The following is a 57,671-nucleotide window of genomic DNA, read 5'->3' as shown; positions in this document are numbered from 1 at the left end:
TTCCGGGACGCCCTGGACGTGGACTGCGGCATCCGCGACCTGTTCGAGCTGCGCACGGTCGCGGCGCTCGCCGCCCGGCTCGGGGAGCGCACCGGCGCCGGACGTCCGCGCCTCGCCGCGGCCGGCCCGCGGCCGGAGCGGCTGCCGCTGTCCTTCGCCCAGCGCAGGCTGTGGCTGCTGGACAGCGTGCGCGGCCCCGGCACCACGTACAACGTGCCGCTGGCGGTACGGCTGGCGGGCCCGGTGGACGCCGTGGCGCTGGAGGCCGCCGTCCAGGACCTGGTCGGCCGGCACGAGAGCCTGCGGACCGTGCTGCGCGAGCACGAGGGCGAGCCGTACCAGGTGGTCCTCCCGGCCGAGCGGGCCTTCGTACCGCTGGCCGTGCGCGAGGTGGCCGCGGCGCGGCTGGAGGCCGAGGCGGTCCGCGCGGGCGGGCACGTCTTCGACCTGGCCGCCGAGCCTCCGGTACGGGTCACGCTGCTGCGGATCGCACCGGACGACCACCTGCTGGTGGTGCTGGTGCACCACATCGCGACGGACGAGGGTTCGGCCGGCCCGCTGCTGGCCGACCTGGACCTGGCGTACACCGCCCGGTCGGCGGGCGCCGAGCCCGTCTTCACCCCCCTGCCGGTGCAGTACGCCGACTTCGCGCTGTGGCAGCGCGGGCTGCTGGGCGATCCGGACGACCCGGATTCGGTGGCGGGCCGTCAGGCGGAGTACTGGCGCCGGGCGCTGGCCGGAGCCCCGGCGGAGGTGGCGCTGCCCGCCGACCGGCCCCGTCCGGCGGTCCCCTCGTACGAGGGCGACGTGGTGGCCTTCGAGGTCCCGGCGCGGACCGGGGCGGGGCTGGCGCGGATCGCCCGGGAGGGCGGTGCGACGCTGTTCATGGTGGCGCACGCCGCCGTCGCGGCGCTGCTGCACCGGCTGGGCGCGGGCGAGGACATCCCGCTGGGCAGTCCGGTCTCGGCCCGGGAGGGCGCGGAGCTCGACGGGCTCGTCGGCTTCTTCCTGAACACGCTGGTGCTGCGCGCCGATCTGTCCGGGGACCCGACCTTCGCCGAGCTGGTGGCGCGGGTGCGGGGCACCGGGCTGGCGGCCTTCGCCCACGCCGACCTGCCGCTGGAGGCGGTCGTGGAGGCGGTGGACCCGGAGCGGTCCCGCTCGCGCAACCCGCTGTTCCAGACGATGGTCACCTACCACTCGGCGGACAGCGACGTCCGGCGGCTGTTCGGGCTGCCCGCCCGGGAGTTCACCGTCGAGACCGGCGGCGCCAAGTTCGACCTGGAGATCGCCTTCGGGGCCTCCCGGGAGGACGGGGCGATCTCCGGCGGCATCCGCTTCGCGACCGACCTCTTCGACCGTGCGGGCGTCGAACTGCTCGCCCGGCGGCTGCTGTCGCTGCTGGACGCGGTCGTGGCCGCGCCGGACGGGCCGGTCTCCTCGGTCGAGGTGCTGGACCCGGCGGAGCGCGGGCTCGCGCTGGACGGCTGGAACGACACCGCCCGGGCCCTCACCGGCCCCCGCACGCTGGCCGCGCTGGTGTCCGCCGGGGCGAAGGACGCGACGGGGCCCGCGCTGGTCTTCGAGGGTCGGGAGCTGTCGCGCACCGAGTTCGAGGAGCGGGTGAACCGGCTGGCGCGTCTGCTGATCGGCCGCGGTGTCGGGCCGGAGACGGTGGTGGCGGTGGCCCTGCCCCGCTCCTTCGACCTGGTCGTCGCCCTGCACGCGGTGATCCGTGCGGGCGGCGCCTACCTCCCGCTCGACCTCGGCCTGCCGGCCGAACGGCTCGCCTACATGACCCGGACCGCAGGCCCCCTGCTGACACTTACCGACACAGTGTCGGCAAGTTTCCTGCCCGCCGAAGCCAGCGGCGAGCGGGTCCTGCTGGACTCCTCCCCCGTCCGGTCGGCGCTGGCGCCGCTGGACGGCGCGGACCTCGCGGACGCGGAGCGCCGCGAGCCGCTGCTCCCCCGCCACCCGGCGTACCTGATCTTCACCTCCGGTTCGACGGGCATGCCCAAGGGGGTGCTGGTCGAGCACGAGGCGATCGTCAACCGGCTGGAGTGGATGCAGGACGCCTACGCCCTGGCCCCCGGGGACCGGGTGCTCCAGAAGACCCCGGCGAGCTTCGACGTCTCCGTCTGGGAGTTCTTCTGGCCGCTCGCCGCGGGCGTCCCGCTGGTCGTCGCGCGCCCGGACGGCCACAAGGACCCGCTCTACCTCGCGGACCTGATCCGCGAACAGCGCGTCTCCGTGCTGCACTTCGTCCCCTCCATGCTCGGCGCCTTCCTCGGCGAGGGCGAGATCGCCGACTGCCCGGCCCTGCGCCTGGTCGTGTGCAGCGGCGAGGCCCTGCCCACCGAACTCGTCGCCCGCTTCCACACCTCGGCCGCGGGCGCCCCGGTGGCGCTGGAGAACCTTTACGGCCCGACGGAGGTGGCCGTCGACGTCACCTACGGCTCCTGCACGGCGGCCACCGCCGCCGAGGGCCGCGCGTCGGCGTCGATCGGCCTGCCGGTGTGGAACACCCGGGTCTACGCCCTCGACGCACGGCTGCGGCCGGTGCCCGTGGGCGTCCCCGGCGAGCTGTACCTGGCCGGCGTACAGCTGGCCCGCGGCTACCTCGGCCGGCCCGGCCTGACCGCCGAACGCTTCACGGCCGACCCCTACGGCGCGCCCGGCAGCCGGATGTACCGTACGGGCGACCTCGTACGGCGCCTCGCGGACGGCCGCCTGGACTACCTCGGCCGCACCGACGACCAGGTCAAGCTGCGCGGCTTCCGCATCGAACTCGGCGAGATCCAGGCCGTCCTGGCCGGCGCACCCGAGGTGGCCCAGGCCGCCGTCGTCGTCCGCGAGGACCAGCCGGGGGTGCGCCGCCTGGTGGCCTACGCCGTCCCCGCGCCCGGTGCGAGCGTCGATGCGGCGGCCCTGCGATCCCTGGCCGCCGCCCGCCTGCCCGAGTACATGGTCCCGGCCGTGTTCACGACGCTGGAGCGGCTGCCGCTGTCCGCGAACGGCAAGCTCGACCGGCGGGCCCTGCCCGCGCCGGCCGTCACGGCCCCGCCCGTCGCCCTCCCGGCCACCGCCCCCGCGGTGCCCGCCGGGACCCCGGAGCAGATCCTGTGCGCCCTGATGGGCGAGGTGCTGGGACTGCCGGGGGTCGGCCCCGACGCGAACTTCTTCGAGCTCGGCGGCGACAGCATCGTCTCCATCCGCCTGGTGGGCCTGGCCCGCAAGGCCGGACTGACCGTCTCGGCCCGGCAGATCTTCCAGCACCCGACCCCGGCCGCCCTGGCGGGCGTGGCCACCGTGCCCCAGGGCTCCCCGGCCCCCGCCGCCCGCGCCTCGGACGCGGGTCCCGGTCCGCTGCCGCTGCCCCCGGTGGCGGCCTGGCTGGCCGAACGGGGCGGGCCCTTCGCCTCGTTCGCGCAGGCCCGGCTGGCCCGGCTGCCCGTCGGGGCCGGGCGGGCGCACCTGGAGACCGCGCTGCAGGCCGTACTGGACCACCACGACGGGCTGCGCCAGCTGCTCACCGTGGCCCGGCCCGGGGTGTGGAGCGCGGAGATCCGCCCGGCCGGCGCGGTGGACGCCGCAGCCGTCCTGGACCACGTGGACGCGGCCGGACTGTCCGGCGGCGCCCTGCGGGAGCTGGTCACCGCCGAGTCGGAGCGGGTGTGGCGCCTGCTGGACCCCGGCTCGGGGGCGCTCGTCCGCGCCGTGCACCTCGACCTGGGGCCGGCCGAGCCGGGCCGGCTGCTGCTCGTCGTCCACCACTTCGCGGTGGACGAGGTGTCCTGGCAGATCCTGCTGCCCGACCTGCGGGCCGCGTACGAGGCCGCGGCGGCGGGCCGAACACCGGCCCTGGAACCGGTCGGGACCTCGCTGCGCGCCTGGACCACGCACCTGCTGGCCGAGGCGCAGAGCCCGCGCCGCACCGCCGAGCTGGACCGCTGGCTGGCGGCCGCCCCCGGCGGGCCGCTGCTCGCCGGACGTCCGCTCGATCCGCGGACCGACACGGCGGCCACCGCGCGCCGGCTGTCCGTACGGATCTCCGCCGAGCGGACGGCCCCGCTGCTGCAGGCCGTCCCGGCCGCCTTCCACGGCACGGTCGCGGACACCCTGCTGAGCGCGCTCGCGCTGGCGGTCGGCGACTGGGCGGCCCGCTCGGGGCGGCCCCGGCCCGACGGGTTCACGGTGGACCTGGAGGGCCACGGCCGGGAGCAGGAGCTGCTCCCGGGAGCCGACCTGACCCGCACGGTGGGCTGGCTGACCAGCATCCACCCGCTGCGGCTACCCGCCGGGGCCTACGACCCGGAGGCGGTGCTCGCCGGGCGCGCGGACGCCGGCGCGCTGCTCAAGGAGGTCAAGGAGCTGCTGCGGGCGGTGCCCGACGGCGGGCTCGGCGCGGGCCTGCTGCGGTACGCCAACCCGGCCACCGCGCGGCTGTTCGACCCGGCGGCCCGCGCCGAGATCCTGTGGAACTACCTGGGCCGGCAGACCGGCCGGGCCGACTCCGTGTGGGGTCCGGCACCGGAGGCGGACGCCGTGTCCGCCCGTCCCGACCCGGCGATGCCGCTGTCCCACGTACTGGAGATCACCGCGGAGATCACCGACGGGGACGGCGGCCCGGAGCTCACCGCGCACTTCATCTGGGCGGGCGAGGCGCTCTCCCAGGACACCGTCGGACAGCTCGCGGACGGCTGGACGGCCGCCGTGGACGCCCTCGCCGCCTGGGCGGACGGCGCCGCCTCCGGGGGGCACACCCCCTCGGACCTCGACCTGGTCGACCTCGACCAGGACCAGATCACCATGCTCGAAGAAATGTGGAGGGCCCAGCAGTGACGCAGGCGCGAATCGAGGACATGCTCCCGCTGTCCCCCTTGCAGCAGGGCATGCTGTTCCACTCCGTCTACGACGCGAGCGCGCCGGACGTCTACACGGTGCAGGTCTCCGTCTCGCTGGCCGGTCCCGTCGACGCGGACCGGCTGGAGCGGGCGGGCGCCGCGCTGCTGCGCCGCCACCCGAACCTGCGGGCCGGCTTCTGGCACGAGGGGGTGCCCCAGCCCGTGCAGTTCGTGCCGGCCGAGGTGGCCTTCGCCCTCGGCCGGGCGGACCTGTCCGCCGACCCCTCGGACGCGGCGGTGCGCCGTGCGGAACGGGCCGAGCTGGACCGCCGGTTCGAGCTGCACCGGCCGCCGCTGCTGCGGCTGCTGCTGGTCCGCCGGGGCCCGGACGACCACCTGCTGGTGGTCACCGTGCACCACATCCTGGTCGACGGCTGGTCGATGCCGCTGCTCGTCGGCGACCTGCTGGCGCTGTACGGGAGCGACGGCGACACCTCGGCACAGGAGCCCGTACGCCCCTACCGCGACTACCTGAAGTGGCTGAAGGCGCAGGACGTCCCGGCCGCCGAGGGCGCCTGGCGCGGCGCGCTGGCCGGGCTGGACGAGGCCGTGCTGGTGGCCCCCGCCGACCCGTCCCGCACGGCCGTGCGGCCGGGCGTGCACCGCGTGGAGCTCTCGCAGGAGGCCACCGCCCGGCTGACGGCCGCGGCCCGGTCGCTCGGCACCACGCCCAGTACGGTGATCCAGGCGGCCTGGGGGCTGCTGCTCGGCGGGCTGACGGGCCGCCGGGACGTGGTCTTCGGGCTGACGGTCGCGGGCCGGCCCGAGGAGATACCCGGCGTCGAGTCGATGGTCGGGCTGTTCATCACCACCGTCCCGGTCCGCCTCGACGCCCGGCCGTGGGAAAGCGTCGCCGGACTGCTGAGACGCTTCCGGGACGAGCAGAACGGGCTGCTCGCCCACCACCACCTGGGCCTGCGCCTGATCCAGAAGCAGGCGGGCGGCGGCGCGCTGTTCGACACCCTGGTGGTCATCGAGAACTACCCGGTGGACCCGTCCGCCCGCCCGGCGCTGTCCGACGGGGTCCGGGTGACGGGGGTCGAGGCCCGCGACGGCACGCACTACCCGCTGACCCTGGCCGTGTCCCTGGACGAGCGGGCCGAACTGGCCCTGGAGTACCGGCCGGACCTGTTCGACGCGCGGAGCGCCGCCCGGATCGCGGAGCGGCTCGTCGCCGTGCTGGACCAGGTCGCGGGCGACCCGGACACCCTGGTGGGCACCCTGGACCTGCTGACCGGCGCCGACCGCGCGGAGCTGCGTACCGCGGAGCGGGGCGCCGGGCGCGAGGTGCCCGAGGGCACGGTCGCCGGCCGTTTCGCCGAGCAGGCCGCCGCGACCCCGGACGCCTGCGCCGTGGTCGCCGGCCCCGTCCGGCTGACCTTCGCGGAGCTCGACGAGCGGGCGGACCGGCTGGCCGCGCTGCTGGCCGCGCGCGGCGCCGGACCCGAATCGGTGGTGGCGCTGGCCGTGCCGCGCTCGGCCGAGTCGGTCGTGGCCATCCTGGCCGTCCTGAAGTCGGGGGCCGCCTACCTGCCCCTGGACCTGGACTACCCGGCCGAGCGGATCGCCCTGATGCTGGACGACGCGGCGCCGGTGTGCGTCCTGACCACGCAGGCGGCGCGGCCGCTGCTGCCCGCGGCGGCGGGCGGACCCGCCCGGATCGTCCTGGACGCACCGGAGACGGCCGCCGAACTCGCCTCGTACGGCAGCGGTTTCCAGGCCCCGCCCGCCGAGACCGGGCACCCGGCCTACGTGATCTACACCTCCGGTTCCACGGGCCGCCCCAAGGGCGTCGTGCTGACCCACGGGGGCCTGTCGAACCTGTACGCCAACCACATCGCGGACGTGTTCGCGCCGGCCGTGGCGGCCGCGGGCGGACGGCGGCTGCGCGCCCTGCACACCGCGTCGTTCAGCTTCGACACCTCCTGGGAGCAGCTGTTCTGGCTGATCTCGGGGCACGAACTGCACGTACTGGACGAAACCGGCCGCCGCGACGCCGAGTTCACCGTCGGCTACGTCCGCGAGCACCGGATCGACGCCATGGACGTGACGCCCACGTACGCGGGAGCCCTGCTGGAGTGGGGGCTGCTGAGCCGCTCACACCACCGGCCCGGTCTGCTGCTGCTCGGCGGCGAGGCCGTGCCGGAGGCGCTGTGGACCGAGGTCCGCGAGGCGCCCGGGGTGATGTCGGTGAACCTGTACGGGCCCACCGAGTACACGGTGGACGCCCTCGGCGCCGATCTGGCCGACTCGCCCACCCCGGTCGTGGGCCGGCCCATCGGCAACACCCGCGCCCGCGTGCTGGACGCGGCGCTGCGGCCGGCGCCGGCCGGGACCCCGGGCGAGCTGTACCTGGCGGGCCACGGTCTGGCCCGCGGGTACCTGGGCCGGTTCTCGCTCACCGCCGAGCGCTTCGTGGCCGACCCGTACGGGCCGGCGGGCTCGCGGATGTACCGTACGGGCGACCTCGTACGGCTGCGGGCCGACGGGCAGCTGGAGTTCCTGGGCCGCGCCGACGACCAGGTGAAGATCCGCGGCTACCGCATCGAGCTCGGCGAGGTGGAGTCCGCGCTCGCGGCGCTGCCCGGTGTCGGCTCGGCCGCCGTGGTGGTCCGCGAGGACACCCCCGGCGTCAAGCGGCTGGTCGCCTACGTCACGGGCGCGGGCTCCCTCGACGGGGCGCCGCTGCGGGAGCGGCTGGCCTCGGCCCTGCCCGACCACATGGTCCCGGCGGCGGTGGTGGTGCTGGAGTCGCTGCCGACGAACGTGAGCGGCAAGCTGGACCGGGCCGCGCTGCCCGCGCCCGAGTTCGGCGCGGCGGAGCCGTCCCGGCCGCCGCGCGACGCCCGCGAGGAGGCGCTGTGCGCGGTCTTCGCGGAGGTGCTGGGGCTCGCCACGGCCGGGATCGACGACGACTTCTTCGCGCTCGGCGGCGACAGCATCGTCTCGATCCGGCTGGTGACCCGGGCCCGCAAGGAGGGCCTGGTCCTCACCCCGCGCGACGTCTTCGAGCAGCGGACGGTGGAACGGCTGGCCGCCGCGGCCCGCGACGCCGTGGAGGAGGGCGGCGGCCTCCTGGCCTCCAACGCCCCGCTGGTCGCCCTCGACGCGGGCCAGGAGGCCGCGCTGGCCGCGGTGTTCCCGCACATCGCCGAGGTGCTGCCGCTCGCGCCGCTCCAGGAGGGCCTGTACTTCCACGCCGTCTACGACGACCGGGCCCTCGACGTCTACCTGATGCAGAACTTCGTCGAGCTGCTGCACGCGGTCGACGGCCCCGCCCTGCGCACCGCCTTCGACACCCTCCTGCGCCGCCACCCCAACCTGCGGTCCGGCTTCTGGCACGAGGGCCTGGAGCACCCGGTGCAGGTGGTGCCCGCCGCATGGGAGCTGCCCTGGCGGGAGATCGACCTCAGCCACCTGGACCGGGCGGCCCAGGACGAGGCGCTGCGCGAATTCTCGCTCGCCGACGCCGCGACCCGCTTCGACCTGGCCGCCCCGCCGCTGCTGCGCGTGGCCCTGATCCGGTTCTCGGCGGAGCGCTGGATGCTGTGCGTGACGCAGCACCACATCCTGACCGACGGCTGGTCGGAGTCGCTGTTCTTCGAGGAGCTGTTCGCCCTGTATGGGCGGGGCGGCGCCGAGGACACCCTGCCGCCCGTCACCCCCTACCGGGACTACCTGCGCTGGCTGTCGGCCGTGGACCGGGAGGCCGCCGAGCAGGCCTGGCGCTCGCACCTGTCCGGGCTGGACCAGGCCACGCTCGTCGCCCGGGCCGATCCGAACCGGCAGCCGGTGACCGCCGAGGTGGTGGACCTGTCCCTGGACGAGGAGACCAGCGACCGGCTGCGGGCCTTCGCCCGCGGCTGCGGTGTCACCCTCAACACGGTGCTCAGCACGGCCTGGGCGATGGCGCTGGCCGGGATGACCGGCCGCGACGACGTGGTGTTCGGCGCCACGGTCTCCGGGCGTCCCGCGGATCTCGCCGGGGTCGACCAGATGATCGGCATGTTCATGAACACGCTGCCGTTCCGGGTCGCGCTGCGCCCCGACGAGCCGCTGCGCGAGCTGATGGTGCGGGTGCAGGGCGAGCACGCGGCGCTGCTGCCGCACCACTACGTAGGGCTCGGCCCGATCCAGCGGCTGACGGGCCTCGGGCAGCTCTTCGACACGCTGTACGTGTTCCGCAACACGCCCCTGAACGACGCGGCCCGCGAGGAGGCGGTGGCCGCCCACGCGATCGGCTGGACGCACAGCGTGGACGGCACCCACTACCCGCTGACCCTCGCGGTCACGCCCGGTCCGGCTCTGGAGCTGAGCCTCGGCTACCGGCCCGACCTGTACGACGAGGCCACCGCCCGGCAGCTGGCGGGGCGGCTTGCGCTGCTGGTGGAGCAGCTCGCCGACGGCGGGGCGGTCCCGGTGGGCCGGCTGGTCACCCTGGAGGCCGCGGAGCGGGCCGAACTGCTCGCGACCGGCGACGACATGGGCCACCCGGTCCCGGACACCACGGTGATCGACCTGTTCGCCGAGCAGGCCGCCCGGACCCCCGGGGAGACCGCGCTGGTCTTCGAGGACCAGCGGCTCGGCTACGCGGAGCTCGAGGCCCGCGCCAACCGGCTGGCCCGGGCCCTGGTGGCGCGGGGCGCGGGGCCGGAGGCCGTGGTGGCCCTGGGGCTGCCCCGGTCGGCGGACTTCGTGGTCGCGCTGTTCGCCGTACTGAAGACCGGCGCGGCCTATCTGCCGCTGGACCTGGACCACCCGGTGGACCGGCTCGGCGCGATGGTGTCGGACGCCGGACCGCTGTGCCTGGTCACGACGGCCCCGGTGACGGACCGGGTGCCGGTGGTGGAGGGCGTACCGGCGCTGCTGCTGGACGACCCGGCGGTGCTGGCCGAGCTGGCGGCGCAGCCGGAGAAGCCGCTGGCCGAGGCCGAGCTGACGGGTGTGCGCGACGGCCGGCACCCGGCCTACATCATCTACACCTCCGGCTCCACCGGTCGGCCCAAGGGCGTCGTGGTCCCCTACTCGGGCCTGACCAACATGCTGCTCAACCACCGCGAGCGGATCTTCGCCCCGGCGGTGGCCCTGGCGGGCGGGCGCCGGATGAAGGTGGCGCACACCGTGTCCTTCGCCTTCGACATGTCGTGGGAGGAGTTCTTCTGGCTGGTCGACGGGCACGAGGTGCACGTCATCGGCGAGGAGCTGCGGCTGGACCCGGCGGCCCTGACCGCGCACTACGACCGCGTGGGCATCGACGTGGTCAACGTGACGCCCTCGTACGGGCTCCAGCTGGTCGAGGCGGGTCTGCTGGACGCGGACCGGCACCGGCCCACGCTGTTCCTGCTGGGCGGCGAGGCGGTACCGGACGGACTGTGGGAGCTGCTCAAGGGCACCGAGGGCACCATGGGCTACAACCTGTACGGCCCGACCGAGTACACGATCAACGCGCTGGGCGCCGACGTCGACGACAGCGCCGGCTCCTGCGTCGGCCGGCCGATCCACAACACCCGGGCCTACGTGCTCGACGGCGCGCTGCGGCCGGTGCCGGCGGGCGTGGCCGGTGAGCTGTACCTCGCGGGCGCGGGGCTGGCCCGCGGCTACTTCGGGCGTCCGGCGCTGACCGCGGAGCGGTTCGTGGCCGACCCCTTCGGGGAGCCGGGGACGCTGATGTACCGGACGGGCGACCTGGTGCGGTGGCGCGGGGACGCGCAGATCGACTACCTCGGGCGCGCCGACGACCAGGTCAAGATCCGCGGCTTCCGCATCGAGCTCGGCGAGGTCGAGTCGGCCGTCGCGGCCGAGCCGGGGATCGCGGCGGCGGCCGTGGTCGTCCACACCGGGCCGACCGGGGTCAAGCGGCTGGTCGCCTACACGGTGGCCTCGGCCTCGGACGCGCCCGAACCGGCCGCCCTGCGGGCCCGGCTGTCGGCCGCGCTGCCGGAGTACATGGTTCCGTCGGCGTTCGTGGAGCTGTCGGCGCTGCCGCTGACGGTGAACGGCAAGGTGGACCGGGCGGCGCTGCCCGCCCCCGATCCGGGGGACGCGGGCGGCGGCCGGGCGCCGAAGGACGCCCGCGAGGAGCTGCTCTGCGCGATCTTCGCGGAGGTGCTGGGGCTGGAGCGGGTCGGGGCCGAGGACAACTTCTTCGAGCTGGGCGGCCATTCGCTGCTGGCGATGCGGCTGGTCGGCCGGATCCGCGCCGAACTCGGCACCCCGGTCCAGGTCGGAGCCGTGATGGCCGCGCCGACGGTGGCCGACCTGGCCGCCCGGATCGGTTCGGACGCCCGCAGGGACGCGCTGCGCGTGCTGATGCCGCTGCGCGAACGGGGCACGGCCGCGCCGCTGTTCTGCTTCCACCCGGCGTCCGGGTTCGCCTGGCAGTACACGGGCCTGCTGCGGTACCTGGACGCGGACCGGCCGGTGTACGGCGTCCAGTCGCCGGGGCTGTCGGGCGCCCAGCCGGAGGCGGCCGATGTCGCCGCCCTGGCGGAGCTCTACCTCGAGGAGATCCGTACGGTGCAGCCGCAGGGCCCGTACCACTTCCTCGGCTACTCCTTCGGCGGGACCGTCGCCCAGACCCTGGCCGCGCTGCTCCAGGAGCGCGGGGAGGAGGTCGCCTTCCTGGGGCTGCTGGACGCGTACCCGCCTGAGACGGAGGACTGGTCGTACGCCGACGCCCCGGACTGGCGCGAGCGGCTGGAGCGCGAGGAGAGCGGCTTCCTGCTGTCGGTGGCCGGGACGGACCGGTCGACGGCCGCAGCTGCGGTCGACGGCGCTCAGGAGGACGGGGCTCCGGTGGACGGGGCTCCGATCGACCGGGCTCCGGTGGACCGGGCGGAGGCGATCGCCGCGATCCGCGACAGCCAGGGCCTGCTGGCCGGCTTCGACGAGGAGCTCCTGGGGGCGATCGTCGACACGAACGTGCACTGCGTCCGGCTGCTGTCGCGCAGCCGCACCCGCCGCTACCGGGGTGACGTGCTGTTCTTCACCGCCTCCCGGTCCACCCCGGCGGACCAGGCGCCGGGGCTGGTCTGGCCCGCGTACCTGGACGGCCGGCTGCGGGAGCACGTCCTGGACTGCTCGCACGACGAGCTGATGTCCCCGGGCGCGCTGGCGGAGATCGGCCCGGTCCTGGCCCGTGCGCTGGCGGCCGGCGACAACACGCCTGACGCGTAGTGCCGTTCATCAGCTAATTAGGTTAGGCTTACCTAAGAATTAAGGAGGGGGCGGCATGTCCGACCACCCTGTGCCCGGCGTTTCCGGGCCCAGTGGCTTCACCGGCAAGGTCGCGCTCGTCACCGGAGCGGGCCAGGGCATCGGGGAGGCCGTCGTCCGTGCGCTGTTCCGCCTCGGGGCGGCCGTCGCCGCGACCGACGTCTCGCCGAAGGCCGTCACCGCACTGGCCGCGGAGCTGGACCCGCGCACCGGGCAGCGGCCGGCCGCCGGCCACGGCGCCGGGTCCGGCGCCGTCCGGGCGTACCAGCTGGACGTCACCGATCCGGCGGCCGTCGACCGGACCGTCGCACGGGTCGGGCACGAACTCGGCCCGGTCGACATCCTGGTGAACGTGGCCGGGGTGCTGCGCACCGGGCCGGTCGCCGAACTGACCGACGAGGACTGGGCGGCCACCTTCGCCGTCAACGTCCAGGGCGTCTTCTTCACCTCCCGCGCCGTCGTCCCCGGCATGGCGGCCCGCGGCTCCGGCAGCGTGATCACCATCGCCTCGAACGCCGCCGGGATCCCGCGCACCGGCATGTCCGCCTACGCCGCGTCGAAGGCGGCGGCGGTCATGTTCACCAAGTGCCTGGGCCTGGAGTACGCGCGCAGCGGCGTGCGCTGCAACATCGTGGCACCCGGCTCCACCGACACCCCCATGCAGTGGGGGCTGTGGAACGACCCGGGGGCGCCCGGCCGGGTGCTGAACGGGGACCTCGCGAGCTACCGGACCGGTATCCCGCTGGGCCGGATCGCCGACCCGCAGGACATCGCGGACGCCGTCGTCTTCCTGGCCTCGGACCAGGCCCGCCACATCACCATGCAGGACCTGTACGTGGACGGCGGGGCCACGCTGCGCTGACCCGCGGCAACCCCGTACGTCCCGTCCCACCCGCCCGTTCTGTCCCACCCGTACGTCCCGTCCCACCCGCCTGTCCTGTCCCACCCGTACGTCCCGTACGCCCGTCCCACCCGTACGTCCCGTACGCCCGTCCCACCCGTACGCCCCGTACGCCCGTACGCCCGTACAGCCTCGTACCTCCCTGTACCTCCCTGTACCTCCCGTACGTACCCGTACCTCCCCGCCCTTCCCAGCGCCATCCGCGCGACCCGCCGCCGGCCACCGCCCGGCCGCCCCCACCTGCCCGCACCCCTGAAGAGGAGTCACCGTGCCGACGGTCCACGAAGTCGCCACGCCCCCCGCACCGGCCGATCCGGCGCACCACTCCGTGGGCGCCGCCACCGCCCTGCTCGACGCCTACCGCGAGGGGTCGCGCTTCCTCGCGACCCCCACCCGGACCCTGCTGGGCCAGGGCGTGCGCCAGGAGGTCCCGCACTCCGACGAGCCCCTGCCGCGGCGCGTGGCCCAGGCCCTGGCCGAGGCCCGCCGGGCCGGGCACGCCTGGCCGGTGGTGATCGGCGCGATCCCCTTCGACCCCGGCGCGCCCGCCGTCCTGGTCGTCCCGCAGTCGCTGCGCAGCGGCCCGCCGCTCTCCTCGGACCCGTTGGTCGCCCTGCCGGCGGCCGGTCCCGCGCCCGCCGACTGGACCATCGCCTCCGTCCCCGAACCCGAGGTCTACGCCAAGGGCGTGGCCGCGGCCGTGGACCGGATGTGGCAGGGCGAGTTCAGCAAGGTCGTCCTGGCCCGGACCCTGGAGCTCGACTCCGACAGACCCCTGGACATACCCGCCATGCTCCAGCGGCTCGCCCGCAGGGACCCCGCCGGCTACACCTTCGCGCTCCCCACCGGCCCCGGCCGCAACCTGCTCGGCGCGAGCCCCGAACTGCTGCTGTCCCGCCGGGGCGACCGGCTCATCTCCAACCCGCTGGCCGGGTCGACCCCGCGCAGCGCCGACCTCGCCGAGGACGTCCGCCGGGCCGCCGCCCTGCTCCAGTCGGCCAAGGACCTGCACGAACACGCCGTCGTCGTCGACGCGGTGCACCAGGCGATGGCCCCGTACTGCACCTCCCTGGACGTCCCGCAGAGCCCCACCCTGGTCCGTACGGCTACCATGTGGCACCTGTCCACCACGGTGACCGGAGTGCTCGAACGCCCCGACGTCTCGGCCCTGGAGATCGCCTCCAGCCTGCACCCGACCCCGGCCGTCTGCGGCAGCCCGACCGACGTGGCCCGCCGGGTGATCGGCGAGACCGAACCCTTCGACCGCGGCTTCTTCACCGGCATGATCGGCTGGGAGGACGGCACCGGTGACGGCGAATGGGTCGTCACCATCCGCTGCGCCGAGGCCGAGGAGAACCGGCTGCGCCTGTACGCCGGGGCGGGAATCGTCTCCGCCTCCGAGCCCGACGCCGAGACCGCGGAGACCGCCGCGAAGTTCCGCACCTTCCTGCAGGCCGTCGGAGCCCGGCTGTGAGCGGCTCCGCGGCGCCCTGGCAGCCCTGGCCGGCCGAGTTCGCCGAGCGGTACCGGGCGGCCGGCTGGTGGCGCGGCGAGACCCTGGGCTCCGTGCTGCGCGAGCGGGCCGCGGCCCACCCCGGCCGGACCGCCCTCGTGGACCCGGCCGGCGGCGCCGACGGCGGCCGCCGCACCTGGAGCTACGCCGAACTCGACGCGCGGGCCGACCGGATGGCCGCCGGCTTCGCCGCCCGCGGCATCGGGCCCGGTGACAAGGTGGTCGTCCAGCTGCCGAACACGGCCGAGTTCTTCGAGGCAGTCTTCGCGCTGTTCCGGATCGGCGCCCTGCCCGTCTTCGCGCTCCCCGCCCACCGCCGCACCGAGATCTCCTACTTCTGCTCCTTCACCGGGGCGGCCGCGTACGTGATCCCCTCGGTGCACGGCGGCTACGACTACCGCGATCTCGCCGCCGAGGTCCGCGCCGAAGTCCCGGGCCTGCGCGAGGTGTTCGTCGCCGACGGCGACCCGGGCGCCTTCACCGCGCTGGCCGAGGTGCCGGCCGACGTCCCCGCCGGAGCGCTGCGCGACGAGCCCGGCCCGGGGGACCTCGCCTTCCTCCAGCTGTCCGGCGGCAGCACGGGCGTGCCGAAGCTGATCCCGCGCACCCACGACGACTACCTGTACTCGGTCCGGGCCTCGAACGAGATCTGCGGGGTGGACGAGGACTCCGTCTTCCTGGTGGCCCTGCCCGCAGCGCACAACTTCCCCATGTCCTCGCCCGGCTGGCTCGGCGCGCTGTACGCGGGCGGCCGGGTGGTGCTTGCCCCGCAGCCGGTCCCCGACACCGCCTTCCCGCTGATCGAGTCCGAGGGCGTGACGATCACCGGCCTGGTCCCGCCGCTGGCCCTGCTGTGGACGGACGCCGCCGCGCACACCGCTCACGACCTGGGCAGCCTGGACGTGCTGCTGGTGGGCGGCGCGAAGTTCAGCGAGGAGGCCGCGCGCCGCGTCCGGCCCGGCCTGGGGTGCACGCTCCAGCAGGTGTTCGGGATGGCGGAGGGGCTGGTCAACTACACCCGACTCGACGATCCCGCGGAGACGGTCGTCACCACGCAGGGCCGGCCGATCTCCCCCGACGACGAGATCCGGATCGTCGACGACGAGGACCGCGAGGTGCCCGCCGGCGAGCCCGGCCACCTGCTGACCCGCGGCCCCTACACCATCCGCGGGTACTGGAACGCACCCGAGCACAACGCCCGTTCGTTCACCGCGGACGGCTTCTACCGGACCGGCGACATCGTCCGGATGACCCCCGCCGGGCACCTGGTCGTCGAAGGACGCGCCAAGGACCAGATCAACCGGGGCGGGGAGAAGATCGCCGCGGAGGAGGTGGAGAACCACATCCTGGCGCATCCCGCCGTCCACGACGCGAACGTGGTCGGCGAACCGGACCCGTACCTCGGCGAGCGCACCTGCGCCTACGTGATCCTGCGCGAGGACGCCGGAGCGCTGCGCCCGGCGGCCGTGAAGAAGTTCGTGCGCGAACGCGGCCTGGCCGCCTACAAGGTGCCCGACCGCGTGGAGTTCGTCTCCGCCTTCCCCAAGACGGGCGTGGGCAAGGTCTCGAAGCGGGACCTGCGCGCCGCGGCCGCGCCGCCCCCTCGGCACTGAACGTGCCGCCCCCTCAGTACCGAACGGAAGACCACACCATGGCCCTGCCCGCCATCGCCCCCTATCCGCTGCCGACCGCCGACGAGCTGCCGGCCAACCGCGTCGGCTGGACGGTGGACCCGGACCGCGCGGTCCTGCTCGTCCACGATCTGCAGAACTACTTCCTGTCCGCCTTCGACACCGGCGCACAGCCCGTCACCGGCATGCTCCACCAGGTCGCACGGCTGAAGAAGGAGGCGGGGCGGGCCGGCGTGCCGGTCCTGTACACCGCGCAGCCCGGCGGCCAGACCCCGGCCGAGCGCGGCCTCCAGCAGGACTTCTGGGGTCCCGGCCTGCCCGACGACCCGCAGGCCGCCGCGATCCCCGCGGCGGTGGCGCCCGGCCCGGGCGACACCGTCCTGACCAAGTGGAAGTACAGCGCCTTCGTACGGACCGACCTGGCGGAGCGGCTGCGCGCGCTGGGCCGCGACCAGCTGGTGATCACCGGTGTGTACGCGCACATCGGCGTGCTGATGACGGCCTGCGACGCCTGGATGTCGGACATCCAGGCCTTCGTGGTCGCGGACGCGGTCGCCGACTTCTCCGCCCGCGAGCACCGGATGGCCCTGGAGTGGGCCGCCGGCCGCTGCGCCGTGGTCACCACGGCCGACCGGGTGTGCGCGCAGCTGTGAGACAGGCCCGGCTCCGGGCACGGCGGCCGGCGGCCGCGCACGTGCCGCCCGTCCATCCCGTGCCGCTGCCGGTGGCCCTGCCCGGACGGACCCGCGTGTGGACGGCCTCGGTGGCGGAGAACGCCGCGGCCGCCACGGCCCGGCGGGGCGAGCTCGACCGGGCCGAGTCGCTGCGGGCGGGCCGCTTCCGGCGCTTCGCCGACCTGGACCGCTTCCTGGTCGCGCACATCTGCCTGCGGGACGTCCTGGGCACGGTCCTGGAGACGCCGCCGGGCCGTCTGGTCATCGACCGGGAGCCGTGCACCGCGTGCGGCGGCCCGCACGGGCGTCCGTACCTGCCGGGGCGGCCCGTCCACTTCTCCCTGGCGCACGCCGGTGATCTGGTCCTGGTGGCGGTGGCTCCCGTACCGGTGGGCGTCGACGTGGAGGAGATCCCCTCCGACGCCCTGGTGCGCGACACCGCGGCCGCGCTGCACGAGGACGAGCGGGCCGAGTTGCTGGCGCTCTCCCGGACCTCCCGGCCGGCCGCGTTCGCGCGCTGCTGGACCCGCAAGGAGGCCGTGCTGAAGTCCACCGGCCAGGGCCTGGCGCACGGCGCGCGGCTGCCCTATGTCGGCACGGCCGCCGAGCCTCCGCGGCCCCCGGAGCACCAGGTGTACGACCTGCCGACGCCGGCCGGCACGGCCGGCGCGCTCGCCCTCTGGACCGGCTGACGGTCCTCCCCCTGCCCACCCCCCACGCCACCCCGTCCCCGTACACGAAGGACCCTCCCCATGACGGATCGTCTGAACGCCGCCCAGCCCTATGCCCTGGGCTCCTGCTCGTCTTCACCGGTCCCGGCGCCTTCGCCCTGGACCGGCTGCTGCCCGCCCGCGGCGGCGTCCGCGCGCGGACCGAGCAGCAGCCGCAGGCGGCCACCGCCTGAGCCCGAGCTCCGGGGCCCGGCCCGGGCCCCGGAGAACCGTGCCTGCCACAGACTGTCGCTGTGGCCGGCACCGGCGTGTTCCGGGTCGCGGCACGGGGTCAGCGGACGACGTCGAAGACGTTCTTCTGCAGGCCGTTGGCGTAGGCCTCGTGCTCGACGAGCTTCAGCTTCTGGGTGTCCTTGTCCGTGGCGCTGAACAGGCGCTTGCCGGCGCCGAGGAGGAGCGGGAAGACGAGGAGGTGGTAGCGGTCGATCAGGCCGGCGTCCGAGAGGGCCTGGTTCAGGGAGGCGCTGCCGTGCACGATGATCGGGCCGCCCTCCGTCTCCTTGAGCGCGGCGACCTCGTCGAGAGTGCGCAGGATCGTGGTCTCGCCCCAGTTCGACACGAGGTCGCCTTCGCCGAGGGTGGTGGAGACGACGTACTTCGGCATCTCCTTGTAGTCGGCGAAGTCCTCCATGTCCGGCCACACCGGGCTGAACGCCTCGTAGCTGCGCCGGCCCAGCAGCATGGCCGCGGCTTCCTTCTGCTCGCGGTCCTTGATCTCGAACGCCTCGGGCAGGAACTCGGTGTGCTTGAAGGTCCAGCCGGAGTTGCGGTAGCCGGGCTCGCCGCCCGGGGCTTCCACGACGCCGTCGAGCGAGATGAACGCGGTGCTGATCAGGGTGCGCATCGGAGGGTTCCTCGGTTTCTCGTGTCCAGGTGCGGGAGCTTCGGTCGTGCGTGCTGCGGCCGCTTCCGCGGCCGGGTCGCACCCACCATGCTCTATGACCGCGGATCGCGGAGAAACTCATCGGTCCCCGTGGGATCAGCGCTAGGCGGAGCGGTCCAGCGAGCTCTTCACGTACGCGCCCGGGGTCTGACCGAAGTGCCGGCGGAAGGCCAGGATGTAGCCGTTGGTGCTGACGAAGCCGACCCGGGCGGCGACCGTGCTGACGAGCTGGCCCTGTTCCAGCAGGCTCAGCGAGTGGTTGAGCCGGAGCCGGGTGCGCCATTCTGAGAAGGCCATCCCGGTCTCGGCGCGGAAGGCGCGGCGCAGGCTGGTCGAGCTCGTGTACAGGTTCTCCGCCCACTCCGTCGCGGTGCGCGGGTCGCTCGGGGTCCGGGCCAGCTCCCGGGCCACCGCGCCCGCGGAGTGGCTGGTGGGCTGGGGCAGGGGCAGGCAGTTGCGGTGCCCGGCGGACAGCGCGGCGAAGACCTGCGGGTCGTCGTCCTCGGCCTGCGTGCTGCGCATCCGGCCGAGGACGAGGCGGCGCTGGGCGTCGCTGATGTTGATCGTCGTGACGTCCTGGTACGGCAGCCGGAACAGCTCCGCGTCGAAGGCCTCCGCCGCGATGACGGAGTCGGCTCCGAACCGTGCGCTGTGCGCGATGCCGGCGGGGATCCACAGGGCCACCGAGGCGGACAGCTCGTAGTCGCGGCCGAGGGCGGTGACCACGATCCGGCCGACCGGGACGTGCAGGAACTGGTGGAACTCGTGGACGTGCAGGGGGTGTCCGCCCTCGGCGGTGAACCCGTCATCGGCCAGCGGCCCCGCATCCGCCCGGCTCTCCTCGTCACGCACGCTGCGCAGTCCCGACTCCGCCACGACATCCTCCCCCGTACCGCAGGGCCGCGTTCTTGACCCCTGATTGTGAGCGTTTCGCCTCCGGCATTGGACTGGAGACTACTTTGGTAAGGCTAGCCTAAGTTCGAGCTCGGACCGATGAGGAGTACCCGAACAACCATGAAGCAATCGGCCCCGCCGGCCGCACCAGCCGCACCGCGGACCACGAGGCCCCGCCTCCCGCGCGCAGCGGCCGTCGTGCTGCTCGCCGCCCTGATGCTGGCCGCCGTGACCATCGCGAGCATCGGCCTCGGCGCCCGTGACATATCCCCGCTGGAAGTCGTCCGGATCGTGCTCCACCCGGGCGCGGAGGGCTACAACAGCGACGTCCTGTGGACCGAGCGGATCCCCCGCACCTTCCTCGGCCTGACCGTGGGCGCGGCCCTGGGCGCCTCCGGGCTCATCATGCAGGCACTGACCATGAACCCGCTGTCCGAACCGGGCATCCTGGGCGTCCAGCAGGGCGCGGCCATGTTCGTCGTGCTCGGCATCCTCTTCCTCGACGTGTCCAGCGTGCGGGGCTACTTCTGGGCCGCGCTGACCGGTTCGGCGGTGACCGCCGTCCTCGTGTACCTGATCGGCACCCGCACCAACGCGGGCAGCAGCACGATCGGCCTGGTCCTCGCGGGTGTCTCCGTCGCCGCGGTGATGTCCTCGGTGATCACCCTGCTCGTGGTGCGCGACGAGGCCGTCTACGCCCACCTGCGCTTCTGGTCGGTGGGCCAACTGACCGGCCGGGGCCAGTTCCTGGGCCAGATCCTCCCGTTCGCCATCGCCGGACTGCTGCTCGCCCTGACGCTCGGGCGCACCCTGAACCTGCTGAGCCTCGGCGACGAGACCGCCCGCGGCCTCGGCATCCGGGTGGAGCGGGCCCGGCTGGCGAGTGCGGCCGTGGCCGTGCTGCTGTGCGCCGCCGCCACCGCGGCCGTGGGGCCGGTGGCGTTCGTCGGGCTGGTCGCCGGGCACGGCGCCCGGATGCTCGTGGGCGCGGACCACCGGTGGTCGGTCCCGCTGTCCATGGTCTGCGGAGCGGTGCTGCTCGTCGGCGCCGACACCGCGGGACGGCTGGTGATCGACCACGGCGAGATCCAGGTGTCGGTGATGTGCGCCATCGTCGGCACCCCCTTCTTCGTGTGGCTCGCGCGCCGCCGCGACCTGGTCCGGATGTGAGTGACATGCCACAGACCCACGAGCCGCGGACCCGAGAGCCGCGCATCCCCGACCCGCGCACCCCGGACCCGGGGGCCGCGGCCGCCCTCAGGGCCGCGACGGCGGCCCGCGTGCGCGGCGCCCACCGGGCCGGGGTCCGGCGCACCGCCGTCGCCTCCGTCGTCCTCGTCCTGCTGCTGCTCGCCCTGCTCGTCGCCTCGGTGCTGCTCGGCGGCCTCAGGCGGATCCCCGCGGCCGACGTGCTGCCCGCCGCCTTCGGGATGCGCACCGGACTCGCCGACTACGTGATCTTCCGCATCCGGATGCCGCGGGCCCTGGCGGCGCTGCTCGCCGGAGCGCTCTTCGGCCTCTCCGGCGCCCTGTACCAGCGGCTCATCCGCAATCCGCTGGCCACCCCGGACATCGTCGGGATCTCGGCGGGTGCGGGAGCCGGCGCCACCACGATGCTGCTGTTCGCCCCGGCGGTCCCCTTCGGGGCTCCCGTGGCCGCCGTCGCCGGGGCCTTCGTGCTCGTGGCGATGGTCCTCGCGCTGAGCAGGCGCGACGGCAGCGTGGACACCTACCGCCTGGTCCTCGTGGGCATCGGCCTGAGCTCCGTGTGCACCGCCTACGTGAACTACCTGTTCACGGTGGCCGGCCAGCACGGCATCGCACAGGTGATGCGCTGGCTGGTCGGCAGCGTCAACGACGCCACCTGGACGGGGGTGTCCACCCTGGCGGGCGCGCTCGCCGTGTGCGGGCTGTGCGCCGCCCTGCTGGACCGCTCCCTGGCGGGCATGTCCCTCGGCGACCAGCTCGCCCGGGGCCTCGGCACCCGGGTGGGCGGCGTCCGCACCGCGACCCTGCTGCTCGGCGCCGGGGCCGCCGCGCTGGCCACCAGCGTCACGGGCCCGATCGCGTTCGTCTCGCTGATCAGCGGTCCGATCGCGGTCCGGCTGGTGGGCGCCGACCGGGCCGTGGCCCTGGCCGTGCCGATCGGCGCCGTCATCGTGCTGGGCTCCGACGTCCTCGCCCAGCACGGCCCTCTGATCAGCCCGGTCCCGACGGGCGTCCTCACGGCGCTGCTCGGCGCCCCCTACTTCGTCTGGCTGATCCTCCGGCGCAGGCAAGGAGCCACCGCATGAGCGCACGACCCGAACTCGCCGCCCCCGAAGCCGGCTTCCGGCTGGAGGCCCGCGGCATCAGCGCCGGCTACCCGAACCGGCGGATCATCGAGGAGCTGTCCCTCGGGATCGAGCCGGGCCGGATCACCGCGCTGGTCGGACCCAACGCCTGTGGGAAGTCGACCCTGTTGAAGTCGGTCGCCCGGCTGCTGCCCGTCGCGGACGGCTCGGTCCTCCTCGAAGGCCGCGACATCCACGGCCTGTCCACCCGCGAGGTGGCCCGGCGCCTCGGCATCCTGCCCCAGTCGCCGGTCGCCCCCGAGTCCATCACCGTCGGCGACCTCGTCTGGCGCGGCCGCCATCCGCACCGCCGGTTCGGGCAGCGGCGCACGGCCGCCGACGACGAGGTCATCGCGGACGCGCTCATGGCGACCGGCACGGCCGAGCTGATCGACCGCCCCGTCGACCAGCTCTCCGGCGGCCAGCGCCAGCGCGTGTGGATCGCCCTCGCGCTCGCCCAGGACACCCCGACGCTGCTCCTGGACGAGCCGACCACCTACTTGGACATCGCCCACCAGATCGAGGTCATGGACCTCCTCGCCGACCTCAACGAACAGGCCGGCAAGACGATCGTGCTGGTGTCCCACGACCTCAACCAGGCCGCCCTGTACGCCTCGACGATCGTCGCCATGCGCGACGGCCGGATCGTGTGCCAGGGCAGCCCGGAAGAGGTGCTCACCGAGCGGACCGTGGCCGAGGTCTTCGGCCTGGACTGCCTCGTCGTCCCCCATCCCCGATCCCGGCGCCCCCAGATCTTCCCCCTGGGCCGTCGTACCCCCGCATAGGAGAGAACCGCCATGTCCGTCCTGAACAGACCGCGCCGCCGCCCGGCCGCCCGTGCCCTCGCCGCCCTGACCGCGGCCGCCGCCTGCCTCGGCCTGCTCACCGCCTGCAGCGAGGACTCGACCGCCACGAAGGACAAGCCGGCCGCCGCCGGCGCCGACGCCTCCGCCGGCTTCCCGGTCTCGCTCACCAACGCGTGGGGCACGACGGAGGTCAAGAAGAAGCCGGTGAAGGTGGCGACGGTCTCCGACGGCGACACCGCCATCGCGCTGGCCCTCGGCATCGTCCCGGTGATCACGCCGGACGTCGAGGACGGCAGCAAGATCCCCGAGTACAAGCAGCGCGCCATCGACAAGCTGGGCGCCGGCAAGCTGAAGACCTACGACGACACCGACGGCACCGCCTACGAGGCCATCGCCGCCGAGGCCCCGGACGTCATCCTCGGCATGAACACCTGGGAGATGGACGCCGACTACGCCAAGCTCCAGCCGATCGCACCCGTGGTCACCTTCACCGACAAGGCCCACGCCGACACCCTCACCTGGCAGGACCGGCTGAAGACCGCCGCCAAGGCCCTCGGCCTGAGCGCCAAGGCGGACGAGGTGATCGCGGCGAACGAGAAGGCCACGGCGGACGCCGCGGCCGCGCACCCCGAGTTCAAGGGCAAGACGTACACCTACACGGTCGTCCACCCCGAGCAGATCAGCTTCATGTCCTACGCCGCCCAGGACCCGGGCGTCTTCGAGAAGCTCGGCTTCACCAAGACCGACAAGGCGAAGAACTACGCGCCGGACAAGAACGCCGTGAGCCTGGAGAACCTCGACCAGCTCGACGCCGACGTCCTCCTCGTCACCTACCCGTTCGGTGACCGGGGCGTGATCAGCGCGACCGAGCTGGAGTCCAACAAGCTGTTCCAGTCACTGAACGCGGTGAAGAGCAAGCACTTCACGGTGATCCCCTCGGACAACTCGCTGTCCTCGGCCATCGCCTACCCGGACCCGCTGAGCGCCCCGTGGGTCGTCGAGCAGCTCACCCCGCTGCTGGCCAAGGCCGTCGCCGGCCAGTAGCCCCACCGCCGGCACCCGCCCGCCGTCCGGGCCCGCCTCCTCCTCGCGGAGGCGGGCCCGGATTGCGCGCACGGTGTCAGCATCGTGGCCCTCGCGTTGGATGCGGCGCTCGCACCCCGACGTAGCGTGGCCGCATCCCGGATGTACCGGACGGATGTGAAGGAGCAGTCAGATGTCCACCCGCAGTCCCCGCTCGGTCGTCACCTTCCCCATCGTGCTCAGGGAGCTGACGGTGCTGCGCGTCTCGGACGTGACACCCGGGATGCGGCGGGTGACGCTCGGCGGGCCCCAGCTGCACGCCTTCGAGCACGCGGGCCTGTCCCTCCCGCCGCTGCGCACCGAGGGCTTCGACGACCACGTCAAGTTCTTCTTCGCCGAGGAGGGCCGTGACCCGGTGCTGCCCCGGCAGAACGTGAGCAGCCTGGACTGGCCCTCGGACGGCCGCCCGATCTCCAAGGACTACACGCCGGTGCGGTTCGACCCGGTGGCCGGGGAGATCGACTTCGACTTCGTCCGGCACGACGGCGGCGTCGCCTCGGCCTGGGCGCAGCAGGCCGCTCCGGGCCAGGTGACCTGGATCGCCGGGCCGAAGATGTCGCACGGCCACCCCGACGGCGCCGACTGGCTGCTGGTGATCGGGGACGAGACGGCCCTGCCCGCGATCGGCCGGTGGCTCGCGGAGATGCCGGCGGGCACCCGGGCCCGGGTGTTCGTCGAGGTCGGCGAGGACAGCCACCGCCAGGAACTGCCGACGAAGGCCGACGCCGAGGTCACCTGGCTGGTCCGCGACGGTGTTCCGGCCGGCCGCAGCGACCTGCTGGAGCGCGCGGTACGGGACATGGAGTGGCTGCCGGGCACGGTCTTCGTCTGGGCGGCCGGGGAGGCCGTCACCCTGAAGGGCATCCGGCGCCATCTGACGGTGGACCGCGGTGTCCCGCGCGAGCAGACGCACATCACCGGCTACTGGAGGCGGGCGGAGGTCGCGCCCGGCCTCGCCGAGCCCGCCGACCCGGACGTCCTCGAGGGCGAGGACGCGCACGGGCGGCTGCACGAACTCACCGACCTGGCACCGGGGCTGGCGATCCGCGTGGCCGTGACGCTGGGTCTGGTCGACCTCGTCTACCAGGGCGTACGGGAGGCCGCCGAGCTGGCCCGGCGCAGCGGGACCGAGCCGCGCACGCTGGGCGCCCTGCTGAAGTACCTCGTGGAGATCGAGGTGTTCGAGCTCGCGGACGACGGGTACCGGCTCACGCCCGTGGGCGAGGAACTGGTCGAGGACGACCACTCGTTGGAGGAGTACGACCTGCGCGGCGCCCAGGCCGCCTTCGACCTGTCGCTGGCCGGCCTCGCCGAGCGGCTGCGCACGGGCGGGAACGGCTGCCGCACGGCCTCCGGCGAGACCCTGGCCGAGGCGCTGCGCACCGATGTGCGGCTCGGCGGTTCGGCCCGTACCGCGATCGAGGACGAGGCCCGCTGGGTCGCGCCCGGGGTGGCCGGGGCGTACGACTGGTCGGCGGTGGACGTGCTCGGTGCGTCGGGCAGCGGCGCCGGGACCGTGGTCAACGCGCTCGTGAAGGAGTTCCCGGGGCTGCGGGTCCGGCTCGCCGCCCTGCCGTCGGTGCTGGGCGTCCTCGGCGGGGAGATCCTCGATCCCGAGGTGCTGCCCCGGGTGGAGCTCGTACCGCAGACCCACCCGGTGCCCTCCGGTGCCCGGACGCTGCTGCTGTGCAGGCTGCTGGAGTGGCTGGCCGACGAGGACGCGGTGCTGACCCTCGCCGAGGCCGCGGCGGCCCTGCCCGCCGGCGGGGAGCTGGTGCTGGTCGAGCAGTTGGAGGCGGCCGACCCGGACGACATCGACGCGGTCCTGCACCACCTGCGGCTCACCGCGGCGTTCGGCTCCGGGCTGCGTTCGGCCGGGGACGTGGCCGGGCTGGCGGAGCGTGCCGGGCTCGAGGTCCGCGCGTCCCGCGACATCGGCTGGGACCACCGCCTGTGGGTGCTCGGCCCGCAGTCCTGACCCCGGGGGCCGGGACCGGCCCTCGGATTACCCCGGGCAACGCACAGGGCGGCGCCTTCGCGACGAGACCGTCGTGAAGGCGCCGCCCTGTGTGCGTCCGCCTGCCTACGCCGCCGGCTTTCCGCTCTCGCGCCCGTCGACGTACGTCGCCACCACCTCGATGCCGCCGATGCGCGAGACCTCCACGCGCCGCGGGTCGTCGCCGAGCACGACCAGGTCGGCGCGCTTGCCCGGGGTGAGGCTTCCCGCGCTGTCCTCCCAGTGGCAGGCGTAGGCGCCGGCCATGGTGTAGGCGTACAGGGCCTCGTCGACGGCGATGCCCTCGTCCGGGCCGATCAGCCGGCCGGATTCGGAGGCCCGCTCGGCCATGAACTGGATGGCCCGCAGCGGCGAGCCGTCCGTCACGGGCCGGTCGGAGCTGCCGACCAGGGTGATGCCGTGGTCGAGGAACCCGCGGCCCCGGTACAGCCACGGCGCCCGCTCCTCGCCCATGATGGCCGCGTAGTCGTCGCCGAAGTACCGCAGGAAGTTGGGCTGCACGACCGCGCTGACGCCCAGCCGGGCGATGCGCGGGAGCTGGTCGGGGCGGATCAGGCCGGCGTGCTCGATGCGGTGCCGGGCGCCGGGGCGGGGCCGCAGCCGCTGGGCCCGTTCCAGGGCGTCCAGGGCCACGTCGGCCGCGCGGTCGCCGATGGCGTGCACGGCGAGCTGCCAGCCGGCGAGGTGGCCGTCCACGATCGACTGCGCGAGCACCTCGGGGTCGTCCTGCAACTGGCCGCCGTGGTCGAGTCCTTCGTACGGGGCGCTCAGGGCGGCGGTACGGGCCATCATGCCGCCGTCGGTGAAGATCTTCAGCGCGCCCACGGAGAGCCAGTCGTCGCCGAAGCCGGTGCGCAGGCCGAGGTCGAGGGCCTTGGGGATGCCGTCCGCCTCGTGTGCGGCGACCGTGCGCAGCCGGTCCGCGGAGACCATCAGCTGCACGCGCAGCGGCAGCAGCCCCTTCTCGCGGGCGAGTTGGTAGGCGCCCAGCTCGACCGGGCTGTGGCCGAAGAGGGTGCCGCCGATGCCCGCCTCGGCGCAGGCGGTGACGCCTTCGGCCAGGCAGGTCCGGGCGGCCCGTCCGATCGCCTCGGTCAGCTCCTCCTGGGAGTAGGGCAGTCGCAGCGCGCGGGCGGCGCCCATCGCGCCTTCGGCGAGGAAGCCGTTCTCGTGGGGCACGTCGGCGGGGAGCAGGTCCAGGACGGCGGTGTTGACGACGCAGCCGTGCCCGGAGTCGTGCAGCACGTACAGCTTGTGCCCCTGGCTCACGCGGTCCAGGTCGGCGGCGGTGAGGTGGCGGCCCAGTGCCCGCTGGTCGTAGCCGACGATGCTCACCCAGGCGCCGGGCGTGTTCTTGCGGGCGACGGCCCGCGCCACGGCCGCGAGCGCGTCGTCGACCCGTGTGCAGCCCGCGATGCCGGCGGTGTTCTGCTTGAAGCCGGTCCAGGGCAGGTGCACGTGGGCGTCGATGAACCCGGGCAGGACGGTGGCGCCCTGGAGGTCGATCACCTCGCGGGCGGGCAGCGAGGCCACGGCCTCGTCCAGGCCGAAGATCCGGCCCTGCCAGATGCCGAGTTCACGGGCGACCGGATGGTCCGGGTCCATGGTGAGGATGCGGGCGTTGGTCAGCTTGGTGCAGAGCATCGGCGGTGTCGTCCCCTGTGGGTGTCGGCGGGTGCGGGTCAGTTGTCCGTCGACCGGGCGAGGGAACGGGGGCGCAGATCGGTCCAGTTGGCCTCGATGAAGTCCAGGCACGCTTCCCGGGTGTTCGCGTCGAGGACGACCGTCCATCCGCCGGGCACCTCGGCGAAGGACGGCCAGAGCGAGTGCTGTCCCTCGTCGTTCGCCAGGACGAGGAAGCGGCCTTCGGCGTCGTCGAACGGGTTGGTGCTCACGGTGGGTGCCTCCCGGGAACGTCATGATTAGGTTAGGCTCGCCTAATTGCGACGAGCTTAGTCTCTTCCCCTTGCCGCTCACAAGGAGATCCCGATGCGCCTGACCGATCCCGTCTCCGGCCGCGGCGCCGACACGGAGCACGCCTTCGCCGCGTACGGACTGCCCGGCGAGCCCGGCACCGAGGCGTTCTGGGCGGCCGCCCGGACCCCGGCGTCGGTCCCTGCCGACGGCGGGGGCTGGTCGACCCTGTTCCTGTGGCGCGGAGGACCTGCGAGCATCGGTTTCGAGAGCTGGTCGGAGCCGGTGCCGCTGCGCCGGTGGGGAGGCACGGACTGCTGGTACGCCGAGGTCCCGATGCCCGAGCGGCTGCGCGTGACCTACCAGTTCCTCGTCGACGACGCCGCGCACGCCGACCCGTTCAACCCGGCCGGGGCGGGCGGTGACCGGTCCGTCGCCGCGACCCCGGACGCCCCGGCCCAGCCGCACTGGCCCGTCATCGGCGCCGCGGACGTACTGCCCCTGCCCCGCGCCCGGGTGCGCTGGAGCAGCGAGCGGCTCGGCGGGCGGCGCACCGTACGGGTCCACCCCGCGGGCGGCGGCGGACCGGTGGTCCTGCTGCTCGACGGGGACGACTGGCTGTACCTGCACCCGGCCATGACCGCCTTCGACTCGGCCGTCGCCGCGGGCGACATGCCCCCCGTCACCCTCGTCTTCCTGCCCGTCCGGGACCGGGAGGCCGAGTTCGCGTGCCGGCCCGCGCTGTGGGAGGCGGTACGGGACGAGCTGCTGCCGCTGGTGGCCGACACCGGCCTGCCCGCGGACGCGGACCGGCTGGTGGTGGCCGGGCAGAGCCTCGGCGGGCTCAGCGCGCTGTACGCGGCGCTGGAGTTCCCGGACCTGGTGTCCCGGGTCGCCTGCCAGTCCGGCTCCTTCTGGTGGGCCCCCGGGGCCGTGGACCTCGCGGACCCCCTGGGCGGCCCGGCCGGCGGAGCCCTCGCCGCGCGGCTGCGCGAGCGCCCCGCCCCGGCCGGTCTGCGGATCGCCTTCGACGTGGGCGAACACGAGACGCGGATGCTCCCCCACTGCGAAGAGGTCGAGGCCCTGACCGTCCGGTCCGGCGCGGCCGTGCGGGTCTCCCGCTCCCCGTCCGGCCACGACCGCGCGGGCTGGCGGCACGCCCTGCTCCGCGACGTGGCCTGGGCGCTGGGCTGAGCCTGCCGGAAGCCTGCCGGGGACCTGCCGGGACCCGCCCGCCGCGGAAACTCCGGTGCCCGCCGGCGGGGGCGTGTGGCAGGGTGCCCGCATGTCCAACGGCGTCTCCCATCCCGTCTTCCGCACGTCCGACCCCGCCGCGGCCCTCGCCACGGCCCGCCGGCTCCTCGCGCTGGGCGAGCGGGAGTACGCTCAGGTGTCGGTGGACGTGGAGCTCCGCTCGGTCGCCGGTGTGCTGCGGCTGCGCCGGGCGGTGCCGGACGTCTGGTTCAGCACGGACGACGCCGAACTCCACGCGTCCGAACTCACCGAGGACGCGGCCGGACTCGCCCCTCTGCTCCCGCTCTGGGCATCGATGCTGGACCGGCCCGTCGGCAGCGTCGAGGACGCGTTCACCGCCGCGGTGGGCAGCGACTACGGCTCGGTGCGCTGGCACCAGGTGATCTGGCCGGAGGTTCCGGAGCTCGGGTACGGCGGCAGGGTGGAGCACGACGGGGTCACCGTGGTGTTCAACTGCGACGCCGAGGGCGCCGACCGGCGGGCCGGCGCCCACACCGTGTGCGTCGACGTACAACGGACCGGCGCCGCCGCGCGGTACGCGCAGTGGCTTGCCGGGCGGGTCGGTCTGGCGGTCGTCGGGCCGCCGGCCTAGCTACCGGGCCACCGCCAGGCAGTAGGCCTCGTCCGTGGCGAGGAGGTTGCGGTGGGTGTCCTCGGCGGTGACGACGCCGTCGTCCAGGACGAGGACGCGGTCGGCCGCGTCCAGCAGGGCCGGGCTGCTGGTGATCACGACGGTGGTGCGGCCGCGGCGCAGCTCGGCGATGTTGCGCGCGATGAGCTGCTCGGTGACCGCGTCCACCGCCGTCGTCGGATCGTGCAGGACGAGGACTTCGGTGTCGGCGGCGAGGGCGCGGGCCAGCGACAGCCGCTGGCGCTGCCCGCCGGAGAGGTTCGCCCCGCGGTCGCGGACGGCGTAGTCGAGCCCCTCGCGGTGCAGGGCGACGACATCGGTCAGCATGGACGCCGCGACGGCCTCGTCCACCGTGCCGCTGGTGCCCGACGGGTCGATGTTCGTGCGCAGGGTGCCCGCGAAGATCTCCGCGTCGTACGGGTTCACCAGCATGTGCGCGCGGACCGCCTCGATCGACAGGTCGGCGATCTCCTGCCCGCTGACCCGCACCACGCCCTCGTACGCCTCGGGCGGCACCTTCACGGACAGCACCGCGGCGAGGTCCGCGGCCGCGCGCGGCTGGTAGGCGGCGACGGCCACGAACTCACCGGCCGGCACCTGGAACTTGAGCGCGCGCAGGGCCCCGTACCGGACGCAGTCCAGGTCCAGGTCCCCGCCCGCGGCCGGGCGCTCCGGCCCGGGGGTGGTGACCGGCGGCGCGACCAGCACCAGGGCCATCCGCTCGGCCGAAGCCCGCGCCATCATCACGTACTTGGGCATGTCCGAGAACATCTTCAGCGGTTCCATGATGAACTGCGCCAGCCCGACGGCCATGACGAGCTCCCCGATGGTGATCCGGCCGTCGAAGGCCAGCCAGCCCGCCGTCAGGGTCACCGCGACGGCGAGGGCGGCGTTGAGGGCCATGGCGGTGCCCGCGTACGCCCCGTTCGCCACGGCCACCGTGACCGCCTGCTGCTTCGCCTCGGTGCTGACCTTGCGGTAGGAGCGGAACGCCGCGTGGTTGCCGCCGAAGCCGTGCAGCGGGCGCAGGCCGGTGATCAGGTCGGCGACCTTCGCACCCGCCCGGGCCACCCTGGCCTGCTGTTCGCGGGTGCTGGAGCCGATCCGCTTGGACATCACGCTCAGGATCGACAGGATCAGCGCCGTGCCCACGATCACCAGCAGGCCGAGCCGGAGGTCGGCCAGCCCCAGGGCGACCGCCGCGACCAGCACCGCGACCAGCGAACTGATCAGCAGCGGCACGACCTCGATGATGTCGGCCGTCTGGTCGGCGTCCTCGGTGGCGATGGTCAGCACCTCGCCGGACTTGAGGTCGACGTCCCTGGCCACCGGCTGGAGCCCGCAGTCCGCGACCTTCACCCGCCAGCGGTGCGCCTCGGTCGTGTTGGCCTTCTGCAGGATGCGCATGCCGAACCGCCACGACAGCGACACCGTCGTGATGATCACGGCCAGTGCGGCGATCGACACGGCGAGCGCGCCGAGGCTGCGCTCCCCCTGCATCGTGTGCTCGACGATCAGGCCGAGTGCGATCGGGAAGGCCGTCTCACCGGCCTGGTAGAGGCCCATGAGGACGGTGCCGCCGGCCATGGCGCCGATGTTGCGGCGCAGGGCGGTGCGGAGGATGTCGGACCCCGACTGGGGCCGCTGCGCGTCAGGAGTCTTCATCGAGGTGGCGGGCAATCGCTTCCGGGGTTCGCAACATGAACAGATCACGGATCGTGATCACAGGACCGTACTCGCGGCGGAGCAGACCGATCAGCCGCACCGCCAGCATGGAGTGTCCCCCGAGGGACACGAAATCGCTCACCGCACTCACTTCGTCGTCGTCCAGGTCCAGCGCCTCGGCGAAGAACTCGCACACGACCTGCTCGGTCTCCGTCTCCGGGCCGCGCTCCCCCGCGGTGGTCAGCGCGCCGAGCGGCTTGGCCTCCGGCAGCGCCTTGGTGTCTGCCTTCCCGTTCACGGTGAGCGGGATGGCCTCGACCTGCGCGTAGTGCGTCGGGCGCAGGAAGTCCGGCAGCGCGGCGCCCACGGCGCCGGCGACCTCCGCCAGGTCGGCGCCGTCCAGTACGAGGTAGGCGGCCAGCCGGTGGGCGCCGTCGACCTGCGGGTCGGGCTGGGCGACCGCGGCGACGAACCGCACCGCGGGGTGCGCGGCGAACGCGGCCTCGACCTCGCCCAGTTCGACGCGGTGGCCGCGGATCTTGACCTGCTGGTCGGTGCGGCCCAGGTACGTCAGGTTCCCGTCGGGCCGCCGGGCCACCAGGTCCCCGGTGCGGTACATCCGCTCGCCGGGCGCGCCGAACGGGCAGGCGACGAACCGGTCCGCCGTCTGGGCGGGCTGCCCGAGGTAGCCGCGCGCGATGCCGATGCCGGCCACGTACAGCTCGCCCGGGACGCCGTCCGGCAGCGGGCGCAGCCACGGGTCGAGCACGTACACGTCCGTGTTGTCGATGGCCACGCCGACGACCGGGTCCTCGCATTCGAAGGTGCCGACGCCGAGGGTGTTGATGGTGTATTCGGTGGGCCCGTACAGGTTGTAGCCGACCGTGCCCTCGGTCTCCGCGAGCCGCTGCCACAGCGTCGGGGTGACGGCCTCGCCGCCGAGCAGGACGAGCGCGGGGCGCCGCGCGGGATCGTCCAGGAGGCCTTCGGCCACCAGCTGCTGGGCGTAGGTCGGCGTCACGTTGATGACGTCGATCCCGTGCTCGAGGCAGTACTCGACCAGCCGGGGCGCGTCCCGGCGCAGTTCCTCGTCGCAGATGTGCACCTCGTGGCCGTCGGCGAGCCACAGGAGCTCCTCCCACGACATGTCGAACGCGAAGGACACGGTGTGCGCGATGCGGAAGGTGCGGTGGCCGTGCTCGGCGAGCACCGGCTCGAAGATCCGGCGCTGGTGGTTGACCAGCATGTTGGTGAGTCCGGCGGACTCGGTCACCACGCCCTTGGGCCGCCCGGTGGATCCGGAGGTGTAGATCGTGTAGGCGGGGTGCCGCAGGCGGTCCGGGTCCTCCGGCGCGTACGTGGTGAACGGCTCGGCGGCGGGGAGCGGCCGGTCCAGCTCGATCAGTTCGCCGGACAGCCGGGGCGACACGTCGCTCACCGTGAGGATCAGGTCGGGACGGGCGTCCTCGACGATCGCGGCGATCCGCTCGTCCGGGTGGTCCAGTTCCAGCGGTACGTACGCGGCTCCGGTGCGCAGGACCGCGAACAGGGCCACGATCCAGTCGGGGCTGCGCGGGATCGCGAGGGCCACGGTCTTCTCGGGGCCGATGCCGCGTCCGGCGAGCACTCCGGCCACGTCGCGGCTGCGGTCGCGGAGCCGGCCGAAGGTCATGGTCCGGCCGTGGGCGACGAGCGCGACCCGCTCCGGGTCCCGGTCCGCCGCCCGGTCGAACCGGTCGACCACGGTGTCCGTGCCGATCTCCGTGCGGTCGGCGGAGCCGGGCTCGGGGCCGAGCCCGGGCAGCGCGCCGACCGGGCCGGTGGACCGGGCGAGGTCGTCGAGGACGCGCAGGTAGCCGTCCAGGAGCCGCCGGGCGGCCGCGGTGTCGTGGTCGCGGTACTCCAGTTTGACGGTGAGCCGCTCGCCGGGGGTGACGACCCAGGTGAAGGGGTAGTGGGTGGAGTCGTCGGCGCGTACCGAGGTGATGCCGTGGCGGGCGTTCATCTCGGCGAAGGCGTCCATGTCCAGGAAGTTCTGGAGCACGAACAGGTTGTCGAACAGGGTGTCGTGGCCGCTGGCCCGCTGGATCTCGCCGAGCCCGAGGTGCTCGTGCTCCATTGCCGCGACCCTGGCCTCCTGCACGGCCGAGAGGTAGTCCCGTACGGTGTCGGCCGGCCGGGGCCGCGTCCACATGGGCACGGTGTTGAGGAGGACGCCGACGATGTCGGACAGGCCCTCGCCCTCGCGGCCGGAGACGGTCACGCCGAACACGGCGTCGGAGCGGCCCGTGTGCGCCCCGAGCAGCAGGCCGAACGCGCCGGTCAGCACCGAGTTGAGGGTGACGCCGTGCGCCCTGGCCGTGTCCCGCAGCAGGTCCGACTGTTCGGCGGGGAGCGTGTGCACGAGGGTGCGCGGCAGGTCGTCGACGAGGACCGGCGCCGGTCCGGCGAGCAGGGTCGGGCCCGCCAGGCCGGTCAGGTGCTCCGCCCAGAAGCGTTCCGAGGCGGCGGAGTCCTTGGCGTCGAGGGCGCGGGCGTAGTCCTCGAAGCCCGGGGTGGCCGCGGCGGTCGGCGCCAGTTCGCCCGCGAGGGCGGCCCGGTAGGCGTCGAACAGGTCCCGCAGCACGATCTCGCGGGACCAGCCGTCCCACAGCAGCAGGTGGTAGCTGAGCAGCAGGCCGTCGCGGCCGTCGGGCAGGTGCACCACGGTCAGCCGGATCAGCGGCGGCCGGTCCGGGTCGAATCCCGTGTCGCGGTCCCGGGCGAGCAGCGCGTCGACCTCGTCCTGCGTGCGCAGGGTGAGCGTGCGGACGCCGACCCGCCGCCTGGCCGCGAGGACCTGGACGGCGTTGCCGTCTTCGTCGGTGGTGAAGCCGGCGCCCACGACGGGGTGCCGCGCGATCACCCAGGCCATCGCGTCGGCCAGCGCCTCGGTGTCCAGGCGCCGGTCGAAGGTGAACCAGCTCTGGGCGACGTAGTGTCCCGCCGGGCCCGCCATCTGGGCCTGGAAGAACAGGCCGCGCTGGAGCGGGGTGACCGGCGCGGTCCGTTCGGCCGTGGTGGCGGCCGCCGCGAGGCGTTCCAGTGCGCCGCGCCAGTGTTCGGTGATCTCGTCGGGGACGCCCTCGGCGAGGGTGAAGGCCGCGTACAGGCTGCCGGTGGCCGCGTCGGTCCACGCGTTGACCTCGACGGCGTACGGACTGCCCTGGTCGCCGCCGGTGATCTGCGGGACCTTCGATTCGCTCCCCCGGCCGAGGTAGTTGAACAGCACCTGCGGGCGGGCGGTCAGCAGCGGGGCGGTCTGCGCGTTGAGGTACCGGAGCCGGCCGTACGCGACGTGCGCCTGCTCGTCCGGCTGGCGTTCGGCGACCTCGCGGGCCGCCGCGACGGGATCGGTGTGCGCCGTGAGCCGTACGGGCGCGATGGAGGTGAACCAGCCGACCGTACGGGTGTAGTCGTGGTGCGCCAGCGCCGGGACCCGGCCGTGCCGCTCCAGGTCGATCGCGAGATCGGCCGGGGCGGGCTGGACGGCGGTCAGTGCGGTGCGCAGCGCGCCGCACAGCAGCTCGGTGAGACCGGTGCCGAGGGCGGCGGGCGCGGTGCGCGTCACCAGGTCGCTCGTTTCCGGCGGGAGTACGACGGTGGTCTCGCGCAGCCTTCCGACCTCGCTCAGCAGCGGGGGCGCCTGGAGCGTGTCGGCCCAGTGCCCGAGGTCGGTGAGGACGTGGGCGGACGGGTCGGCCAGGGCGGCGGCGTACTGCGCGTAGGAGGTGGTGGGCGGCGCCAGGGCGGTCCCGCGGACGGCGGCGGCCAGGTCGTCGAGGAGGACCAGCCAGGACACCGAGTCGACGGCGAGGTGGTGCACGGTGACCACCAGGGTCCGGCTCGCCTCCAGCCAGGAGAACGCGATGACGTCCCCCGCCTCGGGGTCGAGCCGTCCGGCGGCCTCGTTCGCCGCGGCCGTCGCGTCGGCCGCCTCCGTCCGTACGACGGTGGCCTCACGGGCGGGTTCGGTGCTCAGCGCCCACACCCCGTGCTCGACGCGCAGCCGCAGCCTGAGGGCCGGGTGCGCGGCGACGACGGTGTTCGCGGCGCGCCGGACGTCGGCGAAGCCGGTGCCCTCGGGCGCCACGAACGTCCTCGCCTGGGCGAACCGGTCGAGGGAGCCGCCCAGTTCCCGCTGGCGCAGGATGATCGGGGTCGGCGCCAGCGGGCCGTCCTCGCGGACGGCGGGCGCGGACGCGGACGCGGACGCGGGCCCGGCGGGCGGCGGGGTGCTCGTCGCCAGGTGCCCGGCGAGCGCGCGCGGTGTCTTGAGCAGGAACACGTCCCGCGGGGCGATCGCGAGACCGAGCGCCCTGGCCCGGTTCACCACGGTGATGGCGAGGATGCTGTCGCCCCCGGCCCGGAAGAAGTCGCAGTCGGCGTCCACGGAGGCGCCGGGCAGCGTCCGCGTGAAGATGTCCACCAGTGCGGTGAGCGCGGAGCCGGGCGCCGCCGCGGCATCGCCGGGCTCCTCGCGGAGCGCGCTCGCGCGCTCGGTCAGGGCCTTGCGGTCCAGTTTTCCGTTGACCGTCAGCGGCAGGGCGTCGACCGTCAGGATCCGCCCGGGCACCATGTGCGCGGGCAGCTTCGCGGACAGCGGGCCGGTGAGGTCGGCGGGCACCCGGCCCACGACGTGCGCGACCAGGTGGTCTCCGCTGTCGGCCACGGTGACGGCGGCGTCGACCACCCCGTCGAGTTCCCTGATCGCGGACTCGACCTCGCCGAGCTCGACGCGGAAGCCCTTGAGCTGCACCTGGTCGTCGGCGCGGCCGACGAACTCCAGCTCGCCGTCGAGGGTCCGGCGGGCCAGGTCGCCCGTGTGGTACATCCGGGATCCGTCGCCGGCGAACGGGTCCGCCACGAACCGGCCCGCGGTCAGCGCCGGCCGGCCCAGGTAGCCGAGCGAGACCTGCTCGCCCGCGACGTAGATGGCGCCGACCCGGCCGGGCGGCACGGGCCGCAGCCGCTCGTCGAGGAGGTAGGTGGTCAGCCCGGGGATCGGGCCGCCGATCGGGCTGACGTCGTCGCCGTGGGCGAAGTCCCCGTCGGTCAGGACCCGGTGGGTGACGTGGACGGTGGTCTCGGTGATGCCGTACATGTTGACGAGCTCGGGCGTGCCGGCGCCGTGCCGGGCGACCCAGTCGCGCAGCCGTCCGAGATCCAGCGTCTCGCCGCCGAAGACGATCCGGCGCAGCGCGGGGAGCGGCTCGTCCGCCTGCCGGTCGGCCTCGACGAACTGGTAGAAGGCGGACGGGGTCTGGTTGAGCACGGTCACTCCGCGCTCGCGCACCAGCCGGTGGAAGTCCACCGGGGAGCGGGTCAGCCCGTACTCCGGCACCAGCAGCTCACCGCCGTGGGCCAGCGCGCCCCACAGCTCCCAGACCGCGAAGTCGAAGGAGTACGAGTGGAACTGGACCCACACGTCCCGCGGACCGAAGTCCATGCCGGGCCGGGTGTTCGCGAGCAGGGCCACCACGCTGGAGTGCGGGACGACCACGCCCTTGGGCCTGCCGGTCGAGCCGGAGGTGTAGATCACGTAGGCGGGGTCGTGCCAGTCGGCCCCGGCGGCGGCCCCGGTGGCGGCTGCGCCGTCCTCGCGAGGCGGTTCGTCGCCCTGTACGAGCACGCGGGCCGGCACGCCCGCCCGGTCCAGCAGCCGGGTGAAGCGCTCGCGGTGCTCGCGCTCGACGAGCACGACCTGCGGAGCGGAGTCGGCGAGGATGTACTCCAGCCGGTCGTCGGGGTAGGCGAGGTCGAGCGGGACGTACGCGCCGCCCGCGGTGACGATCGCGACCAGGGCGACGACCTGTTCGACCGAGCGGGGCACGGCGACGGCGACCCGTCCGCCCGGCCCGACCCCGGCCGCGCGCAGCACCGAGGCCAGCTCGTCCTTCGCGTCGGCCAGTTCCCCGTAGGTCAGGGAGCGGGTGGCGCCGTCGAGGGCGCACTGGGTGACGGCGGTCCTGGCCGGGTCCCGGTGTGCGGCGGCGTCGAAGAGCGCGCCCAGGGTCGTCGGGGCGAGCGGTGCGGGCCGCGCGGCCCGGGGCGCCAGGTCGTCGACGAGGGCGTCGGGCCGGGTGAGCAGGCCGGTGAGGGCGCGGGTGAACGTCTCCAGGATCGCGCGGGCGCTCTCCTCGCGCAGCAGCACGCCGTCGTAGATCAGGTTGAAGCGGGGCCGGCCGTCGGGCGCGCGCTCCACCACGAGCGTCAGCGGATAGTGCGGGGCGCCCTCGTTCACGATGCCGGCGATGGCGAGCGTGTCGCCGGGCTTGCGCAAGCCGGCCAGGTCGGTGGCGACGTCGAAGACCACCAGGGTGTCGAAGAGCGGTCCGGCACCGGTCTGCCGGCCGATGCGCGCCAGCGAGACGTGCTGGTGCGCCAGCACGGCGCTCTGGTGTTCCCGTACGGAGGCGAGCAGGTCCCGGGCCGTGGTGGCGGGGGCCCACCGGGCGCGCACGGGAATGGTGTTGATGAACAGGCCCACCATGTCCTCGATGCCCGGGACGTCCACGTCGCGTCCGGAGACCGTGGAGCCGAAGACGAGGTCCGTGCCGTGCAGGACCCCGCCCAGCGTCACCGCCCAGGCACTGTGCACGGCCACGCTCAGCGGTACTCCGGCCGCCCGGGCGGCCGCGTCGATGTCCTCGGCCGGCTCCACGGCGGTGTCGGCGAACCGGTCGGAAGGGGTGTGCCCCTCGGCGACCAGCGAGGGGCCGGGCAGGCCGGCGAGCTCCTCGCGCCACACCCGGTCGCTCTCGTCCTCGTCGCGGCCGGCGAGCCGGCGCACGTAGTCGGCGAACCCGCCGAGCGGGTACACGGTGCCCGGCGCGTGGTACTCGGCCAGCAGGGCCCGCAGCATCGGCGGCACGGACCAGCCGTCGGCGATGATGTGGTGGACGGTCTGCACCAGGACGGTGCGTCCGGAGCCGGCGCGGATGAGCGTGTAGCGCATCAGCGGGCCGGCGGCCAGGTCGAATCCGGCGCGGCGGTCCCGCTCGGCGAGGTCGCGGATCTCCTCGTCGCTGATGCCGGGGCGGTCCAGCGTGGTGAAGGGGGCCCGCGCACCGCCGTCGAGTACGGAGACCACCCGGCCGTCGGCGAGGGCGGTGAACCGTGCGGCCAGGTTCGGGAACAGCGTGAGCAGCCGGGTGGCCGCGGCCGCGAGCCGGTCGGCGTCCACCTCGCCGTCCAGCGTCAGCAGTTGCTGCTCGACGTAGCTGGCCGCGGAGTCGTCGTCGAACACCGAGTGGAAGTACAGGCCCTCCTGAAGCGGGGTCAGCGGCAGGACGTCCCGCAGGGCCGGGCCGTCGAGCTCGTCGACGTCGGCCTGGGTGAGCGCCACCAGGTCGAAGTCGCTGGGCGAGTGGCCGCCCCGTTCGAGTGCGGCCAGCCCGGTCAGGGCCTCCCGGAAGTACCCGCCGAGGGTCGTGATGTCCTCGTCGGTGAACATCCCGTCGGGCCAGGAGATGGTGGTGACCAGCTCGTACGCGCCGCTCGTGGCGGGTTCGGCGATCGCGTTGAACTCCAGGGCGCGCGGCAGGCGCATCCGCGGGTCGCGCTTCTCGCCCAACTGGCCGGTGGTTCCCGACAGTTCCCAGTCGCCTGCGGCTCCCGCGTCGAACCGGCCCAGGTAGTTGAACAGCACCTGGGGGGCCGGGGCGTCGAACGGGGTGCCGGCGAGGTGGCGCAGGGCGCCGTAGGACAGGCCGTTGGACGGTACGCGGGCGAGGTCTTCCTTGACCGCCTTGAGGGCGGCGGCCAGGTACCGGGGATCGGTGGGGTCGGCCGCCGGGCCGGGGTCGACGGTCACCGGGAACAGGGTGGTGAACCAGCCCACGGTCCGGGACAGGTCCGGTTCGAAGCCGGCGGTGTCGGCCACGAAGCGTGCTTCGCGGCCGTGGCCCTCCAGTTCGATGTGCGCGAACGTCTGTTCCCGTCCGAGGTCGCGCTGCCGGCGGGCCAGGGTGACGGCCAGCGCGGTCAGCAGCACGTCGTTGACGCCCGCGTGGAACTTCGCGGGGATCTCGCCGAGCAGCGCGGCCGTGGCCTCGGAGCCGACGGTGACGGTCGTCGTGCGCTCCCGGGCGACGGTGTCGGCCGCGGTCAGCGCGCGCCTGCCGACCGGTGCGTCCGCCCCGGGCAGGGGGCGCCGGTAGTGGGCGAGGTCCGCCTCGAACGCGGCGCGCTCCAGCAGCTGGGTCCACCGCCGGAACGAGGTGCCCGCCGGGTGCAGTTCGACGGGAGTGCCCGAGGCGGACTGCCGCCACGCCGTGGCGAGGTCCTCCCGCAGGATCCGCCAGGACACGCCGTCGACGACCACGTGGTGGGCGACCAGGACCAGTTGCCGGGCCGCGCGGCGCCAGACGGCGCGCAGCATCACGCCGCCCGCCGGGTCCAGCCCGGCCGTGGCGAGGTCGAGGCAGGCGTCGAGCGGCCCGTCGCTCTCCTGCCAGTGCGCGACGGCGCGGTCCGCCTCCGGGATGTCGAAGCTCCAGCGGTCGCCGCGCACCAGTCGGGCGCGCAGCATGTCGTGCCGTGCGACGACGGCGGTGAGGATCTCGTCGAGGGCCCCGGCGGTCAGCTCCGCCGGGGTGTTCAGCACCACGGACTGCACGAAGCCGTCGATCGCGTCCGTGGTCTCGCCGAGCCACTGCACGATGGGCGATCCCACGACGGAACCGGTCGCGACGTCGGCGTGGTCCACGGCGGCGGCGCCCTCCCGGCCGGCCACCGCCGCCAGCGCCCCGACGACGCTGTGGGTGAAGATCTGCCGCGCGGTGACGTGGAGACCCACCTCGCGCAACGCGCTCAGCAGCGAGATCGCCAGGATGCTGTCTCCGCCGAGCTGGAAGAAGTCCTGGTCGACACCGACCTCGTCCAGGCGCAGCAGGCCCGCGACGGCCGCGCAGACCAGGCGTTCGTTCTCGGTGGCGGGTGCGGCCGCCGAACTTGTCGCGACCTCGGGTTCCGGCAGCGCGCCGCGGTCGAGCTTGCCGTTGGCGGTGAGCGGGAACTCCTTCATCACGACGATGTGGGCGGGCACCATGTACTCCACCATGTGCCCGGCGGCCCACGCCTTGACCTCGTCGGCCCGCAGGTCCTCGCTGCCCGCGGCCGGGATCACGTAGCCGACCAGGTAGGTGCCGCCGGCCGCGTTCTTCCGCGCGACGACGCAGGTGTGCCGTACCCCGGGGTGTTCCGCGAGACCGACCTCGACGTCCTCGAGCTCCAGCCGCATGCCGCGGATCTTGATCTGGTTGTCGGCGCGGCCGAGGAAGTCCAGCGAGCCGTCCGGGGCGAACCGGGCGAGGTCACCGGTGCGGTAGAGCCGGGAGCCGTCGGCGGCGAAGGGGTTGGCGACGAACCGGGAGGCCGTCAGGCCGGGCGCGCCCACGTATCCGCGTCCGAGGAGGAAGCCTCCGACATACAGCTCTCCGCCGACTCCGACCGGGACGGGGCGCAGTTCGTCGTCCAGTACGTACAGCTGGGTGTTGGGGTTGGCCTTGCCGATGGACGTCGACATGCGTTCCGCGGCGCCGCGGTAGATGACGTGCGAGACGCCGATCGTGGTCTCGGCCGGGCCGTAGCCGTGGTACATGGGTATGTCGAGCCGGGCGCGGAACCGCTCGTACAGTTCCGGGGTCAGCACCTCGCCGCCGCACCACACGTGCCGCAGGCTGTCGAGGCGCCCGGAGTCGCCCGCCATCTCCAGCAGGACGTCCAGCATGGACGACACCAGGTAGGTGAAGGTCACGCGCTGTTCGGCGATCACGCCGAGCAGGTGGTGCGGGTCGCGTTCGCCGCCGGGCCGCAGGACCACCAGCCTGCCGCCGGACACCAGGGGCAGGAAGATCTCGTTGATGGATATGTCGAAGGACAGCGGGGCCTTGAACAGCGAGGCGTCGTCGTGGCCGAAGCCCAGGATCTCGTCGACCTGCCACAGCAGGCGTTCGCTGATCGCCTCGTGGCGGATCATCGCGCCCTTGGGGCGGCCGGTCGAACCGGAGGTGAAGATCACATAGGCGAGGGCGGCGCCGGGGGCGGTGATGCCGGTTCCCCCGCCGGGGTAGGAGCCGAACCGCCAGTCGGCCAGGTCGACGGGCACGGCCGCGGGTTCGGCCGGGTCGTGTTCGCCGGAGCGGCCCAGCTGGAGCACGACACGGGCGTCGTCGATGACGACGGCCCGGCGGGCGGCCGGCCACTGCGGGTCGAGCGGTACGAAGGCGGCGCCGGCCTGGAGCACGCCGAGCAGGCCGATGACCATGTCGGCGGAGCGGCCGAGCGAGATGCCGACGACCTGTTCCGAGGTGATGCCGCGTTCGATCAGGTGATGGGCCAGCTGGCTGGAGAGCTCGGCCGCCTGGCCGTACGTCAGCGAGCGGTGCTCGTCGACGACGGCGACGGCCTCCGGCCTGGTGCGGGCCTGTTCCAGGAACAGCTCCACGATGGTCGGGCGGACCCGGTCCGCGTCGGTGGCGTTCCACTCGGCCAGGGTCGCGAGCCGGGCGGCCGCGCTGGACGGGCCGATGGTGGCGAGGGACCGGTCGGGGAAGTCGGCGAGGTCGTCCAGGGCGAGCTGCGCGTCCGCCGGTACGACGCCTTCCGGGACGGCGATGCTGCGGCCGTCCGCGCCGATCTCCCAGCCGGCCGCCGCGGCGCCGCCGTTGTCGGCCCAGCCGAGGACGTCGGCGAACAGGGTGCCGGGGGTGAGGTCCATGCCGTCGGGGCTGGTGCCCGCGGCCCAGTAGGACAGCCCGATGGAGCACGCTGCGGCGATGGTCCTGTCGGAGTAGTCACCTGTCCGGCGGCGCACGCCGTCCAGGCGCGTCGGAGAAAGCCGCACGAGACGAGCGGTCGATTCCGTCATCGAAGACTCAACGCCCTTTCCAAATCCATAAATTGACCATGTGAATCAGGGCGGACCGGCTAGCTGCCCTCGCGCCAGGCCCGCCACAGGCGCGCGTACCGGCCGCCCAGGGCCACGAGTTCCTCGTGGGCGCCCTGCTCGACCACGCGTCCCGCGTCCAGCACGGCGATCCGGTCCGCCGCCATCGCCTGCGTCAGCCGGTGGGCCACGAACAGCGTGGTCCGGCCCGCGCAGGCGGCCATCACGGCGCGCTCCAGCTCGGCCGCGCCCTCGCTGCCCGCCTCGGCCGTCGACTCGTCGAGCACCACCACCGGCGACCGGCCCAGCACCAGGCGGGCCAGGGCGATCTGGGCGACCTTGGTGACGTCCAGGCGTTCGCCGCCCTCGCCCACCGGTGTGTTCAGCCCGCCGGGCAGCGCCTCGACCCACTCGCCGGCCCCGACCGTGCGCAGGGCCGCCATCAGCTCGGCGTCGGTGGCTTCCGGCGCGGCCAGCCGCAGGTCGTCCGCGAGCGGACCGGAGAACACGTGCGTCTCCTGCGTCAGGATGCTGACCAGGGCGCGGGCCCCGGCCTCGTCCAGACCTGCGAGGTCGTTGGTCCCGATGCGCACCGACCCGGCCTGCGGGGTGCCGATGCCGGCGATCAGCGCGGCCAGGGTCGACTTGCCCGCGCCCGTCGCCCCGACCAGGGCGAGCGAACCGCCCGCCGGGATCGTCAGGTCGACGTCGCGCAGGACGGGTTCCTCGGAGTCGGGATAGGTGAAGGTCAGCCCCTGCACCGTCACCGGGTACGGCACGTCGGCCGCCCGTGCGACGGCCGGTGCGCCCACCAGGCGGTCCTCCGCGTCCTCCCCGAGCACCCCGACGAGCCTGGTCAGGCTCGCGCCCGACTTCTGGGCCTCGTCGAAGGTGAACATGATGGAGCCGAGCGGGGTGAACAGCCGGTGGAACAGCAGCGGGGCCGCGGACACGTCGCCGAGCGTGGCGGCGTCGGTCTCCAGCAGGACGTACCCCACGACGATGATCAGTACCAGCCCGATGAACTCGGCGCGGTTCTCCCGGCCGACGAACCGGCCGAAGAGCCGGAACACCTCGATGCCGAGCTCGCGCACCCGCCACGACTCCTGCGTGACCTTCTCGCGGACGGCCCCCTCGAGCCGGTAGGCCCGGACGGTGTCGATGCCGTTCAGTCCGCTGATCAGGGCCTGCGCGCGGTCGGCCTGGACCGCCCGCTGCGTGCGGTAGAGCGGTGCGGAGTGGGGGAGGTACCAGCGCAGGGCCAGTGCGTACGCCGGCAGGGCGCAGGCGCCCGCCAGGCCGAGCCGCCAGTCCAGGCCGAACATGCCGAGCGTGGCGATGACGACGAGCACGCCCGCCGAGAACACCGTGGGGACGGCGGTGCGGATGCCCCTGGACAGTACGGCCACGTCGTCGCCGACCCGGGACAGTACGTCTCCCCGGCCGACCTGCTCGATCCGTGCGCTCGGCAGGCCCAGTACCGCCCGGACGGCGCCTTCGCGCAGCTGCGCGAGCAGGTCCGCTCCGAGCCTGCCGATCAGGTAGGTCGACAGTGCGGTGGCCGCCGCGCCGAGCAGCGCGGCGGCGACCATCAGGATGCCCGTCGTGACCAGGACCGAGCGGGCCTGGCCCTCGACCACCGCGTCGACGACGCGGCCGAGCAGGAGCAGCGGGAGTACCTGGAGCGCCGCCCCGGCGACGGTGGTGAACACGGCGGCGGACGTGAGCCACGGGATCTGGCGGCAGTGTGCCGTGACCCAGCGGGTGGCCTCCCGTCCGGTCGTCGTGCGCAGGGTCGACGGGACGGCGCGCGTTTCGGTGATGCTCACACTTGGCCGACCGACTTGACGAGCTCGTCGATCGCGTACGGCAGGGACAGCAGGGTGCCCTGCGACATGGCCGCGCCGACCGCCGGGCCCTCGCTGTCGAGGAGGTAGGACACCTTGCCGTTCTTGACCGCGGGCAGGTTGGCGAACAGTTCGAACTTCTTCAGCGCCTCCGTGTCGGCCTTGTCGTTGATGACGAAGATGCGGTCCACGTCGATCAGGTCCATGCGCTCGGGGGAGAGCGTGGTGTAGAACTTGCCGCCCGCGATCTTGTCGATCTCGGTCTGGTACTTGAAGCCGGTGCCCGTCACCAGGCGTCCGCGGACGTCGGTGGAGGTGAAGGGGGCCGCCGCGTCCTTGTACCAGGACAGCGCGACGGCGGTCTGGTTCGCGAATTCGGGGTGCGCCTTCTTGGCCGCGTCGAGCTTGTCCTGGATGCCCTTGACCAGTTCGGTGCCCTTGGACTCCTGGCCCAGCGCCTTGGCGATGTGGACGGCGTTGTCCTGCCACGGAGCGCTGAACGGCTCCTTCTCGGCCTTGGTGCGGCCCACCGTCGGGGCGATCTTGGAGAGCTTGTCGTAGGCGGCCTGGTCGATCTCGGAGTAGACCGCGATGATCAGGTCCGGCCGCAGGGCCGCGATCTTCTCGTAGTTCGGGCCGGTGTCGCCGTTGTTCATGACGACCTCGGGTCGCGCGTCGCCCCACGCGTCCTTCACCCAGGGCCACTGCGTGTTGATGTCGGGGCTGGTGCCCGGCGGGTTCGGGTACTGGTCGACCATGCCGACGGGCTTGATGCCGAACGCCAGGATGGCCTGGTCGTCGGTGTAGCCGACGGAGACGACCCGCTGGGGGGCCTTGGCCACCTTGGTGGACCCGAAGGCGTGGTCCACCGTGACCGGGAAGGTGCCGGCCGCGGCGGGCGCGGCGCCGTCGTTCTTCTTGTCGGCCTTGTCCGCCGGGTCGGAACAACCCGCGAGGAGCCCGACCCCGAGGGTCGCGGCGGACAGCATCACCGCCAGCCGCCGCCGGGAGTTCATACGTGCCGTTTGCTGGAGAAGCATCCGCATTCCCTTGCTGTTGTGCCAGCCATTGCAACTCCGCCCGAGGGCAGCCAAACCCTACCGCGACCAAGTGAGGCTAGCCTAGCCTTACTTGCATCGTATCTGTGTCTGAGCTAGTCGGATCGCACGTGGGTGCGTCCGATCGGCACGATCAGCGGCCGGTCCCCCACCGGATCCTCGATCACCTTGGCACGCAGTCCGAACGCCTCGTGCAGCAGTTCCGCGGTGATCACGTCCCGCGGGTGCCCCTGCGCCAGGATCGAGCCGGCCCGCATGACGATGAGGTTGTCGCTGTAGCGCGTGGCGAGGTTGAGGTCGTGCAGCACCATCACCACCGTGCAGCCCGACTCGTGCAGGTCGTCCACCAGGTCGAGCACGTCGATCGCGTGCGCCAGGTCCAGGTAGGTGGTCGGCTCGTCCAGCAGCAGCAGGTCGGTCCCCTGGGCCAGCGTCATCGAGATCCACACGCGCTGGCGCTGCCCGCCGGACAGCGCGTCGACCGGGCGGTCCGCCAGATCGGACACCCCGGTCATGGCCAGCGCCCGCTCCACGACGCCCGCGTCGTCCGACGACCACTGCCGCAGCCAGCTCTGGTGCGGATGGCGCCCCCGGGCGACCAGGTCGGCCACCGTCAGCCCGTCCGGCGCCACCGGCGCCTGCGGCAGCAGGCCCAGCTTCTTCGCGACGTCCCTGGTCTTGAGGGTGGCGATGTCCTCGCCGTCCAGTACGACCGACCCGCTGCTCGGTTTGAGCAGCCGCGACAGCGTCCGCAACAGCGTCGACTTCCCGCAGCCGTTGGAGCCGATGATCGTGGTGATCACTCCCGGCGGGATCGACACGTGCAGGTCGTCTATGACGCTCTTGCCGCCGTACCCGACCGTGACGCCCCTGGCCGCGAGCCGTGCCGGGGCACCGGTCCCGCGCTCGGTCCCGGCGATATGAGATAGGGCCACAACTCCCCCTGATACAGGCCTGTGTGAATGTGAGTCGGTCAACGGACGTTAGCCCGCACCAGGAGATAGATGAGGAAGGGGCCTCCGATCACGGCGGTGATCACGCCGACCGGGAGGGTGATCGGCAGCGCCGTGCGCGCGATCAGGTCCGCCCCGATCAGCAGCAGGGCCCCCACCATGCCGGAGGCCGCCATGGGCGGTGTCGGACACCTCACCAGACGCATCGCCACCTGCGGCGCCACCAGGGCCACGAACGGCACCGGACCCGCCGCGCTCACCGCCACGCCGGCCAGCAGCACCGCGCACAGCAGCAGCACCGCCCGCACCCGCGTGTACCGCACGCCCAGGCCCGCGGCCACCTCGTCGCCGAGGTGCAGCGGTTTGAACTGGAACGCGGCGCCCGCCACGACGATCACCAGGACCACCGTGCACCACAGCGCCACCCGTACGTCGTCCCACGACCGGCCGTCCAGCGAACCGATCAGCCACGCCTGGGCCCGGGCCACGTCCCTGATGTCCGCCTGCACCAGCAGCCAGGTCGTGATCGCCTCCATCACGGCGCTCACCGAGATGCCGATGAGGATGAGCCGGAAGCCGTCGACCCCGCGCCGCCACGCCAGGAAGTAGACGAGCAGCCCCGTGCCGAGACCACCCGCGAGGGCCGCCCCGGACAGGCCCACGGAGTTGACGACCGCGGCCGCCGTCCCGCCCGACACCGTCACCAGGAACACCGCGACCGCCCCGGCGCCCCCGGTGATCCCCAGGATGTCCGGGCTGGCCAGCGGATTGCGCGCCACGGACTGGGTGATCGCCCCGGCCACGCCCAGCGCGACACCGACCACCACCCCGGTCAGGGCGCGCGGCATCCGCAGGTCCATGATGACGAACTCGTCGACCTGCTCGCCCTGTCCCAGGATCGTGGTGACCACCTGGGTCAGGCCGATGGGGAAGTCCCCGACGCCGATGGACAGGCAGAACACGAGGAAGGTCGCGGCGGCCAGCAGCAGCGTGACGCACACCATCCACGGCCGCCACACGAACGACACCCTGCCGAGCCGCACACCCGGCGCCAGCACCACTGGCTTCACATCGGCCCCGTTCATGCGTTCTTGAACTTTCCGCGCCACACCAGGACCGCGAAGAACGGCGCGCCGAGCAGCGCCACCACCACGCCCGCGTCCAGCTCGCCGGGCCGCACCAGCAGCCGCCCCGCGATATCGCCGACCAGCAGGACGATGGCGCCCAGCAGACCCGCGTACGGGACCAGCCAGCGGTAGTCCGGCCCGGTCAGGTAGCGGGCCACGTGGGCCACCATCAGCCCGAGGAACGCGATGGGGCCGCAGGCCGCCGTCGCCGCTCCCGCCAGCAGGGTGATGGCGATGATGCCGACGGTCCGGATCAGCGTGATGTTCACCCCCAGGCCCCGTGCCACGTCGTCGCCCAGGTTGAGCAGGTTGACGGCGGGCAGCGTGGTCAGCGCCAGCACCAGGCCCACCGCGATGAAGGCGGTCACCGGCCAGATGACGCCGAAGCCGACCCCCGCCACGGAGCCCGCGTTCCAGAAGCGCAGCGCGTTCAGCGAGGCCTTGTCCGACAGGGCGACGGCCGTGGTCATCGCCGCGAGGAACACCGTGACGCCCTGCCCGGCCAGGGCGAGCGTCAGCGGGTTGCCGGCCCCGCGCCCGATGCTCGCCAGGCCGAACACGACCACCCCGGCGACCGCGGCCCCCAGGAAGGCGAACCACACGTACTGGAACGGGTCGGTGAACCCGAACACCGCGATCACCGTGACCACGGCGAAGGAGGCGCCGGAGTTGACCCCGAGCAGGCCCGTGTCGGCGATCGGGTTGCGCGTGTACCCCTGGATCAGCGCCCCGCCGACCCCCAGGGCCACTCCGGCCACGACCGCGAGCACCGTGCGGGGGACCCGCACGGTCTCCACGATGAGCCGGATCTCGGTGAGCCGCCGGTCCGCGTCCGGCGGCGCGGTCAGCCCGTGCCACACCTCGGCCGGACTCAGCGCGCGGGCACCGACGGCCAACGACACCACCACCGCCGCGAGAAGGATCAGCAAGAGCGTGAGCGAACCCACAACTCGCCGCCGACGGAGCCCTGTTGTGCCCTTGGGCACGGGGAGCTCGACTGCAATCGTGCCCATGTCGCTGTACGTTATCCCTTCGCTCCACCGGCGAAACCCGGCCGGCGGACCGGCTAGCGTGCGGTGCTTCCCGACCCGTCGGCGACGGTCCGGACCTCGTCGGCATCGGCCTTCAGACCCCGGTCGAGCAGCGAGTCCAGGATCTCACCCACCCGGGTGGCGGTGTTCGAGAGCAGGGACGACGTGATGCCGTGCGTGTGCTCCGTACCGCCCTGCACGTAGATCCCGCAGCGCAGTTCGGGGTCGGTGGCGATGCGGTAGTCGCGCTCGACGCGGACCCGGTCCTCGTCGTCGCGCAGGCACCGCCCGGCGACCTCGCCGAGCAGGGCGAGCGGGTCGGCGGGGCGGTAGCCGGTGGCGAAGACCACGACGTCGGCCTCCAGCGGGGTCTCCTCCCCGGTGACGAGGGACTGCACGGTCGCGCGGACCGTGTCCGGCGTCTGGCTGACCGCGGCCAGCCGCGAGACGTTGAGGAAGCGCAGCCGCTCGGTGCCGAGGACCTTCTCCTGGTACATCTGCCGGTAGAGGCCGTCGATCAGGTCGATGTCCACCACGGAGTAGTTGGTGTTGCCGTGGTAGTCCATCAGCCTGCGCTTGACGCCGGGCGGGGCGGCGAAGAACTCGCCCACCGCGTCCGGGTCGAAGATCCGGTTGGCGAAGCTGCTGTCGTCCGCGGGGCTGTAGCCGTAGCGGGAGAAGACGGCGCAGACCTCGGCCGCGGGGAAGCGGCGGTGCAGGTAGGCGACGTTCTCCGCGGCGCTCTGGCCGGCGCCGACGACGATGAACCGGGACGGGTCGGCGCCTTCGAGGGAGTCGACCTTCGTCAGCAGGTCGGAGGTGTGCCAGACGCGGTCGGTGCGCTCCACGCCGTCCGGCATGAGGGGGCGCAGGCCGGTGCCGATGACGAGGTTGCGGGCCCGGTGCAGGGCCAGCCCCTCCCCCGAGCGGACCGTGACGTCCAGGTACTCGACCGCTCCGTCGCGTTCGACCGGTGTGATCCCGACGACCTCGTGGCCGTAGGACACCATGTCGTCGACCTGGTCCGCGGCCCACTCGAAGTAGTCGTGGAACTCCACCCGGAGCGGGAAGAGGGTCTTGTGGTTGATGAAGTCGACCAGCCGCCCCTTGCTCTTCAGGTAGCACAGGAAGCTGAACTCGCTGGCCGGGTTCCGGAGCGTCACCAGGTCCTTGAGGAAGCACACCTGCATGGTCGCGTCGTCGATGAGCATGCCCCGGTGCCAGCCGAAGCGCGGCTGCTGTTCGAAGAAGTGAGCGGTGAACGCTTCCTGCCTTCCGGCGCGAGCGTTGTGCTCGCTGACCGCGATCGCCATCGCCACGTTGGACGGACCGAAGCCGATGCCAATGAGGTCGTGGATCAACGGGGCGTCGCCAGGACGGACCTGAGCCATGTCACTCCCATCGTGCGGGGGGCAGCCGCCGCGCCGGGCAGGCCGGCAGCCGTCGGGTCGAGCGTCGGGAAGGGCGGAAGGCGGAAGGGCGGATTGTGGGCACGCCAACGGAGCCGCGACCCGGAACTTAGGCAAGGCTAAGCTGATCCCGAGGCGGCTGTCGATAGACAAATCGGGCAGCCGACACCAGGGGCTCCACCAACTCGCTTACAAAAAGACACCGTTGCAAACTTAGGCAAGCCTTGCTTTACTCGACACCAGCCATCCCCTGCTCCGAGGAGGAACCCCATGCGGGTCGTCATGTTCGGTTACCAGACCTGGGGCCATCGCACCCTGCAAGCCCTCCTGGACTCCGAGCACGACGTGGTGCTGGTCGTGACGCACCCCAAGAGCGAGCACGCGTACGAGAAGATCTGGAGCGACTCCGTCGCCGACCTCGCCGAAGAGCACGGCGTACCGGTGCTGATCCGCAACCGTCCCGACGACGACGAGCTGTTCGAACGCCTCAAGGAGGCCGACCCGGACATCATCGTCGCCAACAACTGGCGGACCTGGCTGCCCCCGCGCGTCTTCAACCTCCCGCGCCACGGCACGCTGAACGTGCACGACGCGCTGCTGCCGAAGTACGCCGGCTTCTCCCCGCTGATCTGGGCCCTCATCAACGGCGAGACGGAAGTGGGCGTCACCGCCCACATGATGAACGACGAACTCGACGCCGGCGCCATCGTGCGGCAGGAGGCCGTACCGGTGGGACCGCGGGACACCGCCACCGACCTCTTCCACCGGACCGTCGACCTCATCGCCCCGGTCGTCGTCGGCGCGCTGGACAGCATCGCCTCCGGCCGGGCCGAGTACACCGACCAGGACCGCTCCCAGGCGAGCTTCTTCCACAAGCGGTCCCTCGAGGACAGCCGCATCGACTGGACCTGGCCCGCGGCCGACCTGGACCGCCTGGTCCGCGCCCAGTCCGAGCCCTACCCGAGCGCCTACACCTTCCACAAGGGCAAGCGGCTCGAAGTCCTGGCCGCGGTCGTCTCCGAGGGCCGCTACGGCGGCACGCCGGGCCGCATCTTCTACCGCGAGGGCGACGGAGTGGTGATCGTCGCGGGCGCCGACGCCCGCACCGGCCGCAACCACGGGCTGGCCATCACCCGGGTGCGGACCGAGGACGGCCGGGAGCTGCCCGCGGCCGAGTACTTCACCTCCATGGGCGGATACCTGACCCAGCGCCCCTGATCCCCCCGGTCCCCCGAACCCCGCACGCACCCGGCGACCCCGCACGCACCCGGCGGTCAGGCCGTCACGGTGCCGTGCGGGGTACGGGCAGGGTGAGCCGGGTCGCGGGGTCGGCGGGCGGCAGGGCGATGGGCCGGGCCCCGTCGTGGTCGCGCTCGGCGTCCGCGAGCGGGCGGGTGCGTTCGGCGGCGCGGGCCATCCACGGCCAGATCCCGAACGGCTCGGCGGGTGGCTCCGGCCCGGACCCGGTACCGCTGATCCACGTCGTCAGGGTGAACCGGCTGTCGGCGAACAGCCCGCTCGGGCAGGTGGACGGGACGACCTCGTGAAAGGCGCTGGCCGGGAAGAACACGATGGTGTCGTGCTCGGGCTCGATCGTGCGGTACGACTCCGCCGGCCGGGCCCCGCCCTCGTGGAGCAGGGTGTCGTACAGCCGCAGCCGGCCGCCTTCGAAACCGCGGGGCTCGCGGTGCAGGTAGTACACCGCCGACACGGCCGTGCTGACGTCGCGCACCCGTGAGGCGTCGGTGTGCATGCCGTAGTGGCCGCCCTCGCCGTGCGCCGTCAGGACGGTCAGGGTGTGCGTGAGCGCGGCCCGGTGGCCGAGGATTTCCTGTACGAGCGGCAGGCAGTCGGCGAGGTGCGCGCTGAACACGGCGCTGGTCACGGGGAGCACGAGCGAGCTGCGGCCCTTGTGGGAGACCTGGCCCGAGAGCGGGTCGAGGACGGTTCCCGCGTTGAAGTCGGCCTGCCGGGAGATCGCGTAGTCCAGCAGGGTGCCGGCGCGTTCCGCGCCGAGGAAGTTCTCGAAACGGCAGACCGGAGCCGCCACCACAGGGGCGGTGGACCACTGGTCGGGGGGAGGCAGGGCCTCGGAACCGATTTCCCTGGACGCGGCCGGTTCCCTCGCGTATCCGCTCATGGCCCGGAACCGTACGCGGGGCCGCCGAAGCCGTCGAAGGAGCACGCGGGGCGCACGGGAGTACACCCCTGCGCCCGTGCCCGGCCCCGGCGGACCACCGCCGTACCGGGGATCCGCCCGCACGCGGAGAATGTCCCCGTCCGTGCGCGCACGGACGGGCCGCGGGGCTGGTCAGAGCCGTCATGCGCCCGGGTAGGCTGTGAGCGCAGCTGGTTCGCCCCGTCCGCCAGGCGGGATGCGTCGTAAGAGGGAACCCGGTGGGAATCCGGGACTGCCCCGCAGCGGTGAGCGGGAACGACCGCCGTCATACGCACTGGAACCGGAACCGGTTCCGGGAAGCGACGGCCACTAGGTGCCCGCCGGGAGACCGGCAGGCGTGTCCGCGAGTCCGAAGACCTGCCACTGCCCGCATGCCGGTACGTCATGCGGGGTCCCGAAGAAGACTCTCCGGGGCCTTTCTGCCGCGACTCGCGAAGGAGAGTTGACGTGGCCGACCAGACCGCTGCCACCGTGGAGTGCGCTTCCAAGAACCCGGGCGACTCCCGGGTGACGCTCGCCCACATCATGAGCGAGCACGACACCAACCTCTACGGCACCATCCACGGCGGTGTGGTGATGAAGCTCATCGACGACGCCGCCGCTGCCGCGGCCGGACGGCACGCCGACGGCCCCGCCGTCACCGTGGCCGTGGACCGGATGGCGTTCTTGGCACCGGTGCGCGCCGGCGACCTGCTCAGCGTCGACGCCGAGCTGGAACGCGCCGGCCGGACGTCGATGACGGTCGGCGTGCGCGTCAGGGCCGAGCGCTGGAACGCCTCGGGCCCCACCACGGAAGTGGCCACCGCGAGACTGACCTTCGTCGCGATAAACGCCGAGGGCGAGCCGCGTCCGGTGCCGGCCCTCGACACCCCGGCCCTCGACACCCCAGAGCCGCTCGTCCCGTAGGCCGGGGGCCGCGAGCCCGACGGCGCGTGAGGCCCGTGGCCCGCCAACGGCCCCGGGACCGGGGGCAGTCGTACCCGGTCGTGCCCGGTCGTCCCGGGACCGGGTGGCACGAGCCGCCGTACGCGCCCCCCGTGCGCCCCCGCGAGCCCTCCCCACCCCGCATCGGCTTGCCCGCAGTTCCCGCGGCCCGGCCGCACGCCCCCTCCCGGGCCGACCGGGCCGATCAGGCCCGCCCCGGCCCGCCCTGCCCCGGCCCGCACCACCCCCGTCCCCCGCGACGGGGCGTGAAGACCGACCGACGCATCCGACCCATCCGCGGTGAGAGGACCACCCATGCCCCGCATCCCCTCGAAATCCCTGCTGTCCGCCCTCGCCACAGCCCTGTTGATATCCGGCTGCGGAGGCGCCGCGACGCCCTCCGCCACCCCGAAGGCGGGCGCGACAGCCAAGGGCTTTCCGCTCACGGTCGAGAACTGCGGCGTGAGCACCACCTACCAGCGTCCGCCGCAGCGCGCGGTCTCCCTGAACCAGCACGCGACCGAGGTCATGCTGGCGCTCGGCCTGGAGAAGTCGATGGTGGGCACGGGCTACCTCGACGACAAGATCCTCCCCGAGTACCAGGGCGCCTACGACAGCGTGAAGGTCATCTCCAAGGAGTACCCGTCCTTCGAGGCGCTCCTGGAGGCCGAGCCAGACTTCGTCTACGGCGGCTGGAAGTCCACCTTCGACGAGAAGGAGGGGCGCAGCCGGGCCGCCTTCACCAAGGCCGGCATCAACACCCACCTCAACACCGAGGAATGCCCCACCGGTCCGGTGAACGCGGCTTCCATGGACGAGGAGATCCGCACCCTCGGCAAGATCTTCGGTGTGCCCGAGCGGGCCGAGGAGCGGCTGGCGTCCCTGCACGCCACCCTCGACAAGGTCGAGACGCAGCTGGCCGGCGTCACCCCGGTCAAGCTCTTCGTGTACGACAGCGGCGACAAGACGGCCTTCACCGCGGGCGGCAAGGGCATCGGCAACGACATGATCCGGCGGGCCGGCGGCGAGAACCTCTTCGCCGACCTGGACAAGGCCTTCGGTGACGTCTCCTTCGAGCAGGTCGCCCAGCGCGCCCCCGAGGCCATCGTCATCTACGACTACGGCGACCAGTCCGTCGAGGACAAGAAGAAGTTCCTGCTCGCCCACCCGGCGCTGAAGGACGTGCCCGCGATCAAGAACCAGCGGTTCGCGGTGCTGCCCCTGTCCTCCACGGTGCTCGGCGTACGGATGCCCGGAGCCGTCGAGTCGCTCGCGAAGCAGCTCCACCCCGGCCGCGTCCAGTGACCGAGGCGAAGGCCCCGGCGGCCGAGGCGGCCGGCCCCCGTGAGGAGGGCCGGCCGCCGGTCGCGGCGCGCCGGCCCGGGATCCCGTACGGCCTGGTGCTCGCCTTCCTCGGGGTCCTCGTGGCCTGCGCCGCGACGGCCGCGATCGCGGTGGGCTCGATCAGCGTCCCGGCCGACCAGGTGTGGAGCATCCTGCTGCACCGCGTGCACCCGGCGCTCGCCGAGCCGACGTGGACCCCCGTGCGGGAGACGATCGTCGTCGACGTCCGGCTGCCGCGGGTGCTGCTGGCCGGAGTGGTCGGCGCCGGCCTGTCGGTGGCCGGCATGGCGCTCCAGGCACTGGTCCGCAATCCGCTGGCCGACCCGATGCTGCTGGGCGTGTCCTCGGGCGCGTCGGTGGGCGCGGTGCTGGTCCTGGTCATGAACCTCACCGTGTTCGGGCTGTTCACCCTGCCCGTCGCGGCCTTCTGCGGCGCCCTCGCGGCCCTGGTCGCCGTCTACTTCCTGGCCCGCTCCGGCGGGCGGATGACGACGGTACGGCTGGTGCTGGCGGGCGTGGCCATGGCCGAGGTGCTGTCGGCGGTGGCCAGCTTCCTGGTCGTCACCTCCAACGACCCCCACAAGACGCAGTCCGCGCTGCGCTGGATGCTCGGCGGACTGGCCGGCACCACGTGGGACACGGTGTGGATCCCGGTCGGCGCGGTCCTGGTCGGTACGGCCGTCCTGCTGGGCGTCTGCCGTCCGCTCAACCTCCTGCTGGCCGGCGAGGAGGCCGCCGCGGCCCTCGGCCTGGACGTCCACCGCTTCCGCGGCGCCCTGTTCACGCTGGTGGCCCTGATGATCGGCACGATCGTCGCGGTCAGCGGGCAGATCGGGTTCGTCGGGCTGATCATGCCGCACGTGGTGCGGCTGCTCGTGGGCGCCGACCACCGCCGGGCACTGCCCGCCGCGGCCCTGCTGGGAGCCGCGTTCCTGATCGGCGCGGACCTGGCCGCGCGCACGCTCATGAGTCCGGAGGAGATTCCCGTCGGCATCCTCACCGCCCTGGTCGGCGGTCCCTTCTTCCTCTGGCTGATGCGACGGAAGGCTGCCCGGTGACGAACCCGAAGAACCGACCGGGCGACGGGCCCGCGTCCCTCGAAGCCGAGGGCGTCAGCGTCCTCGTGAACGGCAAGGCCCTCGTCCGGGAGGCGTCGTTGCACGTGTCGCCCGGCGAGGTGATGGGCCTGGTCGGCCCCAACGGCGCCGGCAAGTCCACCTTGCTGCGCACCTTCTACCGGGCGCTGCGGCCCACGTCGGGCCGGGTGCTGCTGGACGGCGAGGACGTCTGGCGGATGCCCGGCAAGCGGCTCGCCCAACGGCTCGCGGCGGTACTCCAGGAGACCTCCGGGGACTTCGAACTGACCGTGTACGACGTGGTCGCCATGGGCCGCACCCCGCACAAGCGGGCCTTCGCCGGTGACGACGCCGAAGACCGGGACATCATCATGCGGTCGCTGGCGGAGCTCCACGTCGACGCCCTCGCCCACGCCCCGTTCGACCGCCTGTCGGGCGGGGAGAAGCAGCGGGTGCTGATCGCCCGGGCCCTCGCGCAGCGCACCGGGTCCATGGTCCTGGACGAGCCGACCAACCACCTGGACCTGCGCCACCAGCTCGACGCCCTGCGGCTGGTGCGGGGGCTGGGCGTCACGGCCGTCGTCGCGCTGCACGACCTGAACCTCGCCGCGGCCTTCTGCGACCGGATCTGCGTCATGGCCGGCGGCCGCGTCGTCGCCACCGGGAAGCCCGAGGAGGTCCTGACGGCCGCGCTGCTGTCCGAGGTGTACGAGGTCGAGGCGGAGGTCATCGAGCATCCCCGCACCGGGGTGCCCTTCGTCAGCGTCCTGCCCGGGCGCGAACGGCCGTCCGGCGGCGGGGCGCTGGAGGGGGGAGGGCCGGCCGTTCGCGGCTCACACGGCTGAACCGTCCCACCCCGCGCACCCGGTCCACCGGGCTCGCCCGGCTCGCTCGGCCCACCCGGCTCGCTCGGCTCACGCGACTCTGACGGCGGAGCGGGCGACCGGGTGCAGGGCCGCGTACTCCAGCGGCGCCGACGGGTCGATGGACACGTCGAGCTGGGCCGGATCCGCGCCCGCGCGCACCAGCAGGTCGCCGACCGCGGCGATCATCGCCCCGTTGTCGGTGCACAACGTCAGCGGGGGCACCCGCAGTTCGACACCGGCGGCCGCGCACCGCTCCTCCGCCAGCGCCCGCACCCGCGAGTTGGCGGCGACCCCGCCGACGACGACGAGCGTCCGCACTCCGTACTCGCGGCAGGCGGCCAGGGCCTTGCGCGTGAGCACGTCGGCCACGGCCTCCTGGAGCGAGGCGGCCCCGTCGGCCAGCGGGATCTCCTCGCCCTGGATGCGGTGCTGCTCGGCCCAGCGGGCGGCCGCGGTCTTCAGCCCGGAGAAGGAGAAGGCGTACGGGGCGTCGCCCGGCCGGGTCAGGGGGCGCGGGAACGCCACCGCGCAGCCGTTCCCGCCGCGCGCCGCCCGGTCGATCGCGGGCCCGCCCGGGTAGGGCAGGCCGAAGACGCGGGCGACCTTGTCGAAGCACTCCCCCGCCGCGTCGTCGACGGTGTCGCCGAGGTGCAGGATCGGATCGCGCACCAGGTCCCGTACGAACAGCAGCGACGTGTGTCCGCCCGACACGATCAGCACCATGCACGGGTCGGGCAGCGGGCCGTGCTCCAGGGTGTCGGCGGCGACGTGCCCGGCCAGGTGGTGGACCCCGTACAGCGGCACGCCGGCCGCGTAGGCCAGCGTCTTCGCCCCGGCCAGTCCGACCTGGAGGGCGCCCGAGAGCCCCGGCCCGGTCGTCACGGCGACCGCGTCGATGTCCGAGATCCGCATCCCCGCCTGCGCGAGGGCCTCCCGTACGACCGGGTTGAAGGCCTGCACGTGCGCCCGCGCGGCGATCTCCGGCACCACCCCGCCGAACCGCGCGTGCTCGTCCATGCTCGACGCCACCACGTGCGCGAGCAGCCGCCCGCCGGAGACGATCCCGGCCCCGGTCTCGTCACAGGAGGACTCGATGCCCAACACCACAGGAGAAGCCACTACGACCCCTTTCGCGCCTGATCCGCAGTTGCCAACTATGCGCAATAAGGTACGCGGCCGGAGACGGGTTCCGTGACACCAGAATCGAACGCACATGCGAATCGATGTGCGCGACTCGGGATGCTGTGCCAGCTTGGAGCGAGTGGGGGTCACTTCCCCGAAAGGGTGAAATCCAATGAATCGTGTTCTTTCAGCCGCAGTCAGCACCGTCTCCGCACTGGTGCTGTCCGCCGGCGGCGCCTCCGCCGCCCTGGCCGCGGGACCCACGGACGATCCGACCGCGGCCGCCGCGGAGCTGTGCACCAACCTGAACGAACTCAAGGCGGACAACGCCAAGTTGAGGGCGCTGGATCCCGCCAATGCCACCAAGGAGCAGATCCAGGAGGCGTACTCGGACGTCCAGGACGACTGGAAGGACGTGGCGGAGTCCACCGCCACCTGGGAGGCGGCCCGCAAGGACGCCGTGAAGAAGGCGGCCGAGGACCTGAAGACCGCGTACGAGGCCCTGCCGGGCGACACCACCGGCCGGGACGCGGTGACCGCGCTCAAGCCGCACACCGAGAAGCTCGACACCGCCGTCACGGAGGCCCACTCCGGCCTGAACTGCAGCTAGACGGCACTCGGGCGGCAGCACGTTCGGCGCGGGGCAGGGTGTCGGTCCATCCGGGACCGGCACCCAGCCCCGGCCCCAGCCCCGGCCCCTTATAAAAAAAAACCACCCCACCAGACAATAGCAGATATGGTTTTGCGGCGTGT

The 57,671-nt window shown here is 73.5% G+C and carries 34 protein-coding genes and 1 riboswitch (1 of these 35 running past the window's edge); of the genes, 20 read left to right on the top strand and 14 right to left on the bottom strand.

The genetic code is table 11. The features are described 5' to 3' along the window. The 7 genes from ACFWP3_RS18620 to ACFWP3_RS18590 all read left to right on the top strand — a co-directional run. A protein-coding gene (locus tag ACFWP3_RS18620; RefSeq protein WP_384222078.1) for an amino acid adenylation domain-containing protein crosses the window boundary here: on the top strand, positions 1 to 4,845 show its end. It extends 9,471 nt beyond the left edge of the window; the window shows 4,845 of its 14,316 coding nt (coding positions 9,472-14,316); its start codon lies off the left edge, out of view; the stop codon is at positions 4,843 to 4,845. Between the two features lie 20 nt (positions 4,846 to 4,865). Then, entirely contained in the window at positions 4,866 to 12,083 is a 7,218-nt protein-coding gene (locus tag ACFWP3_RS18615) for an amino acid adenylation domain-containing protein (RefSeq protein WP_384222105.1), read from the top strand. A 55-nt stretch (positions 12,084 to 12,138) separates the two neighbouring features. Beyond that, positions 12,139 to 12,984, top strand: coding sequence for a 2,3-dihydro-2,3-dihydroxybenzoate dehydrogenase (locus ACFWP3_RS18610; protein WP_384222076.1), 846 nt, complete (start codon positions 12,139 to 12,141; stop codon positions 12,982 to 12,984). A gap of 307 nt (positions 12,985 to 13,291) precedes the next feature. Next, a complete protein-coding gene (gene dhbC, locus ACFWP3_RS18605; RefSeq protein WP_384222073.1) occupies positions 13,292 to 14,497 on the top strand; it encodes an isochorismate synthase DhbC in 1,206 nt (401 codons plus the stop codon). Then, positions 14,494 to 16,149, top strand: a complete 1,656-nt coding sequence (locus ACFWP3_RS18600) for a (2,3-dihydroxybenzoyl)adenylate synthase (RefSeq protein ID WP_384222071.1) — start codon at positions 14,494 to 14,496, stop codon at positions 16,147 to 16,149. Before dhbC ends, ACFWP3_RS18600 begins: the two co-directional genes overlap by 4 nt. A 38-nt stretch (positions 16,150 to 16,187) precedes the next feature. Further along, a complete protein-coding gene (locus ACFWP3_RS18595) occupies positions 16,188 to 16,820 on the top strand; it encodes an isochorismatase family protein (protein WP_384222069.1) in 633 nt (210 codons plus the stop codon). Then, a complete protein-coding gene (locus ACFWP3_RS18590; RefSeq protein ID WP_384222067.1) occupies positions 16,817 to 17,533 on the top strand; it encodes a 4'-phosphopantetheinyl transferase family protein in 717 nt (238 codons plus the stop codon). The genes ACFWP3_RS18595 and ACFWP3_RS18590 overlap by 4 nt, the downstream gene beginning before the upstream one ends. A 310-nt stretch (positions 17,534 to 17,843) precedes the next feature. Here ACFWP3_RS18590 and ACFWP3_RS18585 read toward each other — a convergent pair whose 3' ends face one another. Next, a complete protein-coding gene (locus tag ACFWP3_RS18585) occupies positions 17,844 to 18,416 on the bottom strand; it encodes a dihydrofolate reductase family protein (protein WP_384222065.1) in 573 nt (190 codons plus the stop codon). 141 nt (positions 18,417 to 18,557) lie between these two features. After that, entirely contained in the window at positions 18,558 to 19,331 is a 774-nt protein-coding gene (locus ACFWP3_RS18580) for a helix-turn-helix domain-containing protein (RefSeq protein WP_384222062.1), read from the bottom strand. A 138-nt stretch (positions 19,332 to 19,469) separates the two neighbouring features. Here ACFWP3_RS18580 and ACFWP3_RS18575 point away from each other — a divergent pair, with 138 nt between their 5' ends. From ACFWP3_RS18575 to ACFWP3_RS18555, 5 genes are all read left to right on the top strand, one after another. Then, positions 19,470 to 20,519 carry a FecCD family ABC transporter permease gene (locus ACFWP3_RS18575; protein WP_384222060.1) on the top strand — a complete coding sequence of 350 codons (1,050 nt, stop codon included), beginning with the start codon at positions 19,470 to 19,472 and terminating at the stop codon, positions 20,517 to 20,519. Between the two features lie 5 nt (positions 20,520 to 20,524). Next, a complete protein-coding gene (locus tag ACFWP3_RS18570; protein WP_384222058.1) occupies positions 20,525 to 21,643 on the top strand; it encodes a FecCD family ABC transporter permease in 1,119 nt (372 codons plus the stop codon). Then, positions 21,640 to 22,467, top strand: a complete 828-nt coding sequence (locus ACFWP3_RS18565) for an ABC transporter ATP-binding protein (protein WP_384222055.1) — start codon at positions 21,640 to 21,642, stop codon at positions 22,465 to 22,467. The genes ACFWP3_RS18570 and ACFWP3_RS18565 overlap by 4 nt, the downstream gene beginning before the upstream one ends. A gap of 12 nt (positions 22,468 to 22,479) precedes the next feature. Then, positions 22,480 to 23,532: an ABC transporter substrate-binding protein gene (locus ACFWP3_RS18560; protein ID WP_384222052.1), complete on the top strand. Its 1,053-nt coding sequence runs from the start codon at positions 22,480 to 22,482 to the stop codon at positions 23,530 to 23,532. Between the two features lie 172 nt (positions 23,533 to 23,704). Next, entirely contained in the window at positions 23,705 to 25,549 is a 1,845-nt protein-coding gene (locus ACFWP3_RS18555) for an SIP domain-containing protein (protein WP_384222050.1), read from the top strand. Between the two features lie 105 nt (positions 25,550 to 25,654). On the opposite strand, the gene ACFWP3_RS18550 is transcribed toward ACFWP3_RS18555, so the two are convergent. Beyond that, positions 25,655 to 27,232: an amidohydrolase gene (locus ACFWP3_RS18550; RefSeq protein ID WP_384222048.1), complete on the bottom strand. Its 1,578-nt coding sequence runs from the start codon at positions 27,230 to 27,232 to the stop codon at positions 25,655 to 25,657. A gap of 38 nt (positions 27,233 to 27,270) precedes the next feature. Then, positions 27,271 to 27,483, bottom strand: a complete 213-nt coding sequence (locus ACFWP3_RS18545) for an MbtH family protein (RefSeq protein ID WP_384222046.1) — start codon at positions 27,481 to 27,483, stop codon at positions 27,271 to 27,273. A gap of 94 nt (positions 27,484 to 27,577) precedes the next feature. Between ACFWP3_RS18545 and ACFWP3_RS18540 the strand changes: the two genes are divergently transcribed. After that, positions 27,578 to 28,696, top strand: a complete 1,119-nt coding sequence (locus ACFWP3_RS18540) for an alpha/beta hydrolase-fold protein (protein ID WP_384222043.1) — start codon at positions 27,578 to 27,580, stop codon at positions 28,694 to 28,696. Positions 28,697 to 28,787: 91 nt separating this feature from the next. After that, positions 28,788 to 29,348 carry a hypothetical protein gene (locus tag ACFWP3_RS18535; RefSeq protein ID WP_384222040.1) on the top strand — a complete coding sequence of 187 codons (561 nt, stop codon included), beginning with the start codon at positions 28,788 to 28,790 and terminating at the stop codon, positions 29,346 to 29,348. Here the strand turns inward: ACFWP3_RS18535 and ACFWP3_RS18530 are convergent, their stop codons facing one another. The 8 genes from ACFWP3_RS18530 to ACFWP3_RS18495 form a co-directional block, all read right to left on the bottom strand. Then, positions 29,349 to 31,052 carry an ABC transporter ATP-binding protein gene (locus ACFWP3_RS18530; protein ID WP_384222038.1) on the bottom strand — a complete coding sequence of 568 codons (1,704 nt, stop codon included), beginning with the start codon at positions 31,050 to 31,052 and terminating at the stop codon, positions 29,349 to 29,351. Then, positions 31,039 to 41,964 (bottom strand): amino acid adenylation domain-containing protein, encoded by a 10,926-nt coding sequence (locus ACFWP3_RS18525; protein ID WP_384222035.1) that lies wholly within the window; start codon positions 41,962 to 41,964, stop codon positions 31,039 to 31,041. The genes ACFWP3_RS18530 and ACFWP3_RS18525 overlap by 14 nt, the downstream gene beginning before the upstream one ends. Positions 41,965 to 42,023: 59 nt before the next feature. Beyond that, the gene (locus tag ACFWP3_RS18520) at positions 42,024 to 43,811 is read right to left on the bottom strand and encodes an ABC transporter ATP-binding protein (protein WP_384222031.1); all 1,788 of its coding nucleotides are present in this window, start codon (positions 43,809 to 43,811) and stop codon (positions 42,024 to 42,026) included. Further along, positions 43,808 to 44,869: an iron-siderophore ABC transporter substrate-binding protein gene (locus tag ACFWP3_RS18515; protein WP_384222029.1), complete on the bottom strand. Its 1,062-nt coding sequence runs from the start codon at positions 44,867 to 44,869 to the stop codon at positions 43,808 to 43,810. The genes ACFWP3_RS18520 and ACFWP3_RS18515 overlap by 4 nt, the downstream gene beginning before the upstream one ends. Positions 44,870 to 44,982: 113 nt before the next feature. Continuing rightward, positions 44,983 to 45,822: an ABC transporter ATP-binding protein gene (locus tag ACFWP3_RS18510; protein ID WP_384222027.1), complete on the bottom strand. Its 840-nt coding sequence runs from the start codon at positions 45,820 to 45,822 to the stop codon at positions 44,983 to 44,985. A 38-nt stretch (positions 45,823 to 45,860) separates the two neighbouring features. Continuing rightward, positions 45,861 to 46,925: a FecCD family ABC transporter permease gene (locus ACFWP3_RS18505; RefSeq protein ID WP_384222025.1), complete on the bottom strand. Its 1,065-nt coding sequence runs from the start codon at positions 46,923 to 46,925 to the stop codon at positions 45,861 to 45,863. After that, a complete protein-coding gene (locus tag ACFWP3_RS18500; RefSeq protein WP_384222024.1) occupies positions 46,922 to 47,980 on the bottom strand; it encodes a FecCD family ABC transporter permease in 1,059 nt (352 codons plus the stop codon). Before ACFWP3_RS18500 ends, ACFWP3_RS18505 begins: the two co-directional genes overlap by 4 nt. 53 nt (positions 47,981 to 48,033) lie before the next feature. Continuing rightward, positions 48,034 to 49,389, bottom strand: a complete 1,356-nt coding sequence (locus ACFWP3_RS18495) for a lysine N(6)-hydroxylase/L-ornithine N(5)-oxygenase family protein (RefSeq protein WP_384222021.1) — start codon at positions 49,387 to 49,389, stop codon at positions 48,034 to 48,036. A gap of 288 nt (positions 49,390 to 49,677) precedes the next feature. Between ACFWP3_RS18495 and ACFWP3_RS18490 the strand changes: the two genes are divergently transcribed. Then, the gene (locus ACFWP3_RS18490) at positions 49,678 to 50,625 is read left to right on the top strand and encodes a methionyl-tRNA formyltransferase (RefSeq protein ID WP_384222019.1); all 948 of its coding nucleotides are present in this window, start codon (positions 49,678 to 49,680) and stop codon (positions 50,623 to 50,625) included. A gap of 64 nt (positions 50,626 to 50,689) precedes the next feature. Here ACFWP3_RS18490 and ACFWP3_RS18485 read toward each other — a convergent pair whose 3' ends face one another. Beyond that, entirely contained in the window at positions 50,690 to 51,547 is an 858-nt protein-coding gene (locus ACFWP3_RS18485) for a 2OG-Fe(II) oxygenase (protein ID WP_384222016.1), read from the bottom strand. Positions 51,548 to 51,740: 193 nt separating this feature from the next. Further along, positions 51,741 to 51,966, top strand: a riboswitch (cobalamin riboswitch). Positions 51,967 to 52,033: 67 nt separating this feature from the next. Between ACFWP3_RS18485 and ACFWP3_RS18480 the strand changes: the two genes are divergently transcribed. From ACFWP3_RS18480 to ACFWP3_RS18465, 4 genes are all read left to right on the top strand, one after another. Beyond that, positions 52,034 to 52,492 carry an acyl-CoA thioesterase gene (locus ACFWP3_RS18480; protein WP_384222014.1) on the top strand — a complete coding sequence of 153 codons (459 nt, stop codon included), beginning with the start codon at positions 52,034 to 52,036 and terminating at the stop codon, positions 52,490 to 52,492. Positions 52,493 to 52,825: 333 nt separating this feature from the next. Then, complete coding sequence (locus ACFWP3_RS18475) at positions 52,826 to 53,815, top strand: ABC transporter substrate-binding protein (RefSeq protein WP_384222012.1); 990 nt, start codon at positions 52,826 to 52,828, stop codon at positions 53,813 to 53,815. Positions 53,816 to 53,895: 80 nt separating this feature from the next. Beyond that, complete coding sequence (locus tag ACFWP3_RS18470; protein ID WP_384222103.1) at positions 53,896 to 54,912, top strand: FecCD family ABC transporter permease; 1,017 nt, start codon at positions 53,896 to 53,898, stop codon at positions 54,910 to 54,912. Further along, on the top strand, positions 54,909 to 55,775 hold the full coding sequence (locus tag ACFWP3_RS18465) for an ABC transporter ATP-binding protein (RefSeq protein WP_384222010.1): 867 nt from the start codon (positions 54,909 to 54,911) through the stop codon (positions 55,773 to 55,775). Before ACFWP3_RS18470 ends, ACFWP3_RS18465 begins: the two co-directional genes overlap by 4 nt. Before the next feature lie 69 nt (positions 55,776 to 55,844). On the opposite strand, the gene tsaD is transcribed toward ACFWP3_RS18465, so the two are convergent. After that, the gene (tsaD, locus tag ACFWP3_RS18460) at positions 55,845 to 56,903 is read right to left on the bottom strand and encodes a tRNA (adenosine(37)-N6)-threonylcarbamoyltransferase complex transferase subunit TsaD (RefSeq protein WP_384222100.1); all 1,059 of its coding nucleotides are present in this window, start codon (positions 56,901 to 56,903) and stop codon (positions 55,845 to 55,847) included. 187 nt (positions 56,904 to 57,090) lie between these two features. On the opposite strand from tsaD, the gene ACFWP3_RS18455 reads away from it, so the two are divergent. After that, positions 57,091 to 57,528, top strand: a complete 438-nt coding sequence (locus ACFWP3_RS18455) for a hypothetical protein (RefSeq protein ID WP_384222008.1) — start codon at positions 57,091 to 57,093, stop codon at positions 57,526 to 57,528. Positions 57,529 to 57,671: the final 143 nt, after the last annotated feature.

Source organism: Streptomyces sp. NPDC058525, assembly GCF_042719495.1.
Lineage (GTDB): Bacteria > Actinomycetota > Actinomycetes > Streptomycetales > Streptomycetaceae > Streptomyces.
Note: the sequence above shows the minus strand (reverse complement) of the source record. Positions and strands in the feature narration are given on the sequence as shown.

Coding starts and splice junctions, on each gene's coding strand:
- ACFWP3_RS18615 (WP_384222105.1), top strand. CDS start 4,866: ATGCTCCCGCTGTCCCCCTTGCAGCAGGGCATGCTGTTCCACTCCGTC.
- ACFWP3_RS18610 (WP_384222076.1), top strand. CDS start 12,139: ATGTCCGACCACCCTGTGCCCGGCGTTTCCGGGCCCAGTGGCTTCACC.
- ACFWP3_RS18595 (WP_384222069.1), top strand. CDS start 16,188: ATGGCCCTGCCCGCCATCGCCCCCTATCCGCTGCCGACCGCCGACGAG.
- ACFWP3_RS18585 (WP_384222065.1), bottom strand. CDS start 18,416: ATGCGCACCCTGATCAGCACCGCGTTCATCTCGCTCGACGGCGTCGTG.
- ACFWP3_RS18575 (WP_384222060.1), top strand. CDS start 19,470: ATGAAGCAATCGGCCCCGCCGGCCGCACCAGCCGCACCGCGGACCACG.
- ACFWP3_RS18570 (WP_384222058.1), top strand. CDS start 20,525: ATGCCACAGACCCACGAGCCGCGGACCCGAGAGCCGCGCATCCCCGAC.
- ACFWP3_RS18565 (WP_384222055.1), top strand. CDS start 21,640: ATGAGCGCACGACCCGAACTCGCCGCCCCCGAAGCCGGCTTCCGGCTG.
- ACFWP3_RS18560 (WP_384222052.1), top strand. CDS start 22,480: ATGTCCGTCCTGAACAGACCGCGCCGCCGCCCGGCCGCCCGTGCCCTC.
- ACFWP3_RS18555 (WP_384222050.1), top strand. CDS start 23,705: ATGTCCACCCGCAGTCCCCGCTCGGTCGTCACCTTCCCCATCGTGCTC.
- ACFWP3_RS18550 (WP_384222048.1), bottom strand. CDS start 27,232: ATGCTCTGCACCAAGCTGACCAACGCCCGCATCCTCACCATGGACCCG.
- ACFWP3_RS18540 (WP_384222043.1), top strand. CDS start 27,578: ATGCGCCTGACCGATCCCGTCTCCGGCCGCGGCGCCGACACGGAGCAC.
- ACFWP3_RS18535 (WP_384222040.1), top strand. CDS start 28,788: ATGTCCAACGGCGTCTCCCATCCCGTCTTCCGCACGTCCGACCCCGCC.
- ACFWP3_RS18530 (WP_384222038.1), bottom strand. CDS start 31,052: ATGAAGACTCCTGACGCGCAGCGGCCCCAGTCGGGGTCCGACATCCTC.
- ACFWP3_RS18525 (WP_384222035.1), bottom strand. CDS start 41,964: ATGACGGAATCGACCGCTCGTCTCGTGCGGCTTTCTCCGACGCGCCTG.
- ACFWP3_RS18515 (WP_384222029.1), bottom strand. CDS start 44,869: ATGCTTCTCCAGCAAACGGCACGTATGAACTCCCGGCGGCGGCTGGCG.
- ACFWP3_RS18505 (WP_384222025.1), bottom strand. CDS start 46,925: ATGAACGGGGCCGATGTGAAGCCAGTGGTGCTGGCGCCGGGTGTGCGG.
- ACFWP3_RS18500 (WP_384222024.1), bottom strand. CDS start 47,980: ATGGGCACGATTGCAGTCGAGCTCCCCGTGCCCAAGGGCACAACAGGG.
- ACFWP3_RS18495 (WP_384222021.1), bottom strand. CDS start 49,389: ATGGCTCAGGTCCGTCCTGGCGACGCCCCGTTGATCCACGACCTCATT.
- ACFWP3_RS18490 (WP_384222019.1), top strand. CDS start 49,678: ATGCGGGTCGTCATGTTCGGTTACCAGACCTGGGGCCATCGCACCCTG.
- ACFWP3_RS18485 (WP_384222016.1), bottom strand. CDS start 51,547: ATGAGCGGATACGCGAGGGAACCGGCCGCGTCCAGGGAAATCGGTTCC.
- ACFWP3_RS18475 (WP_384222012.1), top strand. CDS start 52,826: ATGCCCCGCATCCCCTCGAAATCCCTGCTGTCCGCCCTCGCCACAGCC.
- ACFWP3_RS18455 (WP_384222008.1), top strand. CDS start 57,091: ATGAATCGTGTTCTTTCAGCCGCAGTCAGCACCGTCTCCGCACTGGTG.